The organism is Streptomyces sp. NPDC111656 (assembly GCF_055656965.1).
In genome coordinates this window covers 167,132-224,665 of the sequence record NZ_JBVKCA010000015.1, presented here as the reverse complement: position 1 = coordinate 224,665, position 57,534 = coordinate 167,132, and the positions used below count along the sequence as shown (strand labels likewise).

Annotated in this window: 46 protein-coding genes and 1 pseudogene (2 of these 47 only partly in view); 25 read left to right on the top strand and 22 right to left on the bottom strand. The window is 71.5% G+C overall.

Translation table 11 applies throughout. The features are described from left to right. A protein-coding gene (locus tag ACZ7M3_RS36190) for a ferredoxin (RefSeq protein ID WP_266590917.1) crosses the window boundary here: on the top strand, positions 1 to 78 show its final stretch. It extends 117 nt beyond the left edge of the window; only the last 78 of its 195 coding nucleotides appear in the window; its start codon lies off the left edge, out of view; it ends in the stop codon at positions 76 to 78. A 303-nt stretch (positions 79 to 381) separates the two neighbouring features. Here the strand turns inward: ACZ7M3_RS36190 and ACZ7M3_RS36185 are convergent, their stop codons facing one another. Continuing rightward, positions 382 to 963, bottom strand: a complete 582-nt coding sequence (locus ACZ7M3_RS36185; RefSeq protein WP_472069030.1) for a TetR/AcrR family transcriptional regulator — start codon at positions 961 to 963, stop codon at positions 382 to 384. A gap of 118 nt (positions 964 to 1,081) precedes the next feature. On the opposite strand from ACZ7M3_RS36185, the gene ACZ7M3_RS36180 reads away from it, so the two are divergent. The 3 genes from ACZ7M3_RS36180 (at position 1,082) to ACZ7M3_RS36170 (ending at position 3,658) form a co-directional block, all read left to right on the top strand. After that, on the top strand, positions 1,082 to 1,540 hold the full coding sequence (locus ACZ7M3_RS36180; RefSeq protein WP_472069028.1) for a nuclear transport factor 2 family protein: 459 nt from the start codon (positions 1,082 to 1,084) through the stop codon (positions 1,538 to 1,540). Positions 1,541 to 1,798: 258 nt separating this feature from the next. Next, positions 1,799 to 2,995, top strand: a complete 1,197-nt coding sequence (locus tag ACZ7M3_RS36175; RefSeq protein WP_472069026.1) for an RNA-guided endonuclease InsQ/TnpB family protein — start codon at positions 1,799 to 1,801, stop codon at positions 2,993 to 2,995. Between the two features lie 129 nt (positions 2,996 to 3,124). After that, positions 3,125 to 3,658: a flavoprotein gene (locus ACZ7M3_RS36170; RefSeq protein ID WP_472069024.1), complete on the top strand. Its 534-nt coding sequence runs from the start codon at positions 3,125 to 3,127 to the stop codon at positions 3,656 to 3,658. 10 nt (positions 3,659 to 3,668) lie between these two features. On the opposite strand, the gene ACZ7M3_RS36165 is transcribed toward ACZ7M3_RS36170, so the two are convergent. Next, the gene (locus ACZ7M3_RS36165) at positions 3,669 to 5,366 is read right to left on the bottom strand and encodes a phospholipid carrier-dependent glycosyltransferase (RefSeq protein WP_472069022.1); all 1,698 of its coding nucleotides are present in this window, start codon (positions 5,364 to 5,366) and stop codon (positions 3,669 to 3,671) included. A 114-nt stretch (positions 5,367 to 5,480) separates the two neighbouring features. Next, the gene (locus tag ACZ7M3_RS36160) at positions 5,481 to 6,281 is read right to left on the bottom strand and encodes an endo alpha-1,4 polygalactosaminidase (protein WP_472069020.1); all 801 of its coding nucleotides are present in this window, start codon (positions 6,279 to 6,281) and stop codon (positions 5,481 to 5,483) included. 355 nt (positions 6,282 to 6,636) lie between these two features. Between ACZ7M3_RS36160 and ACZ7M3_RS36155 the strand changes: the two genes are divergently transcribed. The 3 genes from ACZ7M3_RS36155 to ACZ7M3_RS36145 are packed head-to-tail and all read left to right on the top strand — an operon-like array spanning position 6,637 to position 10,961. Continuing rightward, positions 6,637 to 7,242 (top strand): NADPH-dependent F420 reductase, encoded by a 606-nt coding sequence (locus tag ACZ7M3_RS36155; protein ID WP_472069018.1) that lies wholly within the window; start codon positions 6,637 to 6,639, stop codon positions 7,240 to 7,242. A gap of 21 nt (positions 7,243 to 7,263) precedes the next feature. Next, positions 7,264 to 8,187 (top strand): alpha/beta fold hydrolase, encoded by a 924-nt coding sequence (locus tag ACZ7M3_RS36150; RefSeq protein ID WP_472069016.1) that lies wholly within the window; start codon positions 7,264 to 7,266, stop codon positions 8,185 to 8,187. After that, positions 8,184 to 10,961 (top strand): helix-turn-helix transcriptional regulator, encoded by a 2,778-nt coding sequence (locus ACZ7M3_RS36145; RefSeq protein ID WP_472069014.1) that lies wholly within the window; start codon positions 8,184 to 8,186, stop codon positions 10,959 to 10,961. The genes ACZ7M3_RS36150 and ACZ7M3_RS36145 overlap by 4 nt, the downstream gene beginning before the upstream one ends. 2 nt (positions 10,962 to 10,963) lie before the next feature. Here ACZ7M3_RS36145 and ACZ7M3_RS36140 read toward each other — a convergent pair whose 3' ends face one another. Continuing rightward, a complete protein-coding gene (locus ACZ7M3_RS36140) occupies positions 10,964 to 11,782 on the bottom strand; it encodes a phytanoyl-CoA dioxygenase family protein (RefSeq protein WP_472069012.1) in 819 nt (272 codons plus the stop codon). A gap of 64 nt (positions 11,783 to 11,846) precedes the next feature. On the opposite strand from ACZ7M3_RS36140, the gene ACZ7M3_RS36135 reads away from it, so the two are divergent. Then, entirely contained in the window at positions 11,847 to 12,803 is a 957-nt protein-coding gene (locus tag ACZ7M3_RS36135) for a helix-turn-helix domain-containing protein (RefSeq protein ID WP_472069010.1), read from the top strand. Here ACZ7M3_RS36135 and ACZ7M3_RS36130 read toward each other — a convergent pair. From ACZ7M3_RS36130 to ACZ7M3_RS36120, 3 genes are all read right to left on the bottom strand, one after another. Next, complete coding sequence (locus tag ACZ7M3_RS36130) at positions 12,733 to 13,257, bottom strand: universal stress protein (RefSeq protein WP_472069008.1); 525 nt, start codon at positions 13,255 to 13,257, stop codon at positions 12,733 to 12,735. The genes ACZ7M3_RS36135 and ACZ7M3_RS36130 overlap by 71 nt on opposite strands. 35 nt (positions 13,258 to 13,292) lie before the next feature. Further along, positions 13,293 to 14,549 carry an arsenic transporter gene (locus ACZ7M3_RS36125; RefSeq protein WP_472069145.1) on the bottom strand — a complete coding sequence of 419 codons (1,257 nt, stop codon included), beginning with the start codon at positions 14,547 to 14,549 and terminating at the stop codon, positions 13,293 to 13,295. 98 nt (positions 14,550 to 14,647) lie between these two features. Next, positions 14,648 to 17,032, bottom strand: a complete 2,385-nt coding sequence (locus ACZ7M3_RS36120) for a SpoIIE family protein phosphatase (RefSeq protein ID WP_472069006.1) — start codon at positions 17,030 to 17,032, stop codon at positions 14,648 to 14,650. Between the two features lie 254 nt (positions 17,033 to 17,286). Here ACZ7M3_RS36120 and ACZ7M3_RS36115 point away from each other — a divergent pair, with 254 nt between their 5' ends. Next, positions 17,287 to 20,385 carry a glycoside hydrolase family 2 TIM barrel-domain containing protein gene (locus tag ACZ7M3_RS36115; RefSeq protein WP_472069004.1) on the top strand — a complete coding sequence of 1,033 codons (3,099 nt, stop codon included), beginning with the start codon at positions 17,287 to 17,289 and terminating at the stop codon, positions 20,383 to 20,385. Here ACZ7M3_RS36115 and qcrB read toward each other — a convergent pair. Together qcrB and sigJ are read right to left on the bottom strand one after the other, a co-directional pair. Further along, positions 20,296 to 21,843 carry a cytochrome bc1 complex cytochrome b subunit gene (gene qcrB / locus ACZ7M3_RS36110; protein WP_472069002.1) on the bottom strand — a complete coding sequence of 516 codons (1,548 nt, stop codon included), beginning with the start codon at positions 21,841 to 21,843 and terminating at the stop codon, positions 20,296 to 20,298. The two genes, ACZ7M3_RS36115 and qcrB, sit on opposite strands and share 90 nt — an antisense overlap. Further along, a complete protein-coding gene (sigJ, locus tag ACZ7M3_RS36105; RefSeq protein ID WP_472069000.1) occupies positions 21,840 to 22,802 on the bottom strand; it encodes an RNA polymerase sigma factor SigJ in 963 nt (320 codons plus the stop codon). The genes qcrB and sigJ overlap by 4 nt, the downstream gene beginning before the upstream one ends. 173 nt (positions 22,803 to 22,975) lie before the next feature. Here sigJ and ACZ7M3_RS36100 point away from each other — a divergent pair, with 173 nt between their 5' ends. The 5 genes from ACZ7M3_RS36100 (at position 22,976) to ACZ7M3_RS36080 (ending at position 28,468) form a co-directional block, all read left to right on the top strand. Then, positions 22,976 to 24,601 (top strand): MFS transporter, encoded by a 1,626-nt coding sequence (locus ACZ7M3_RS36100; protein ID WP_472068998.1) that lies wholly within the window; start codon positions 22,976 to 22,978, stop codon positions 24,599 to 24,601. Beyond that, positions 24,598 to 25,227, top strand: a complete 630-nt coding sequence (locus ACZ7M3_RS36095) for a hemerythrin domain-containing protein (RefSeq protein ID WP_472068996.1) — start codon at positions 24,598 to 24,600, stop codon at positions 25,225 to 25,227. Before ACZ7M3_RS36100 ends, ACZ7M3_RS36095 begins: the two co-directional genes overlap by 4 nt. A gap of 163 nt (positions 25,228 to 25,390) precedes the next feature. After that, entirely contained in the window at positions 25,391 to 25,636 is a 246-nt protein-coding gene (locus tag ACZ7M3_RS36090; protein ID WP_054234230.1) for a hypothetical protein, read from the top strand. Between the two features lie 3 nt (positions 25,637 to 25,639). Further along, the gene (locus tag ACZ7M3_RS36085) at positions 25,640 to 26,017 is read left to right on the top strand and encodes a toxin Doc (protein WP_075028158.1); all 378 of its coding nucleotides are present in this window, start codon (positions 25,640 to 25,642) and stop codon (positions 26,015 to 26,017) included. 543 nt (positions 26,018 to 26,560) lie between these two features. Continuing rightward, a complete protein-coding gene (locus tag ACZ7M3_RS36080; RefSeq protein ID WP_472068994.1) occupies positions 26,561 to 28,468 on the top strand; it encodes an RICIN domain-containing protein in 1,908 nt (635 codons plus the stop codon). Between the two features lie 22 nt (positions 28,469 to 28,490). On the opposite strand, the gene ACZ7M3_RS36075 is transcribed toward ACZ7M3_RS36080, so the two are convergent. Together ACZ7M3_RS36075 and ACZ7M3_RS36070 are read right to left on the bottom strand one after the other, a co-directional pair. Further along, a complete protein-coding gene (locus ACZ7M3_RS36075) occupies positions 28,491 to 29,510 on the bottom strand; it encodes a 2-hydroxyacid dehydrogenase (protein WP_450426696.1) in 1,020 nt (339 codons plus the stop codon). Continuing rightward, positions 29,507 to 30,676 carry a lactate 2-monooxygenase gene (locus ACZ7M3_RS36070; RefSeq protein ID WP_472068992.1) on the bottom strand — a complete coding sequence of 390 codons (1,170 nt, stop codon included), beginning with the start codon at positions 30,674 to 30,676 and terminating at the stop codon, positions 29,507 to 29,509. Before ACZ7M3_RS36070 ends, ACZ7M3_RS36075 begins: the two co-directional genes overlap by 4 nt. Before the next feature lie 113 nt (positions 30,677 to 30,789). Here ACZ7M3_RS36070 and ACZ7M3_RS36065 point away from each other — a divergent pair, with 113 nt between their 5' ends. Next, on the top strand, positions 30,790 to 31,977 hold the full coding sequence (locus tag ACZ7M3_RS36065; protein WP_472068990.1) for a PucR family transcriptional regulator: 1,188 nt from the start codon (positions 30,790 to 30,792) through the stop codon (positions 31,975 to 31,977). A 334-nt stretch (positions 31,978 to 32,311) separates the two neighbouring features. On the opposite strand, the gene ACZ7M3_RS36060 is transcribed toward ACZ7M3_RS36065, so the two are convergent. From ACZ7M3_RS36060 to ACZ7M3_RS36040, 5 genes are all read right to left on the bottom strand, one after another. Continuing rightward, a complete protein-coding gene (locus ACZ7M3_RS36060; protein WP_393021929.1) occupies positions 32,312 to 32,980 on the bottom strand; it encodes a cyclase family protein in 669 nt (222 codons plus the stop codon). An 86-nt stretch (positions 32,981 to 33,066) separates the two neighbouring features. Further along, entirely contained in the window at positions 33,067 to 34,650 is a 1,584-nt protein-coding gene (locus ACZ7M3_RS36055; RefSeq protein WP_472068988.1) for a purine-cytosine permease family protein, read from the bottom strand. 244 nt (positions 34,651 to 34,894) lie between these two features. After that, positions 34,895 to 35,341: a TIGR03668 family PPOX class F420-dependent oxidoreductase gene (locus ACZ7M3_RS36050; RefSeq protein WP_472068986.1), complete on the bottom strand. Its 447-nt coding sequence runs from the start codon at positions 35,339 to 35,341 to the stop codon at positions 34,895 to 34,897. Positions 35,342 to 35,405: 64 nt separating this feature from the next. After that, complete coding sequence (locus ACZ7M3_RS36045) at positions 35,406 to 36,233, bottom strand: LLM class F420-dependent oxidoreductase (RefSeq protein WP_355301880.1); 828 nt, start codon at positions 36,231 to 36,233, stop codon at positions 35,406 to 35,408. 50 nt (positions 36,234 to 36,283) lie between these two features. Further along, a complete protein-coding gene (locus ACZ7M3_RS36040; RefSeq protein ID WP_067360110.1) occupies positions 36,284 to 36,835 on the bottom strand; it encodes a hypothetical protein in 552 nt (183 codons plus the stop codon). A 309-nt stretch (positions 36,836 to 37,144) separates the two neighbouring features. Between ACZ7M3_RS36040 and ACZ7M3_RS36035 the strand changes: the two genes are divergently transcribed. The 6 genes from ACZ7M3_RS36035 (at position 37,145) to ACZ7M3_RS36010 (ending at position 44,804) form a co-directional block, all read left to right on the top strand. Continuing rightward, positions 37,145 to 37,624, top strand: a complete 480-nt coding sequence (locus ACZ7M3_RS36035; protein WP_067360107.1) for a subtilase-type protease inhibitor — start codon at positions 37,145 to 37,147, stop codon at positions 37,622 to 37,624. Between the two features lie 377 nt (positions 37,625 to 38,001). Beyond that, on the top strand, positions 38,002 to 38,856 hold the full coding sequence (locus ACZ7M3_RS36030) for an ABC transporter permease (protein WP_472069143.1): 855 nt from the start codon (positions 38,002 to 38,004) through the stop codon (positions 38,854 to 38,856). After that, positions 38,853 to 39,740: a carbohydrate ABC transporter permease gene (locus tag ACZ7M3_RS36025; protein WP_472068983.1), complete on the top strand. Its 888-nt coding sequence runs from the start codon at positions 38,853 to 38,855 to the stop codon at positions 39,738 to 39,740. Before ACZ7M3_RS36030 ends, ACZ7M3_RS36025 begins: the two co-directional genes overlap by 4 nt. A gap of 29 nt (positions 39,741 to 39,769) precedes the next feature. Then, positions 39,770 to 41,419, top strand: a complete 1,650-nt coding sequence (locus ACZ7M3_RS36020; protein ID WP_472068981.1) for a type 2 periplasmic-binding domain-containing protein — start codon at positions 39,770 to 39,772, stop codon at positions 41,417 to 41,419. Between the two features lie 52 nt (positions 41,420 to 41,471). Then, positions 41,472 to 42,611, top strand: a complete 1,140-nt coding sequence (locus tag ACZ7M3_RS36015) for a LacI family DNA-binding transcriptional regulator (RefSeq protein WP_472069141.1) — start codon at positions 41,472 to 41,474, stop codon at positions 42,609 to 42,611. Positions 42,612 to 42,833: 222 nt separating this feature from the next. Next, entirely contained in the window at positions 42,834 to 44,804 is a 1,971-nt protein-coding gene (locus tag ACZ7M3_RS36010; protein WP_472068979.1) for a DUF2264 domain-containing protein, read from the top strand. Between the two features lie 13 nt (positions 44,805 to 44,817). Here the strand turns inward: ACZ7M3_RS36010 and ACZ7M3_RS36005 are convergent. Further along, positions 44,818 to 45,120 (bottom strand): annotated as a pseudogene (locus tag ACZ7M3_RS36005) (STAS domain-containing protein); the annotation flags it as partial. 143 nt (positions 45,121 to 45,263) lie between these two features. Between ACZ7M3_RS36005 and ACZ7M3_RS36000 the strand changes: the two are divergent. Next, complete coding sequence (locus tag ACZ7M3_RS36000) at positions 45,264 to 46,850, top strand: phosphatase PAP2 family protein (protein WP_472068977.1); 1,587 nt, start codon at positions 45,264 to 45,266, stop codon at positions 46,848 to 46,850. Between the two features lie 11 nt (positions 46,851 to 46,861). On the opposite strand, the gene ACZ7M3_RS35995 is transcribed toward ACZ7M3_RS36000, so the two are convergent. Continuing rightward, positions 46,862 to 48,361 (bottom strand): MFS transporter, encoded by a 1,500-nt coding sequence (locus ACZ7M3_RS35995; RefSeq protein ID WP_095850894.1) that lies wholly within the window; start codon positions 48,359 to 48,361, stop codon positions 46,862 to 46,864. 205 nt (positions 48,362 to 48,566) lie between these two features. On the opposite strand from ACZ7M3_RS35995, the gene ACZ7M3_RS35990 reads away from it, so the two are divergent. Both ACZ7M3_RS35990 and ACZ7M3_RS35985 read left to right on the top strand, forming a co-directional pair. Beyond that, a complete protein-coding gene (locus ACZ7M3_RS35990) occupies positions 48,567 to 48,920 on the top strand; it encodes an ArsR/SmtB family transcription factor (RefSeq protein WP_261687491.1) in 354 nt (117 codons plus the stop codon). A 5-nt stretch (positions 48,921 to 48,925) separates the two neighbouring features. After that, positions 48,926 to 49,462 (top strand): SRPBCC family protein, encoded by a 537-nt coding sequence (locus ACZ7M3_RS35985; protein WP_472068975.1) that lies wholly within the window; start codon positions 48,926 to 48,928, stop codon positions 49,460 to 49,462. Between the two features lie 10 nt (positions 49,463 to 49,472). Here the strand turns inward: ACZ7M3_RS35985 and ACZ7M3_RS35980 are convergent, their stop codons facing one another. The 4 genes from ACZ7M3_RS35980 to ACZ7M3_RS35965 form a co-directional block, all read right to left on the bottom strand. Then, on the bottom strand, positions 49,473 to 52,298 hold the full coding sequence (locus ACZ7M3_RS35980; protein WP_472068973.1) for an NHLP bacteriocin export ABC transporter permease/ATPase subunit: 2,826 nt from the start codon (positions 52,296 to 52,298) through the stop codon (positions 49,473 to 49,475). Between the two features lies 1 nt (position 52,299). After that, positions 52,300 to 54,522, bottom strand: a complete 2,223-nt coding sequence (locus ACZ7M3_RS35975; protein ID WP_261687488.1) for an NHLP family bacteriocin export ABC transporter peptidase/permease/ATPase subunit — start codon at positions 54,520 to 54,522, stop codon at positions 52,300 to 52,302. Then, complete coding sequence (locus tag ACZ7M3_RS35970; RefSeq protein ID WP_121413969.1) at positions 54,519 to 55,328, bottom strand: HlyD family efflux transporter periplasmic adaptor subunit; 810 nt, start codon at positions 55,326 to 55,328, stop codon at positions 54,519 to 54,521. The genes ACZ7M3_RS35975 and ACZ7M3_RS35970 overlap by 4 nt, the downstream gene beginning before the upstream one ends. Positions 55,329 to 55,420: 92 nt before the next feature. Further along, positions 55,421 to 55,636: a hypothetical protein gene (locus tag ACZ7M3_RS35965; RefSeq protein ID WP_067360085.1), complete on the bottom strand. Its 216-nt coding sequence runs from the start codon at positions 55,634 to 55,636 to the stop codon at positions 55,421 to 55,423. Positions 55,637 to 56,305: 669 nt separating this feature from the next. Between ACZ7M3_RS35965 and ACZ7M3_RS35960 the strand changes: the two genes are divergently transcribed. Further along, on the top strand, positions 56,306 to 57,534 hold the 5' portion of the coding sequence (locus tag ACZ7M3_RS35960; RefSeq protein ID WP_472068971.1) for a S1 family peptidase. Its footprint extends 166 nt past the window's final position; the window shows 1,229 of its 1,395 coding nt (coding positions 1-1,229); the start codon lies at positions 56,306 to 56,308; its stop codon lies beyond the right edge, outside the window.

Sequence of the window (57,534 nt, the reverse complement as noted above, 5' to 3'; positions counted from 1 at the left end):
GACGGCGGCGGCGACCCGCTGGTCCGGGAGGCCGCGCGGGCCTGCCCGGTGGGCGCCATCACCGTCTCCGAGAGCTGAGGCCCACGCGACGAGACCTGGCAACGACTCGACGAGCGCCGAGACCACTCGACGACCGCAGAGCACCACTCGACGGGGACGGCCGACTCACACCGGCCGCCCCCGCCGGGCGTCGGCGTGGGCCTGTCCGGCGGATCATGCCGCAGACGCGGGGCTTGGCACGCTCTCCCTCAAGTTCTTCGAGCGAGGGACCCCCTTCGCGTCGACGCCCTCCTCCGCCTTGCAGCTGGACGCACCAAGCCCCGCTCACCCGCGTTCATGGGGCGCCGCCCGTTTCCTGCGACCTGTCCCGCCGGACAGGTCCTATCGCCGCTGGGCCTCGACGAGTGCCTGTGCCGCGTCGGCCGCCTGTTCGGCCGGCTCCGTGTTTCGGGTGATGCCCGCGGTGACCATGGCGCCCTCGGCCAGCAGGAACAACTGGTCGGTGAGGGCGCCGGGAAGCCCCGCGGCGGTCACGAGACCCCCCAGGTAGTCCTTGAACGCTCCCTTGTGGCCGCGGACCTGGGCGACCACGCGTGGTGAGGTCGCGCCGAGTTCGCCGTAGGAGTTGATCCAGGCGCACCCGCGGAAGTCGGGCTCGGCGAACCACCGCCCCAGCCATTCGAACACCGCCAGGATCCGCCGCCCGGGCTCCTCGTACCCGTCCACGTGCTCGGCCAGCCGCTGCCGCCAGCGCACGTCGCGCCGCTTGAGATACGCCTCGACCAGGAGCTCCTTCGCCGGGAACAGCTGGTAGAGCCGCTTGAGGGAGACCCCCGAGGCGCCGCGGATGTCGTCCATGCCGACGGTCTGGATGCCACGGGCGTAGAAGAGCTCCTCCGCGGCGTCCAACGCCTGTTCCCGGGCGGTGGCGAGGGCCTGTTCGCGGGCGGTTGTGCTGTCCATGCGGGGCTGCTCCTTGACGCGAGAACCAACGTTCTCTACGTTAGCAGTCGAGAGGGAGAACGCACGTTCTCCATATGTGTCGAGCAGACCCGCGTGAACCTGAAAGGACACCTCCCTCATGAACGACCGCCCGCCCCTCCCGCCCTTCACCCGTGAGACCGCGGTCCAGAAGGTCCAGGCCGCCGAGGACGCCTGGAACACCCGTGATCCCCACAAGGTCGCCCTCGCCTACTCCGAGGACTCGGTCTGGCGCAACCGCGACACCTTCGTCACCGGCCGCGCCGAGATCGTCGAACTCCTCACCGCCAAGTGGGCGCACGAAGACGAGTACGCCCTGCGCAAGGACTTGTGGGCCTTCGACGGCAACCGCATCGCCGTCCGCTTCCAGTACGAGTCGCACGACGCCGACGGGCAGTGGTGGCGGTCGTACGGCAACGAGCTGTGGGAGTTCGACGAGCACGGGCTGATGACCCGGCGCGAGGCCAGCATCAACGACGTACGCATCGAGGAGCACGAGCGCCGCATCTTCGGCCCGCGCCCGGAAGCCGAACGCGGGGACACCTTCCCGGTCCACTAGGCACCCCGCGTGTCCACCGGCGATCCCACATGTTCACCTGGTTCTGGCGAGGATGCCCCGGCGTTCACGCCGGGGAGGAATCGCCTCCTGTGGCTGCGACGCGGAGCGTCGCTGCATTTGCACTCGGCGGGCGGAGTGCCCGCACGGCTGCCTGGCGGAGCCAGGAAATACGAACAACCGCCCTGCAGGTCACCGGCAGTGGTGATTTCCAGTCATGGGTCGGTCGTGTGTGCGGTGGTCGTACTACGGTCCGGGGTTGTGAAGCTGGTGGTGCAGGTGAAGCTGCTGCCGACGCCTGTGCAGGCGTCGGCACTGGAGGCGACCCTGCGCGCCTGCAACAGGGCCGCCACGCATGCCTCCACCGTCGCCTTCAACCGAGGCCTGAGGGACCGAAACGGTCTCCAGAAGGAGGTGTACGCGGACCTGAAGGCGGCCTTCGGGCTGTCCGCGCAGCCGGCGGTGCGGGCGGTGAAGAAGGTGGTCGACGCCTACGCCACCCTGCGGGCCAACCTGCGCGCCGGGAATCTGGGGCCCTCGACATCCCGGCGGTATCGCAAGGCGGTCAGCACGCCGATCGTCTTCCGGCCGGAGGCGGCCCAGCCGTTCGACGACCGCTGCCTGTCATGGCAGCACGACGCGCGCACCGTCTCCATCTGGACCGTGGACGGGCGGATGAAGGGGATCCGCTACACCGGCCACCCCGACCAGCTCAAGACCCTGGTCCAGTACCGGCGCGGCGAGAGTGACCTCATCCAGCGGAGCGGGAAGTGGTTCCTGATCGCGACCTGCGAGATCCCCGACGCCGAGATGTTCGAGCCGGTGGACTGGATCGGAGTGGACCGCGGCATCGCCAACCTTGCGACCACGTCTGACGGGACCAACTACCAGGGCAGCCGCCTGTCGCGCTACCGCAGGTGGCAGGCCCGCAAACGCGGCGAACTGCAGAGGAAGAAGACCCGTTCCGCCCGGCGGCGGCTTTCCCGCCGCAAGCGCAAGGAACAGCGCCATGCCACGCACGTGAATCATGTGATCTCCAAGGGGATCGTGTCCGTCGCGGTGGGGGTACCCCCTGCTCGAACGCAGTTGAGAGCTTGGGGGAGCACCGGTCGTGGGATCGCCGTCGAAGCACTCGACGGGATCCGCGAGCGGGTACGGCTACGCCGCGACCAGCGGGCCACGCTCTCCTCCTGGCCGTTCCACCAACTCGGACAGCACCTCGCCTACAAGGCCCGCCGGGCCGGGGTGCCGTTCCTGGAAGTGGATCCGGCCTACACCTCGCAGCGCTGCCCGCGCTGCGGGCACACCGGGCGGGCCAACCGGCCCACCCGGAACCGTTTCTGTTGTCGTCGGTGCGGCCTCGCTGGGCCCGCCGATGTCGTCGCCGGGGTCAACGTGCGCGACCGTGCACGCTCGGCGTGGGTATTCGTCACCATGCCCGTCCCGCCACCGGTGTAGCCGGAGGCGGGAGATGCGACCCGTGACCGTCCCGTCGTAGGGGACAGTCGGGAGCGCGACAAGGCGCGAACAAGGCTGAGCCGTACAAGTTCGGCCGTTCACAGCCGAGAAGGTGACTAGGGTTCCCACGTGACCGGACACGCCGAAAAGCTCTTCCTGTACGTCGTCGTGTGCGCGGCCGGTGTCGCGCGGGACGTCAGCAAACTGATCACCACGGCACAGGAACGGAGTTGGGAGGTCGGCGTCATCGCGACCCCTCAGGGGCTCGGCTTCTTCGACGCGTCGGCCGTCGAGGCGCAGACCGGTCGCCCGATCAGGTCCGCCTGGCGGGCCCCGGGTGACCCGCGCCCCTTCCCGGCCCCCGACGCGGTGGCCGTCGCCCCGGCCACCTTCAACACCGTCAACAAGTGGGCGGCGGGCATATCCGACACCCTCGCGCTCGGCACGCTGAACGAGGCGTACGGCCTCGACGTCCCGATCGCCGTACTGCCCTGTGTGAGCGACGCGCTGGCGGCACACCCCGCGTACCGGGGGAGTGTCGAGCGGCTGCGCGGGATGGGTGTCCGGTTCGGCGACCGCTACTCCGGGGAGCCGGGGCAGGACGGTCTGCGCGCGGAGTTCCCCTGGGGAGCGGCCCTGGACCTGCTCGCTTCTCGCGCGTGACGCCCGGGGGTCACGCGCGACGATAGATCGTGATCGAGTGGCCGACGTCGTCGATGGGCGTGGCGCCGTCGAGCAGCGCCGCCAGACGGCCGTCGGCCTTCGCGACGGCGGTGTCCGACACGGCGAGCAGCCCGTGCACCTCGCTCGGCGCCACCTTGCGAGGATCCGCCGCCTCGATCCCGTAGTACGAGGGCACACCACTGCCCTTGTAGACCAGCCAGACCCGCTCGTGCGGATACCGCTCGGACAGCCGGTCGGCCAGGCGGCCCAGGTCCTGCCCCCAGTCGACGTTCGAGTCGTGCAACCGCAGACGGGTGTGCGAGGGCCCACCGAACGCCTCGTTGGAGTACGGCAGGTAGTACGGGAACGCGCGCAGCGAACTGATCGCGACGAAGCCGACCAGCACCGCCGTGACGAGGTGGGCCCAGCGCCGCCGCAGCGCGACGGCCCCGGCCGCCGCCACCGCCAGGAACACCGGGACGAAGAGGGCGTATCTGACGCCGAGGTCCCGGGATCCGGTCATGGCCACGGCCAGCAGGACGGCCGGGGGGAGCAGGACGTACGGGGCGGCGGGCCGTAGCCGGGGCACGGCGGCCATCACGCCCAGGCCCATGAGCCAGAGCGCGATCATGCCGAGCGGAGTCTTCACCAGCAACGCGGCCGGCAGGTAGTACCAGAGCGAGCCGTGGTAGAGCCGTCCGAACAGGAAGCCGGCCCACACGTCGTTCTCGAAGCCGAACTGGATCCGCATCCCGTCGCGGTACGGACGAGGCACCGGCAGCCAGTCGATGACGAGCCCGCGCAGACCGTGCACGGCCGGGAGGTTCGCGGGAGCCGTCCAGCGCAGCTGCGGGTCGACGACCAGGTAGGTCGCCCAGACGACGGCGAGCGCCACCAGCGCGGTACCGGCCGCCACCGCCACGCCCAGGCCGACGAGCCGCGGTTGCGTGCGCAGGCCCAGGCCCAGGCCCGGCGTGCGGCGTGCCTGCCAGAAGGAGAGGAACACCAGGAGCAGCAGCACCGGCACCGCCGGCAGGGTGCTCATCTTGGTGGCGAGCGCCGCGCCGAGCGCCGCCCCCGCGAGAGCGAGGTGGAGCAGGGGCCGCCGGCGCCGGGCCCGCCACGCCAGCCACACCGACGTCAGCAGGAAACCGGCCGCCGGTACGTCGAGTGTGGCGAGCGAGCCGTTGGTGATGACGTCGGGCGAGAACGCGTACAGGGCGAGCGCCACCAACCCGCCCACGGCGCCGACGAGTTCACGGGCGAACGCGAGGACGACCAGACCGAACAGCAGCGTCAGCACGATCACCGGCAGCCGCGCCCACAGCATCACCCGCCAGGGGTCGTTGCCCGACTCGTACAGCAGCCGCCGCCCGAGCGCCGTCTGATCACCCGTGAAGTGGGCCTCCAGGTGCGGATGGGCGAACACCAGTCCGGTCGCGATGATGAGCTTGCCCAGCGGCGGATGCTCGGGGTTGAAGCGCAGGCTGTGTTCCCGCACATAGGTCTCCGCCGTGCCCACGTACACCGGCTCGTCGATCGTCGGCGTCTGCTGCGCGGCCGCCGTGACCATCGCGACCGCCATCTGGGCCAGCAGGGCGACCACCGCCAGCGCGAGCAGCCACCGCCGGTGCCGCCGGAGCCGATCGAACCGGCCCGGCGGTCTGGCGGTGCTCGTGGGCAGGCGGTCGCCCTGCCTGCTGGCCATGGATGTCGACATGCCCTTTGATACGTCCGCTCCGTGCGCACCCACTCATCCGGAATCCACCCGGCTTCGGTGCGAGTATGCACGGTGGTGTCCTTCGGGCCGGGGCAGCGTCCGTCAGCGCGTCCGGCGGACGTACTCCGCACTGCCCGGCGTCGACACCTGCACATCACGGCGCACGATGCTCAGCCGGTCCCCGTAGCTCGCGAGGGCCTTGCGCAGACCGCTGTCGGTGTACTCGATGTCCACCACCCGATCGTCGAACGCCCTTGCGTACGTGCCGCACTCGTCGTACTGGCCGCACTCCTCGGCCACCGCGAAGTCGAGCTTGGTCCTCGACCTGAGCCCGGCCAGCTCCGAGGTGTTCTTCTGCCCGATGGCCAGCCCCCGGGCGTGCGCGTGGGCCGAGAGGAGGGTGATGAACGCGGTGGCGTCGTTCGCCGTCAGCAGCTGGCCGGAACGGGTGTAGCTGTCGTAGTTGTCCGGCTCGACGGCGTCGAATCCCTTGTCGGCGCATTCGTCGATCCAGCGGCCGACCCGCGCGGCCACCCGCTTGCGCTTGGCCGGCGTGCGGAGGTCGAGGAGCGCCTCGTTCCAGTCGCGGTCCATGACGACCTTGCCGTGCGCGTCCCGCAGCAGCAGATCGGCCGGCCACGCCTTCGACTCGTCCGGCTGGGCCTGGAAGGCGTTGATGTAACAGATGCTGTACAGGCCGGGCGCGGGCGAGTCGGAACGGTCGCGGCTGACGATGCGGACGCCGGACGGCGGCGGATAAGCGCCGCCGATCTGGTAGTCGAAGCCCGCGTGGAGCGGGGGGAGTTGTACGGCCTCCGGGCTCGGCGGGGAGGCCTTACCCTGCTGGGGTGGCGTCCCCTCGTCCGACCCGGTCGTACAGCTCACCAGCGTCGCGAGCGCCACCAGGGCGGCGGCTGCCCCCAGGCCGGTGACGCGGGAAACACATTGGGCGGGAATGTCGGCTCCATCGATCGCGGGTACGGCCCCGCCTCGGACGCTCCCGCGGTCCTGGCGACTTTGGCCGGACTCGAACGGTGTCCGCTACCGGCTGGGCGCACCTCTGCGTGCCCGGCGCGGCGCCTCGGCACGTCAGGATCAAATCGCCTGGACGACGCCCGCGTCAAGGCGGCCCCCGCGACACCCGCGCGGGTCGCGGACCCGGCCCAGTCACATGACAGAAGCGCTGCTGTGACCTGCGGCGTGATGCTGACTGGCACCCTCTCGTCGTAGCCGCGGAACTCAAGGAGGAGGACACCTCATGCCCATCGGAATCATCGGTGCCGGAGCCATCGGACAGGCCCTCGCCTATCGGTTCGTGGCGGCGGGCGAGCAGGTCGTCATCAGCAACAGCCGGGGCCCGCAGTCGTTGCGGGACCTCGCCGCCTCGATCGGCCCGGCCCTGACGCCCGCCACCGTCGCACAGTCGGCCAAGGAGGAGATCGTCGTCCTCGCCGTACCGTGGCGACGGCTGAGCGAGGCGGTGGCCGCCGCGGACGTCCTCGACTGGCAGGAGCGGATCGTCATCGACACCACCAACCCGCTCGGACCGCCCGACTTCAAGGTCGCCGACCTCGACGGCCGCACCTCCAGCGAGGTCGTCGCCGAACTCGTCCCCGGAGCACGCCTGGTGAAGGCGTTCAACACCTTGACACCGGCGGTGCTCGGCTCCGATCCGCGCACTTTTGTCGGACGGCGGGTGATCTTCCTCTCGGGAAACCACCCCGGGGCCAACGAGCGCGTCACGCGGCTGGCGGAGCGGGTGGGGTGGGCGGTCATCAATCTGGGCCCACTGGCGTCCGGCGGACGGCTGCAACAGTTCCCGGGCGGCCCCCTGCCGACGCTCAATCTGCTCCTGGAGCCCTGACCCACGCCGTATTGTCAGGACATGACCGCAGACCGCATCGAACTGGCCGTACACGACCATGGTGGTGACGGCCCACCCCTGCTTCTGCTGCACGGAGCCAGGCGTACGCTCGCCGACTGGGCCGCCGTGGCCCCCCGCCTCGTCCCCCGGCACCGGGTGCTCGCCGTGGACCTGCGCGGACACGGTCTCTCACCGTCGGGGACCTGGAGTCTTCCCCGGGTACTGGACGACATCGAGGCGGTGCTCGAGCGGTACGACGTTCCCGGCGCGCTGCCCGTCGGGCACTCGCTCGGCGGGATGATCGCCGTGCGGTACGCCCTGGAGCATCCGGACGTCACGCCCGGCGCGGTGAACCTGGACGGATACGGCTGGGGCCGCCCCGACCAGTACGTGGGCCTCGGCCCGGCGTACGTCGAGGAGCGGCTCACCCAGGTGCGCCAGGCGGCGACCGCGACGGTGTCAGGCGGGCCCCTTCCGGCGGACGGCCTCAAGGACCTGCTCGCCGAGCAGCGCGCACTCTCCGACCAATTGGGCATCCCCTACGAGCTGTTGGAGGCCGGTCTGCTGCGTACCGTGCGGCCCGCGCCCGACGGACGGCTGGAGGTGCGCCCCGGACGCGCGCTCGTGCTGGAGATGCTGGCCGCCGTCGACGCACTCGACCTCTTCGACCTCTTCGACGCCTTCGCGCGGACCCGGCGGCCACTGCTGCTCGGACGGGCCGCGCGACCCGTACCGCCCGCCCCCGGCCTGCCCTGGTTCGACGAACTGATGACGGCGTACGGGAAGGGGCTCGCCAGGGATCTCGCCGCACTGGCCGCGCGGCGGCCCACCGTGCAGGTCGTCGGGATCGACGGGACGCACGAGATGCTCCTGGAGAGCCCCGGCGCGGTCGCCCATGCCCTCCTCGCCTTCACCTCCGACGTGTTCCCCGGGGCCGACTCATGACGCCGCTCGGTGACGAGTGGATCGTCGGCCGGGACCACGAACTGGCCCTGCTGTCACGGCTGGTGGACGCGCTCACGACGGGGCGGACCGGGGCCCTGCTGATGACGGGAGGACCCGGCGCGGGCAAGAGCGCCCTCCTCGACGCCGCCGCCCGCATGGCCCGCCGGTCCGGGGTACGGGTGCTGCGCTGCCGGGGGAGCGAGGGCGAGTCGGGCCTCGCCTTCGCCGGACTGCACCAGTTGCTGCGACCCTTCCTCGACCTGGCCGAGGGGCTGCCCGCACGCCAGCGGGCCGCGCTGCTCGGCGTGTTCGGACTCGACGACGGCACGCGGACGGTCTCCGACCCCCTGCTGACCTCGCTCGGCGCGCTCACCCTGCTCTCCGACGCCGCGGAGCACGGCCCGCTCCTCCTGGTGATCGACGACACCCACTGGCTGGACCTGGGCACCCTCGACGTCCTGGCCTTCATGGCCCGACGCCTCGAAGGCGAGCCGGTCGCCCTGCTCCTGGCGGCGCGCGACACCGCCGTACCCGCACAACTCGACCGTCAGATCGACCGGTTGACGATCGAGCCGCTCGATCCGGCCGCCGCCGGACGGCTCCTCGACCGTCAGCCCCGGCCCCCCGCGGGACGGGCCCGCTCCCGCGTCCTCGAACAGGCGGCGGGTGTCCCCCTCGCCCTCGTCGAACTCGCCCGGGCCGTGGCGCGCGACCCGGCCGCCGCCCACGAGGACGCGCTGCCCCTCACCGACCGGCTGGAAGCCATCTTCGCCGCGGATCTTCCCGAACTTCCCCCGGCCACCCGTGCGTTGCTGCTCTTCGCGGCCGCCGCGGAGAGTGCCGAGCTGCCCGTCATCCTCTCGGCCGTCGGAGACCGGGCGACCCCGGACGACTGGCTGCCCGCCGAACGCGCCGGACTCGTCCTCATCGACGCCGACCGCGTCCGGTTCCGCCATCCGCTGATACGTTCCGCGGTCTACCGGGCCGCGACCTACACCGAACGCCACACAGCCCACCGGGCGCTCGCCGACGTCCTCGTCGGCGATCCGGACCGCCGTGCCTGGCACCACGCGGCCGCCGCCTCCGGCGTCGACGAGGAGGCCGCCCGGGAACTCGACGACAGCGCGGCCCGGGCACAGCGCCGCGGCGGCTACGCGGCCGCCGCGACGGCCCTCGAACGCGCGGCCCGGCTCAGCCCAGACCCCACCGTGCGCGCCGGGCGCCTGGTACGGGCCGCGACCATGGCGATGTACGCCGGTCACCCGCGCTGGGTCGGCGAGCTCAGCGCCCAGGTCGCCACCCTCACCGACGAACCGGCCCTCCTCGCCGAAGTCTCGCTCCTGGCGGGCTGGGCGCTCGCCGTGACCACCCAGTTCGCGGGCTCGCTCGGCTTCCTGCTGCCGGTCGCCGAGGCCGCCGTCGACGAGGACCCCGTACTGACCCTCGACGCCCTGGCGACGGCCACGACGCCCGCGTACAACTCCGGGGCCCCGGAACACCGCGAGAACATCCTGCGGATCGTGGAGCGTGTGCCGCCCCAGGACGACGAGACGGGCCGGCTCTGGGCCCTGGCCGGCTGCGATCCGGTCCGGAACCGGGCCCAGGCCCTCGAACTGCTCGCGGCCACCTGGACCGCGTCCCTGCCGAAGCCCGGATCAGGCGTCGACATCCCGCTCTCCCGCCTGGTCGTCTCCGGCGGAGCCGCCTGGGTCCTGGACGAGACGGCCGAGGCGATCCGGCTGCTCGGCGCGGCCATGGACCATCTGCGCCGCTCCCCGACCTCCGGAGCCAACGCCACCGTGGCCCAGGCCCTCGCGCTGGCCCTCTACGAGAGCGGGTCCTGGACCAAGGCCCGGGCGGCACTCGACGAGGCGTACGGCCTGGCCGCCGAAGGCGGACTGGAGAACGTGGTGGTGGGAGCGCCCGTGCTCCGCGCCACCCTGCTCGCCCTGCGCGGCGACACCGAAGAGGCCCGCGCCGCCGTACAGCGCGCCGTCCACGGCATCGACCTGCCCAACTGCCGCAGCCTGCAGGTGCGCACGCACTACGCGCTGGGCGCCGCCGCACTCGCGGAGGGCGACCACGCGGCGGCCTACGACCGCTTCCGCGCCGTCTACACCCGGCAGCCGGAGCCCGCGCCCCTGCACTTCCACGCATCCGACTACTACCTGGCCGACCTCGTGGCAGCCGCCGTCCGCACGGGCCGGGCCGAGGATGCGCGGCTCGTCCTCGACACGGCCAGGCGGCGCCTCGCCGAGGGCGAGACATCCGCGCGGCTCACCGCGATCGTGCACCGGGCCGAGGCCCTGATCGCCGAACCGGACGACGCCGAACGGCACTTCACGGTGGCCCTGGCCGATCCGGCGGGCGACCAGTGGCCCTTCGAACGGGCACAGGTCCGCCTCGACTACGCCGAGTGGCTGCGCCGCCGGCGCCGCGCGGTGGAGGCGCGCCCCCTGCTCGCCGCCGCGCTGGAGGTCTTCGAACGGCTCGGCACCCGCCCCTGGACGGACCGCACCCGCGCCGAACTGCGCGCCGCGGGCGTCACCCCGGCGAGCACGCCGGCCGGCTCCGCGGACAGCCTCGCCGAACTCACCCCGCAGCAACTGCAGATCGCCCGCCTCGCCGCCGCGGGCCTGACCAACCGGGAGATCGGCGAACGGATCTTCCTCTCGCCCCGTACGGTCGGCTTCCACCTCTACCGGATCTTCCCCAAACTCGGCATCACCTCCCGCGCCCAACTCCGCGACGCGCTGCCCGAGCCGGGGGAATGACATCAGTGCGGTGCGGCCGGGCCGAACTCCGTGCCGCACGGGCCCGCGCCCTCGCTCTCGGCCAGGGTGACGGGCTCGCCGCCCATCGTCAGCGTGGGGTAATGGCGGCCGATGTGATGGGTGGAGCGGCGGACGTAGTGGCCGATGAAGGAGCGGCGGAAGCGGTCGGCGCTGCGGTTGGGCCCGGAGCCGTGCACCAGACTGCCGTTGAAGAACAGCACGTCGCCCGGTGCCATGTCGACGGGCACGACGGCCAGACCGGGCGGCGGCGGGACGTACTCCCGTACGAAGGACAGCTCCTCGTCCGCCTCCTCCGGGCAGAACAGGTCCATGCGGTGCGTGCCCGGCACCACTTCCAGGCCGCCGTTCTCCCGGTCGATCGCGTCGCAGGCGATCCAGGCGGCCACGCAGGTGCCCGGCTCGACCCGCAGATAGAAGTTGTCCTGGTGCAGCGCCTGCCCCCGGGCGCCGGGCGGCTTGAAGTAGAACATGCTCTGCGCCGCCAGGACCTCCTCGCCGAGCAGCGTCTCCAGGATCCGCCGCAACCGGGGATCGAGAAGGCGGCGCAGGGACAGCTCGCTGATGCGGTGCGGATGCATGACCCGTGGATGGGCGTCCAGCGGATCCGCCGGACCGCCGGTCCCGCCGGCCCCGGTGGCCCGGGGTTCGAAGTGCCCCGGGACCGGCCCGGCGGCGTGCAGGGCCGCGAACTCCGCGCACAGCTCGTCGATCTCGGCGCCGGTGAACAGTCCGCGCACCACCACGAACCCGTTCTCCTCGAAGTCCGACCACCGCGGCCCGCCCATGTCCATGACTGTCATCCGACCGTCCCTTCCCACCGGAGTCCCAGATCCTCCACGCTAGGTCGACGAGCCTTTCGGGAGGATGCCCGTGCGCGCTGAGGAGTTGCCCGAGCCTGCTGCCCCGTCCCCGCCGCCGGGCCTGGTGACCGTCGGTCGTTTCGACCAGGGACCGGGATACCGAGTCAACCGGCCCCGGGGCAGCGACAGTTGGCTGTTCACCTGGACGACGGGCGGACGGGGACGGCTCCGGCAGGGAGCGGCCCGGACGGTGGCCGGCGCCGGAGACCTGGTGGTCCTGGGCCCCGGCGTGCCGCAGCGCTACGCCGTCGAACCCGGCACCGGACACTGGGCGTTCTGGTGGGCGCACTGCCAGGCCCGCCCGTCCTGGACCGGATGGCTGCGGCCCCACGCCCTCGACGACGGCCTGTACGCCGTCGGACCCGCGCCCGCCCGGGAACGTATCGAAGCGGCGTTCCGCCGGATGTTCGCCGACGCCCGCTGGACGGGAGACGGCCTGCCACCCGAGGGCGCCGAGCCCGCCCCGGGTGAGGTCGCGGTGGCGCACGGCACCGCCGCCCGGGAGCTGGCCCTGTGCTCCCTGGAGGAGATCGTGCTGCTCGCCGCCGCCCGGGCGGAGCGCCGCCACCCCGATCTCGACGCCCGCGTCCGGCACGCGGAGGCGGTGATCGCCGCGGACCCGGGCGCGCCCCACACCGTCCGCTCGCTGGCCGGGGCGGTCGCGCTCTCACCGTCCCGGTTCGCCCACCTGTTCACCGAGCAACTCGGCCACTCCCCGATGCGGGCGCTGCGCGAGGCCCGGCTGCTGCACGCGGCCCGGCTGCTGGAAGCCACCGAGCTCCCGGTGGAACGGGTGGCCGCGGCCTCCGGATTCACCAGCGCGTTCCACTTCAGCCGGGTTTTCCGGCAGCGCTACGGGACTCCACCGGGCGCCTACCGGAAGGGCACCGCTAGGAGTGCGGGGGACGCGGGTGATGTGGGGGATCCGGAGAATGCGGGGGAGGCGGCGGGATCGTCGTGACGGCGGGCGTGGCCTCGGGCCAGATCAGCAGCACCGGGCACGGCGCGTGGTCGACGACGAACCGCCCGGCCCGGCCCAGGCTGTGCGGCCCGAGCCGGGCCAGGTCGCCGTCCCGGGCCACCACGAGCAGATCGGCGCCCTCGGTGGCGGCGACCACCTCACGCTCCGTGCGCCCGGTGCTTTCCTGGCGGGTGCAGGGGCGGCCGAGGCGCTCGGCCGCAGCGTCGAGCAGCCGCGCCGCCGACCGGGCGCCGAGGTCCTCCAGCCGGTCCCCGGGATCGCGCTCGGTGTGCCCCCGGCCGAGCAGCCCGGCGAAGGCGCCGTGCGCGATCCCGGGCACCCCGGGTTCGCTGACGTGCAGCAGCACGACCTCGGTCGCCTGCGGCGCGTGCGTGCGCACGGCGTCCACGCAGGCCGGCCAGGTCCCCTCGACGAGCCAGACGACGACCCGCATGAGCATCAGCCTCCGGCCCTCACGTGTGCGACGGCTCAGCCCCCGATGACGCGGAGCGAGAGCCACAGTGCCAGTACGGCGGGAACCAGCGCCGCCGGCACGGCGATCAGACCCAGCCGGGTGAACTCCCGCAGATCGACGCCGTGGTCGTGCTCCTGCACGATACGCCGCCACAACAGGGTCGCCAGGGATCCGGCGTAGGTGAGGTTGGGGCCGATGTTGACCCCCAGGAGCACGGCCAGCACCGCGCCGGAGCCGGACGTGGCGGCCAGCGGCAGCAGCACCAGGACCGCGGGCAGGTTGTTGATGAGATTGGCCAGTACGGCGGCGAGCGCCGCGATCCCGAGCAGCGCGGGCAGCCCGCTGCCGTCCGGGAGGAGATGTCCGAGGGCGTCGGAGAGTCCGTTGTCGACCACCGCCCGGACGACGATGCCCAGCGCGAGCACGAACACGAGGAAGGCCGGAGCGGCGGCCCTCAGCACGGTGAGCGGGGTGGCGCGCCCGCGCAGCAGGGCCCGGGCGGCGAGCACCAGCGCCCCCGCCGCGGCGGACCAGGCGGGGTCCACGCCCAGCGCGGAGGCGACGACGAACCCCGCCAGGGTGCAGCCCACGGTGACCAGCGCGAACAGGGGCAGCTCCGGCGGCTCTCCGGTCGTCGGCTCGGGCACGGCCGCTGCCAGGTCGCCGGCGAAGAAGCGCCGGAAGACCACGTACTCGGCCCCGATGGCCACCAGCCACGGCAGCACCATCAGCGCCGCGAACCGGGTGAAGCTGAGACCGCTCGCGGTGAAGGCGAGCAGATTGGTGAGGTTGGAGACCGGCAGCAGCAGCGAGGCCGTGTTCGACAGATGGGTGCAGGCGTACACGTGCGGCTTCGGGCGGGCGCCCATCCGGGCGGCGGTGGCGAAGACGACCGGGGTGAGCAGCACGATGGTGGCGTCCAGGCTGAGCACCGCGGTGATCGCCGAGGCGAGCGCGAAGACCGCGGTCAGCAGGCGCCCCGGCCGCCCCGCCGCCCAGCGGGCCATCCACGCGCCGCAGGCGTGGAAGAGCCCCTCGTCGTCACAGAACTTGGCGAGTACCAGCACCGCCGCCAGGAAGCCGATCACCGGCCCGAGGTGACCCGCCTCCGCGCCCGCGTGGTCCCAGGAGATCGCGCCGGTGGCGATCACCAGCAGGGCGGCCGGGGCCGCGACGACCGCCTCGGGCCAGCCGAAGGGGCGGACCACCGCGCAGACGAGGACGGCGACGAGCAGGACGACGGACAGGGATTCGGCGAGCGGGGTGTTCAGGGTTCGGTCCTCCGGGACACAAGTCGTGGTGCCCGACCATCACATCAGACGCCGCACGCCGACCCGCTCACCGACCCTTCGGACCTGCGTCGATGTCGTCAGAGCTCCCCGAGGAGCGTCAGCTCCGCCCAGATCGTCTTGCCGTCGGCCGTGTGGCGGCAGCCCCAGCGCTGGGTGAGCTGGGCGACCAGCAGCAGTCCGCGCCCGCCCTCGTCGTAGGCCTTGGCCCGGCGCAGATGCGGCGCGGTGTGGCTGCTGTCGGAGACCTCGCAGATCAGGGTCTCGGCGTCGTGGATGAGCCGCAGCCGGATGGGCGGCTCGCCGTAGCGGATCGCGTTGGTGACCAGTTCGCTCACCACGAGCTCGGCCGTGAACGTCGCGGCGTTCGGCTCCCAGGCGTCGAGCTGGTCGACGACCTGCTTGCGGATCGGCGCGACCAGCGCGGGGTCGGCGGGAATGTCCCAGGTCGCCACCTGGGAGGGCGCGAGCCCGTGGGTCCGGGCGAGCAGCAGCGCCACGTCGTCCTGGGCCCCGCCCACCGGAAGCAGGGTCCGCAGAATGTCGTGGCAGGCACCTTCCAGGGAGTCCGCGGACTCCGCCAGGGCATGGCACAGCAGCTCGCGGTTGGCCTCGGCGTCCCGCTCGCGGTTCTCGATCAGGCCGTCGGTGAACAGCGCGAGCACCGTGCCCTCGGGAAGGGCGAGCTCGATGGACTCGAAGGGCAGTCCACCCAGGCCCAGCGCTGGACCGGCCGGCAGGTCGATCTGCCGGGGCAGGCCGCCCGGGGTGAGCATGACGGGCGGGGGATGGCCGGCCCGGGCGAGGGCGCAGCGCCGCGAGATCGGGTCGTACACCGCGTACAGGCAGGTCGCGCCGACCTCGCCGGTGGTGCCCTCGGCTCCGGCCTCCGTGGAGAGCCGTACGACGAGGTCGTCGAGGTGGGTGAGCAGCTCGTCGGGGGCGAGGTCGATGTCGGCGAGCGTACGGACGGCGGTGCGCAGCCGTCCCATGGTGGCGGAGGCCGCGATGCCGTGGCCGATGACGTCTCCGACGACCATGGCGACCCGCATCCCCGACAGCGGGATCACGTCGAACCAGTCGCCGCCCACTCCGGCCCGTGCGGCGGGCAGATAGCGGGAGGCCGCCTCCAGGGCGGCCGTCCGGGGCAGCGACTGGGGGAGCAGGCTGCGCTGGAGGGCGAGGGCGGTCTCGCGCTCGCGCGAGAAGCGCCGGGCGTTGTCGATACAGACGCCGGCCCTCGCCGTCACCTCCTCGGCCAGCAGCACGTCGTCGGGGGTGAAGGGACCGGAGTGCCGGAACCGGGTGAGGACGGCCACCCCGAGGGTCTGGCCGCGGGCCTTGATCGGCACCGACATGCTGGCGTGCAGGCCGAACTCGGCGACGCGCGCGGCTCGCGCGTCGTCCCAGGCGAGCCACTCCGCCAGTGTGGCGGTGTCGTCGGGCGCCACGATCGTCCGGCCGGCCGTGAGGGAGTCCGCCTGCGGCGAGTGCGCGGGGTAGATGTCGATCTGGCCGGGCTTGACGACCGCCTCCGGGCAGCCGGGGTTCACCGACTGGTGGGCGGCGCGGCGCAGCGTGATCGGCGCGGTCGGTGGCTCCGGGTGGGGCTCGCCCCCGTGCTCCGGCGGATCCAGCAGGTCGACCCTGACGAAGTCGGCGAGGGTGGGTACGCAGACGTCGGCGAGCTCCTGGGCCGTGCGGGTGACGTCGAGGGTGGTGCCGATGCGGACGCTGGCCTCGTTGACGAGTTGCAGTCGCTCCCGGGCGTTGTACTGCTCGGTGAAGTCGTGTGCGGCCAGGCACACCCCCCGCACCCGGCCGTCGGTGTCGGTCAGCGGGGCGATCCGGGCCATCCAGGCGTGCGCGTGGTACTCGCCGCCGGTCTGCATGAACGTCTCCACGTCACGACCGGTTCCGGTGACGAGGACCTCGTGCAGCTGTGACTCGAGGGCTTCGCTCTCCTCCTTGCCGCCGATCTCGGAGAACCTCAGGCCCTGGATGCGGGACTCGGGGAGGCCGATCACGTCGGCCATCGCGTCGTTCACCCCGAAGAGGCGCAGTCGGTCGTCGTAGACCGCCATCGGGCACGGGGACTGCGCCAGCACCGCCGTCGTCAGCGGGTCGTCCGGCGAGCGCGGGCCGCGGGCCTCCAGCGGGGTGACCACCAGCCAGGTGGCAGGGCCGCCGTCCCGCGGCTTCCGGCGGTGGGCGAGCAGCCACACGGAGACGGTGTGGCCGTCGCGGTGGCGCAGATCGAGGCTGCCGTTCCAGCGGTTACCCGTCGGTTCGGCCGGTATGGGCGTGTCCGTGGCCAGCAGCTCGGCGGCGGGCCGCCCCTCGACCTCCTCCGGGGCATGACCCAGTAGACGGCGGGCCCCTTCGCTCCATCGGAGCAGGGTGCCGTTCCCGTCGATGACCGCCCGTGCCGTGGCAGCCTCGTCGAGCGGGTGGACCGGGCTCATCGTCGCCACTCCATTGCGGACACTCACAGTGAACAGGCGCCTCACTCGGGTTCCAGCCTAGTGCGTACGCGCGTTCCGCACCCGGCACACGGGTGGCCCCAGGGGTACATCGGTACGACGGATTCCGGCCGATGTGAAGCGCGGGGCGGAAGTGGGTGCCGCACCCTTGACGGGACAGTGTGTCACTCCGTCAGAATCTGTTTGTTCACGATCAGTTGTGATGACTTATGGGCCCTTGACTAGGGAGAGCCGCCATGTCGGTCACTCGAAGATCGGTATTGATCGCAGGAACCGCCGCACCCGCGGCCGGATCGCTCCTGGGCGCCGCCGACGCCTGGGCGGACTCGCCGGGGCGCGCCGCGGGCCGCCGTCTGGTCGAGCTGCGCGACGGCTGGCGCTTCGCGCTGGTCGACCCGGGTGGGATCACCGACCCCACCGGCGCGTACGACGGCGCCGCGCAGCCCGGATACGACGACTCGGCGTGGCGGGAAGTCTCCGTTCCGCACGACTGGAGCATCGAACAGACCCCTACCACGGAACACGGCACCACCAGTGGCACCGGCTTCTTCCCGGGCGGCCTCGGCTGGTACCGCACCACCTTCACGCTGCCGCCCGCCCTCGCCGGCCGGCGCATCTCCGTGGAGTTCGACGGCGTCTACATGGACTCGCACGTCTACTGCAACGGCGAGGAGGTCGGACACCACCCCTACGGGTACACGGGGTTCGCCTTCGACCTCACCGGTCTGCTGCACACGGACGGCGCCACCGAGAACGTCATCGCGGTGAAGGTGCAGAACCAACTGCCCAGCAGCCGCTGGTACTCGGGCAGCGGCATCTACCGCGAGGCCCGGCTCGTGGTCACCGAACCGGTGCACGTCCAGCGCTGGGGCACGTATGTCACCACGCCGGACATCACGGCGGAGCGGGCGGTCGTACGGGTGCGGACGACCGTCGTCAACGAGTCCGATGCCGCCGCCGAGGTCCAGGTGATCTCGCGGATCGTCGACCCCGACGGCCGTACGGCGGCCCGTACGTCCACCATGGTCGCGGTCGCCGACCGAGCCGACGAGACCCACGAACTCACCGTCGCCAGGCCCCGGTTGTGGGACTTCGCGACTCCGGGCCACCGCTACACCCTGGAGACCGAACTGCGGGTCGGCGGCGCGAGGGTCGACACCTGCCGCACTCCCTTCGGCATCCGCACCTTCCGCTTCGACCCGGACGAGGGCTTCCACCTCAACGGCGTCCACGCCAAGATCAAGGGCGTCGACCTGCACCACGACCAGGGCGCGCTGGGCGCCGCGATCAGCGTCGACGCCGTACGCCGGCAGATGACCATCATGAAGTCGATGGGCGTCAACGCCTTCCGCACCTCGCACAACCCGCCCTCGCCGCAGATGATCCAGGTCTGCGAGGAGCTGGGCATCGTGATGATGGTGGAGGCGTTCGACTGCTGGCGGACCGGCAAGACGAGGTACGACTACGGCCGGTTCTTCGACGAGTGGTGCGAGAAGGACGCCACCGAGATGGTCCTCGCGGCCCGCAACTCGCCCGCCGTGGTCCTGTGGTCCATCGGCAACGAGATCCCCGACTCCACCTCCACCCCGGGCCTCGCCATGGCGGACAGGATCATCGCCGCGATCAAGGCGGCGGACGACACCAGGCCGCTGGTCATCGGCTCGGACAAATACCGCCGCGTGCCCACGAAGGGCTCCGCTGCCGACCTCATGCTCGCCAAACTGGACGGGCTCGGTCTGAACTACAACACCGCCCAGTCGGTGGACGCCCTGCACGCCGCCTATCCGCACCTCTTCCTCTTCGAGTCGGAGTCGTCGTCCGAGACCTCGACCCGCTCCACCTATCAGGAGCCGGAGCACCTCAACACCGGCGAGAACCACACCCCGGGCCGACGCGCGGTCTCCTCGTACGACAACAACCTCGCGTCCTGGACGATGAGCGGCGAGTACGGGCACAAGAAGGACCGGGACCGCAAGTGGTTCGCGGGGGAGTTCCTGTGGTCGGGCATCGACTACATCGGGGAGCCCACGCCGTACGACGTGTTCCCGGTGAAGGCGTCCTTCTTCGGCGCCGTCGACACCGCGGGCTTCCCCAAGGACATGTACCACCTGTTCAGGAGCCAGTGGGTGAGCGAGCCCATGGTCCATCTGGTGCCCATGACCTGGAACCACGAGGCCGGCGACACGGTCGAGGTCTGGGCGTACGCGAACGTCGACACCGTCGAGCTCTTCCTCAACGGGAAGTCCCTCGGCACCAGGAGGTTCGACACCAAGACGACCACCGACGGCCGTACCTATCTGGAGACCACCGAGTCGACCGGCGACGACAAGACGTTCACCTCGGGCCCCTACCCGGGCAGTTACACCAGCCCGAACGGCAGCGCGGGCAAGCTCCACCTCACCTGGGAAGTGCCCTACGCGCCGGGTGAGTTGAAGGCGGTGGCCCGCCGCGGCGGCCGTACGGTCGCCACGGACGTCCTGCGCACCGCCGGGGCGCCGCACGCGATACGCCTCACGCCGGACCGCACGTCGCTCGCCGCCGACGGCCGTTCCCTGCTCTTCGTGACGGCCGAGGTCGTCGACGCCCGTGGTGTGGTCGTGCCCGACGCGGAGCACCTGATCGGCTTCGACATCGGCGGCGGCTCGCTCGCCGGGCTCGACAACGGCCGGGAGGAGAGCGCCGAGCGCTATCAGGCGAGCACCCGAACGGCCTTCCACGGCAAGGCACTCGCGATCGTACGATCCGGCACGCGGCCGGGCTCGCTCAGGGTGACGGCACGCTCCGAGGGAGTGCGGGGCGCCACCCTCACCGTACGCACCACCTCGGCACGCGCGAAGGCGACCACCCCGCCCGCGGTCTTCCGGCCGGACCCGGGTCCCGGCGCCCCGAACGAGCCACTCGCGGACGCCAGTTACTCCGGCCGCCCGGACACCCTGCCCGCCGCCATGCTCGACGGCGACGCGGCGACGGGGTGGTCCAACGCCTTCTACAAGTCGGCGACGGCCCTGCTGCCCGCCTTCAGCGGGGCCCGTCCCGAGGACTGGGTCTCGGTCGCCTGGGCCCGTCCCCGCGCGGTCGACCGCGTCGAGGTCTCCTTCACCGTCGACGCGACGCACACACGGCCCGCGTCGGTCGAGGTCGCGGTGTGGGACGGCGGGCGGTACGTGCCGGTGAAGGGAACGGCCGTCGACTGGGCCACCGCGTCCGACGCGCCGACCGTGATCACCTTCGACGGGGTGCGCGGCTCACGGCTGCGGCTCCTCATGGCGAGCGGGCACCCGGGCGCCGTCGAGGGCGGGCTGCGGATCAGCCGTCTGGAGGTCCCGGTGGTCTGACCGGTCCCGGTGCTCGTGCTCGGTCAGCGTGTGGAGTTCGGCCGGGCCGAGCGGGCGGTGCACCTCGACGTACTCGCCGTGCGGCAGGCGTTTGACGACGCCGGTCGCACGGCCGTGCGCCACCAGCTCCCGGTCCCGCAGCTGCAGCCCCAGGCAGATGCGCCGGGTGACCACGAAGACAACGGCCGGGACGACGAACAGGGAGATCCGCACGGCCCAGGTGACGGTGTTGATCGACAGATGGAAGCGCGTCGCCACGATGTCGTTGCCGCCGCCCGCGAGCAGGATCAGATACAGGCTGATCCAGGCCGCTCCGATCGACGTACGGACCGGCCGGTTGCGCGGGCGGTCGAGGAGATGGTGCTCACGCCGGTCTCCCGTGACCCACGACTCGATGAACGGGTACACGCCGATGGCGACCAGAAGCAGCGGGAAGACGACGATGGGGATCAGCACACCGAGCACGAGCGTGTGCCCGGCCACGCTGATCTCCCAGCCCGGCATGACGCGCACCAGGCCCTCGGCGAAGCCCAGGTACCAGTCCGGTTGGGCGCCCGTCGACACCTGGTCGGCCCGGTAAGGACCGTACGACCAGACCGGGTTGATGGTCGCCACCGCCGAGATCAGCGCGAGGACACCGAACACCAGGAAGAAGAAGCCGCCCGCCTTCGCCAGGTAGACCGGCAGGAACGGGGTGCCCACGACGTTGCGTTCGGTCTTCCCCGGGCCCGCGAACTGGGTGTGCTTGTGGTACACGACGAGGATCAGATGGGCGACGACAAGTGCCGCCATGATCCCCGGAATCAGCAGGATGTGCAGCGAGTAGAAGCGCGCCACGATGTCGTGGCCGGGGAACTCCCCGCCGAACAGGAAGAACGACAGATATGTGCCGACCACCGGCACCGACAGGATCGCCCCGTCCACGAACCTGAGCCCCGTCCCGGACAGCAGGTCGTCGGGCAGCGAGTAGCCGAAGAGGCCCTCGAACAGACCGAGGAGCAGCAGTGTCCAGCCGAACACCCAGTTCACCTCGCGAGGCCTGCGGAACGAGCCCGTGAAGAAATGCCGCATCATGTGCGTCAGCATCGCGGCGAGGAAGACCAGCGCGGCCCAGTGGTGCAGCTGCCGGACCAGCAGTCCGCCGCGCACGTCGAAGCTGATGTGGAGCGTCGAGGCGTACGCCTCCGACATCCGTATGCCGTTCAGGGGGACGTAACCGCCGTGGTACGTCACCTCGTTCATGGAGGGGTGGAAGAACAGGGTCAGGTACACCCCGGTGAGGATCAGCACGACGAAGCTGTAGAGGCAGATCTCGCCGAGGAGGAAGGACCAGTGGTCCGGGAAGACCTTGCGCAGATAGCGCCTGCCGAGGGCGTACACACCGAGCCGGCCGTCGAACCAGTCGGCGACGCGCTCACCGGAGGACGCCTTCGCGGGCCGGTGGTCCGTGGCGGTCATGCGCGCTCCCCTTCCACGACCCCGGTCTCCCGGTCCTCGTCGTCGCGCCGCACATGCGCGAGCTTCTCGGGATTGGTGACGATGTAGACGCCCGACACCTGCTCGCCGTCCGCGGTGAGGTCCATGACCATGACCGCGTACGGCGACTCGCCCTCGAAGAGCACGGCGGAGTCGTCGCCGTTGACACGCCGGTAGCGCAGGTCGAAGCCGGTACCGCGCCGGGTCGCGTAACCGGCGAACAGCCGCGCCGCCTTGTCCCGGCCGTGCACCGGACGCAGCCCGCCCGAGGCCTTCCCGCCGCCGTCCGTCCACACCGTGACGTCCGGTGCAAGGATCTCCATCAGCGCCGCGATGTCCCCGCCGAGCGCGGCCTCGACGAAGCGCTCGGTCGCCTGCCGGCGGACGCGCGGATGGGCCTGGTAGCGCGGCCGACGGGCGTGCACGTGTTCCCGCGCGCGGTGCGCGAGCTGGCGTACCGCCGCGGGGCTGCGGTCGATGACCTCCGCGATCTCGGTGTGCGCGTAGCCGAACACCTCGTTGAGGACGAAGACCGCGCGCTCCAGCGGGGTGAGGGACTCCAGGACCACGAGCATCGCCAGCGACACCGACTCCGAGCGCAGGGCCCGGTCGTCGGCCGAGTCCTCGGGGGCGGGCTCGTCGAGCAGCGGCTCCGGCAGCCAGGGGCCCACATACGTCTCACGGCGGCGGGTGATCGCGGCGCGCCGCGCGAGCGCGTGGTTCACGGCGATGCGTACGAGATAAGCGCGCGGGTTGGTGATGCCCTCCAGCGGGGTGCGGTGGGCGCGGCCCGTCCAGGACAGCCAGGTCTCCTGGAGGACGTCGTCGGTGTCGGCGACGCTGCCGAGGATGTTGTAGACGATCGCGAAGAGCAGCTCGCGGTGGTCGACGAACACCTGCGTCGCGCCGTCGGCCGTCCCGGTCGCGGGGCTTTCGGACATGCCTTGCCTCCCTTGGTGCGCTCGCTATTGCGAGGGGAGAAGCGGGCCCGAATGTGACGTCCGGAGGGCGAAATGTGACGTACATCTCACGGGGGCTGCCGGGCGTCACACCGGTCGAAGACCGCGCCCTCTTGAACGCGAGTCCGATGCCTCGACACAAGGAGACAGACACCGTGTTCAAGAAGTGGCACGACAAGTGGCACGGCAACCCATGGGCGATCCTCATCACGCTCTCCCTGGGCTTCTTCATGACCCTGCTCGACCTGACGATCGTGAACATCGCGATCCCCGACATGGGCCAGGACCTCGACGCCTCCCTCGACGAGATCCTGTGGGTCGTCAACGCCTACACCCTCGCCCTGGCCGTCCTGATGATCACCGCGGGCCGCCTCGGCGACCTGCGCGGCAAACGCAACCTGTTCCTCGCGGGCGTCGCCCTGTTCACCCTCGCCAGCCTCGCCTGCGGCCTCGCGCGGAATCCGGCGCAGCTGATCGCGTTCCGCGCGGTCCAGGGCCTGGGCGCGGCGCTGCTCATGCCGCAGACCCTGTCGATCATCGCGGAGGTGTTCCCGGCCGACCGGCGGGGCGCCGCGATGGGCGTCTGGGGCGTGGTCGCGGGCGTCTCCGGCGCCCTCGGCCCGATCATCGGCGGCGCGCTGATCACCCACCTCGACTGGCGGTGGATCTTCTTCGTGAACCTGCCGCTCGGGGTCGTGGTGCTGGGCCTCGCCGCGGCGGTCATCCCCGGTTCACGGCGCACCGTACGCCACCGCTTCGACACCCTGGGCGTGCTGCTCGCCTCGGGAACCCTGTTCTGCCTGGCCTTCGGCCTGACCGAGGGGCAGCGCTACGACTGGAACGCCTGGATCTGGTCGCTGTTCGGCGCGGCGGCACTCCTCTTCGCCGCCTTCCTCGGCCATGAGCGCGGCCAGCAGGGCGACGACCCGCTCGTGCCGTTCTCGCTCTTCAAGGACCGCAACTTCACCCTCATCAACTTCGTGGGCGTCACCGTGTCCTTCGGCGTGGTCGGGATGTTCCTGCCGCTGACGATCTACCTGCAGTCCGTACTGGGCTACAGCGCGCTCAAGTCCGGGCTCGTGCTGCTGCCCCTCGCGCTCGGCTCGTTCGTGACGGCCGGGCCCGCCGGAGTCCTCGCGGACAAGATCGGCGGCAAGTTCATCCTGATGACCGGGCTGCTCGCCTGGACGGCTGCCCTGGTGTGGATCGTGGCCGCGGCGGACGTCGGGTCGAGCTGGACGGCGGTCGCCTTCCCCCTCTTCCTCGCTGGTCTGGGCGCGGGCTGCACCTTCGCGCCGATGGCCACGGAGGTCATGCGCAACGTACCGGCGAAGCTCTCCGGAGCGGCGTCCGGCGTCAACAACGCGCTGCGCCAGGTCGGTTCGGTGCTCGCGGGCGCCGTCGTCGGCGCCGTGCTCCAGACCCGGCTCGCCTCCTCGCTCACCGACCAGGCCCGACAGCGCGCCGGACAACTGCCCGCCGCGTACCGCGAGGGCTTCGTCGGCGGCTTCTCCCAGGCGGGGACCGATGTGAACGCGCGCCAGGCGGCACGGCTGCCGGAGGGCCTACCGCACGACATCGCGGAGCGCATGCGCGCCCTGGGCGCCCAGGTCTTCGGCCACGGCTTCGTGCACGCCATGGGTCCCGCCGTCCTGGTCTCGGCCGCCGTCCTGCTGACCGGCGCGCTCACCTGCCTCGCCGTACGCCGTCACCGCGGCCCGTCGGCCAACCCGCACGCCCTGCCCGTCTACGAACCCGAACTGGAGGAAGCGACCTCATGACCACCGAAGCCGCGGCCGGCACGGTCGACCTCACCGTCATGTACGCAGCCCACGACGCCTTCCGCCGCGACCTGGAACGCCTCGGCGACGCGGCGGCCGACGGCACCGCCTTCACCCCCCAGGTCCGCGCGGGCTGGGACAACTTCAGGCATCAGCTGCACATCCACCACACCGCCGAGGACAGCGACCTGTGGCCGCGCGTGGAGCGCAAGGTCGCGGGCCGTCCCCGGGACGTCGCGCTCCTCGCCGAGATGGAGGCGGAGCACGCCCTCCTCGACCCGCGGCTCACCGCCGTCGACGCGGCCCTGAAGAACCGGTCGGCCGAACTCCCCGCCCTGGTCCGCACGTTGGCATCGACCCTCGACGACCACCTCGCCCACGAGGAGGAGAGTGCTCTGCCGCTCATCCGGGAGGTACTGACGCCCGCGGACTGGGGCGCGTTCACCGGCCGTATCCGTAAGACGCAGGGCGTGCGCGGGGCCGCGCTCTTCGTACCGTGGATCGTCGACGGAGCGCCGCCCGCCGACCGCGCCCGGTTCCTCGGCGCACTGCCGCCGCCCGTACGCGTCCTCAACAAGCTGTTCTGGGAGGCGGGCTACCGCAGGCGCGGGCTGTGGGGGGCCTGAGAGCGCGGAAGCGCCCAGGCGGGGTTCCGCTCCATCCGGCTGTCCGGAGCGGGGCCGCCGCCGAGCGCCCGTACGCGGCCTCGCTGCGGCTCGCGGTACCGCTGCGCATACCTCTTGAGCAGGTGATATTTACGAGTAAGTACCATCGCGGTACCGTGGCGGCATGCCAGCCTTGAATGTGGAGTTCAGTGACCGTGAACTCGAGGACCTCCGGCAGATCGCCAAAGAGCGCGGTACGTCGATGAAGGCCCTGGTGCGCGAGGCGGCCGCGGCCGACATCGTGCGGCACCGGGCGCTGAAGGAGGGCGCGGAGGTGTTCCGCCGCTTCTTCACGGCGCACGCCGACGAGTTCGCGGCCGCCTTCCCCGAGGACGAACCTCCCGGCAGGGGTGAGGGACGGGCCGCCTGAGCGATGGCTCCCGTCATCCATATCGACGTGCCGTGGCTGTTGCAGCGCCACGAAGAGGTGCTGCCCGACCAGCCCACGGTCAACGACTTCTCGGCCCTGGTCGCCGCCGTGGCCCGGCACCGTGTCGACCCGCCCCGCCTCGGAGTCGACTCCGACCCGGCCTGGCGCGCCGCCGCTCTTCTGCACACCCTGGCCCTGCTGAAGCCGCTACCGGCCGCCAACGCCCGTTTCGCCTGTTCGGCGGCGGTGGCGTACATGTTCGTCAGCGGTGTCGGGATCGACCCGCCCTACGGGGCGCTGGTCGACCTCGCCCGGGATCTGATCTCCGGCAAGACCGACGTCTACGGCGCGGCCGACCGGCTGCGCTCCTGGCAGATCTGATACCTGCCGCGCGGCCCCCCTTGCCGCCCCCGAGGCCGCCGGCCGAGGGCGGGAGGATCGGGGCCGGCGGCCGGTTTCGCGCGGGAGAGCCGCCGTCCTGCGCGGGGCCTCCGAGAAGGGCCGGGTTCCAGTGGACTACGGAGCTCCGTGCGCCGGCAGCGTGCGACGGGCTCCGGCGCGAGCGCGCGGTTCACACGGGGCGCGTGAGGTCCCATGGCGTATGAACGTGGTGCCGCGGTGAGGCGCGTGAACGTGGAGCGAGAAATTTCGAAAGCCGGTGCGAGCGACGCGAGTTGGCGCAGTTACTGACTATCTTTCAATATACGGATGTTGCCCAAGTGCCTTGTTGGTCATGAGCGTGTTGTGCGAGGGTGAACTTACCGCGCGGGTCAATGGCCGGGTATGAAATCGGTGTTCAGTATTCCGGGCCGGCGGCCATTTTCCCGGCGCTCCGTCAAAAAGGTGTGCACCAGGCAGGGGCTCCCTTTTCGACGACCAAGGAAATTCTGTGCACCACCTTGCACCGTGGAAGGAACCCGCTCTGTGCCCACCCCCCACCCCCCTCGCCCGTCCTATCCTCCCGGCGGTGCTCCCGGGGAGTCCGACGAAAGCCTCGCCGCGCGGCTGAGCGGCCGGACGGAGGGCGAGGCCACGCAGTCCGTCGCCCTGCTGATGGCGCGGCACTGGCAGCCGACGTACGACTACGCGGCCATCTGCCTCGCCTCTTCCTCGGACGTCGTCTCGATGGTCGCCGCGACCTCCTTCCACTACGCCCTCGACTGCCTGATACGCGGCGAGTCCGGAGCGGCCCTGCGGCCCCGGCTCCTCGTGACCGTGCGGGACACCGTCAACGAGTGGTCCGGCGAGGACCGGATATCCGGCGTTCTGCCGGATTTGAGGAAACCCGCCGGGGGGCGGGGTATGCGGGCGGCGCAGTCCATGACCGCCGAAAATCGGAAGCTCGCCGAGCGCTCTTTCCATGCCTTGCCGCCCCTCGCCCAGTGCCTGCTGTGGCACACCGAGGTCGAGGCCGAGGACATTTCCGTACCGGCCGGTCTGTCGGGCCTGGACGTCGACACCGCGTCGGCGGCCCTGGAGCAGGCTCGTGAGCAATTCCGCCAGGGATGTGTGCGCGCCCACCGGGAACTCGCGCCGAGCAAGGAATGCGGCTTCTACAACCGGCTGCTCGACGTCCCGATTCGTCGTGGGGGCGCCTTGCTGCCGGATGTCCGACAGCATCTGGGGGAGTGCCGCCACTGTCGGCACGCGGCCGAGCAACTCGGTCATTTCGAGGGCGGCTTGGGGATTCTGCTGGCCGAAGCGGTGCTCGGTTGGGGCGCGCGACGCTACCTCGACGCGCGCCCGGGGCGTGTGCGGCAAGCGGCGCGCCCCGAGCAGGGGGCCGCGTTCGGTGGCGGACGGGCGGGCGCCGGCGGAGGCGTGGGTACCGGCGGGCGCGTGGGCACCGGCGGGCGTCCCGGGACCGGTGGGCGTCCTGGGAGTGCCGGCCGGCATCGTCTGCTGGCACAGTTTCCGGCGCCCGGGCGGCTGGCCCAGATCGCCCAGAAGCACTCGAAGGTCCTGCTCACAGGGGCGGGCACGGCCTCGGCGGTGCTGCTCGTGAGCGTGCTCACCATCAGCCTGTGGTCCCACGGCGACGGGGGCGCCGACCCGACCGCCTCCACGGGGGTCGGCAGCAGCCACACCGTCTCGCCCAGCCCGGACGCTCCGGACCCCTCCGCCGGCTCCTCGCCGCCGACCTCGGCGGGACTGCCGACCAGCACCGAGCAGACCCGGCTGCGCAACCTCGCCGCCGATCTCTGTCTCGACATCCGGGGCGGCAAGGCCGAGGTCGGTGCCGAGGCCGAGCTGGCCGTCTGCTCGTCCGCCTGGACCCAGCAGTGGTCGTACGAGAGCGACGGCCTGCTGCGCAGCGTCGCCGACCCCGCGCTGTGCCTGGACTCGCACGCCGACGACGGTGTCGTCGCCCTGGACCACTGCGTCGCGGAGAGCGCCGCGCGGGGCGGCGACGTGCGCTACGACCTCACCGTGCGGGGCGAGTTGCTGTCCCGCTCGCGCGAGGGACTCGCGGTCACGCCCAGTTCCACCGATCCGAACGCCGACATCGTGGTCAAGGACCGGGACGGCTCCGACGCGCAGCGGTGGCGGACCGACTCCGCCTCGGCCGACCCCGGGTCGCTGTCGATCGCGGGGACGGCGAGCGCCTCGACCCGGCCGGTCAGCAAGCCGCCGTCCCCGGAGAATACGGCCGATGAGCCGAGCGCGTCGCCCAGCGAGCCGCCGACGGACGGCCGGGCCGATTCGTCGGCGACCCCTTCGGAGTCCTCCGCCGAGCCCCGTTCCGTGACCGTCGACGACCGCACGAGCGCCCAGCCCGCGCTGCCGCTGACCGCTCAACTCTCCTCCCTGACAGAGGGGTTGGGCCTGTAACGGGCGCGCCGGGCGACAGGACCTAGGACACCACGTCCCGGGGCGGCTTGCCCGCCACGAAGTCGGCGGCGTTCTGGACCGCCGCCAGCGCGATCCGTACGAGCGTCTCGCGCGTGACGCCCGCGACATGCGGCGACAACACCACGTTCGGGGACTTGAGCAACCGCAGGGCCGCGGTGGGCGGTTCGGGGTCGAAGACGTCGATGCCCGCCCCGGCCAGGGTGCCCGCCTCGAGCGCGTCCGCGAGGGCGTCCTGGTCGATCAGGGCGCCCCGCGAGGTGTTGACCACGAACGCGGTCGGCTTGAGGAGCGCGAGCCGCTCGGCGTTCAGCAGATGCCGGGTCTCCTCGGTGAGCGGGGCGTGCAGCGTGACGTAGTCCGACGTGCGCAGCAGTTCGTCGAGTTCGACATGACGGGCGCCGCCGAGCCGTGCCTCGGCCTCCGCGCCGACGGACTGCGGACCGGCGTACACGATGCTCATGTCGAACGCGACCGCGCGCCGGGCGACCTCCTCGCCGATGTGGCCGAGCCCGACGATGCCGAGGGTCTTGCCGGACAGTTCGGTGATGGACCGCTGCAGCCTCGGCAGCGCCCAGTCGGCGTCGACGAGCGCGGTGTGCGCCGGGACCAGCTGCTTGGCGAGGGCCAGCATGAGGGCGAAGGTCTGCTCGGCCACGTTCTGCTTCTCGGCGCCGCTGGAGCCGATGTTGCACACCGGCACCCCCTTGGCGCGGGCGGCGTCCAGATCGACGTAGTCGAAACCGTGGCTCGCGCACTGGACCAGTTCCAAGTCCGGTGCGGCGGCGAGGTGTTCGGCGGTCACCGGGCTGAGACCCGTGATGATGACATGGGCCTCGCGCAGCGCGGCCGGGTCCTCGTCGGTCGTCTCCACGACGGTGACCTTGGCCTCGCCGGGGAAGACGGTGGCGAGCGCGGCACCGGCGGTGCGACCGCCGACGTGGGCCGAGACCACGGCCAGAACGTTCTTCGCCACCGCGGTGACCGTCGTGTCGGGCGTGTCGGGCGTGTGGGTCGTGCTCATGCGGATTCCTCGATCAGGTCGTCGGGGCCGAGGGTGGTGGGGCGGGCGTGCCCGGACAGGGCGAGGGTGAGGTCGAACTCGGCGAGCAGACAGCGGACGACGTGTTCGACGCCCGCCTGTCCGTCCAGACCCAGCCCATAGGCGTACGGGCGTCCGAGGAGAACGGCCTGCGCGCCGAGCGCGAGCGCCTTGAAGACGTCGTCGCCGGTGCGGATGCCGCTGTCGAAGAGGACGGTCAGCCGTTCGCCGACCGCCTCGACCACCCGTGGCAGCGCGTCGGCCGCCGCCACCGACCCCGCCACCTGCCGGCCGCCGTGGTTGGAGACGACCACGCCGTCCATCCCGGCGTCGGCGGCGCGTCGGGCGTCGTCCGGGTGCAGGATGCCCTTGAGGACGATCGGCCCGTCCCAGTTCTCCCGCAGGAACGCGAGATCGGGCCAGGTCTTGCCCGGGTCCGCGAACATGCCGACGAAGTGCAGCACGGCCGCGTTCGGGTCCTCGTGCACCGGCTTGGCCAGACCCGCCTGGAACGCCGGGTCGGAGAAGTAGTTCGCCGTGCCCACACCGTGCAGGAACGGCAGATACGCCTGGTCGAGGTCGCGCGGACGCCAGGCCAGCAGCGGGGTGTCGAGAGTGACGAACAGCGCGGTGAACCCGGCCGCCTTCGCCCGGTCCAGGAAGGACTGGGTGACCTCGCGGTCCTTCGCCCAGTACAGCTGGAACCAGCGCTCCGCCCCGCCCATCGCCTCCGCGACCTGCTCCATGGGCGTGCTGGAGGCCGAGGACAGGATGTACGGGACGCCCTGCGCCGCGGCGGCCCGCGCGGCGGCGGACTCCGCGTCCGGATGCATGATCGACAGCACGCCCACGGGCGCGAGCGCCAGCGGCGCGGGCAGGGCGTGACCCAACACCTCGACGGACAGATCGCGTTCGTGCACGTCGCGCAGCATGCGCGGCACGATCCGGCGCCGGTCGAGGGCGGCCCGGTTGGCCCGGGCGGTGCTCCCGTTGCCCGCGCTGCCCGCCACGTAGCCGACCGGACCGGGCCCGAGTCGCTGCTCGGTGAGCTCCTCCAGCCGGGTCAGATCGGTGGGCAGCCGCGGTACGGCGCCCGTCATTCCGTTCAGATAGATCTCGTACTGGAAGTCGGCCCAATGCTTAGCCATCCGTACGTCCCGCCTCTCGTCCCTGAGACCGCGCTGTACGTCGTCGATCCTGGCGAAGGTGACAAGGGGCGTCCACCGTGGTGCGCACATCGCGCGGCTGGGATCATCACCCTGTGACAAGTCTGCCCGTTGCCGCGAGAGAACACGTCCGGCAGGAGATGGTCGCCGATCCGCGCGTCGTGTCGGCGATCGTCTCGGCCGTCCACGAACAGGTCCCGGTGTACACCGCGCTCGACGACAGCCGGCTGCCGGAGGTACGGGCCATCGCGGCCTGGGGCCTGGAGCGGCTTCTCGACCTGTGGGTCACCGACGGCGCCCTCGAACCGTCGGACCTGCGGCGCCTGCGAGGCATCGCGGCGGCCCGCGCGGCGGACGGGCGGCCCGTGCAGGCGGTGCTGCGGGCCTACCGGGTGGCGGCGACCGTCCTCACCGACGAGGTCGCGGCCCGCGCGCCCCGGCTCGCCGCCGCGGACGCCTTCGCTCTCAGCCGGATGCTGCTGACCGCGCTCGACACCCTCTCCGAGGAGATGACCACGGCGTACGCCGCCACCGACGAGGACCTCGCGGCGGACCGTGACCGGGCGCTTCGGCTGCTGCTCGACGACCTGATCGCCGGGCGGCACGCCTCGGGGGGTGCGCTGAGCGACCGCTCGGCCAGGCTGGGGGTCCAACTACCCGACCCCTACTGTCTGTTGGTGGCCGAGCCGGTGGGCGCGGAGCGACCTGACATGGCGCTCGACGTGGCGACGGGGCTGCTCGAGGCGTTGGCCGTTCCGGGCGTTCCGGGGGACGAGGTGGCCTCGTCCGCGACGGTACGTGGCTCCCGTGCCGTTCTGTTGCTGCCGGCTGCGGCTGCCGCCAGGGCGGGGGCGGTGCTGGGCGCGCGGTCCTGGCGAGGCTGTGCGATCACCGGGGAGAGCCTGGACCGGGTCGCCGTGGCGCACCGGCTCGCCGCCGACGCCCTCGACACGGCGCCCGCCCACGCGCACCGGCAGGGGCGTGTCCTCACGGACGCCGACGCCCATGTCCTCGCCCTGCTCGGCGGGCATCCCGCCGCCGCGCCGGACCAGGTCGCCCGCCTCGTTCTCGGGCCGCTCACCGACCCGGGGCAGCGGCATCTCATGGAGGCGCTGACCGCGTACATCGACGCCGGGTCGGCGAACGCCGCCGCGCGGGTGCTTCACCTGCACGCGCAGTCCCTGCGCTACCGCCTGCGGCGCATCCACGCCCTGACGTCCCGTGATCCCCGCGACCCCTGGCAACGCCTCACCCTGGACATCGCCCGCACGATCAGGCCATAACCTCCCCGCCCCCACCACCCCACCCCTTCAACCCCGCCCCCCACGGGGCTGTGCCCCTGGATCCTCACGGGGCTGCGCCCCTGGATCCTCACGGGGCTGCGCCCCTGGATCCTCACGGGGCTGCGCCCCTGGATCCTCACGGGGCTGCGCCCCTGGATTCCCTGCGGGGAGGGGCGCGGGGAACTGCGCGAACGGCCCCCACCGGCCCGCGGCCAAACGAATTCGGGCGGGCCGGTATCCGGGGCGAAGCCCCGCCCGGGGGGCGCGGGGAACTGCGCGACCAGCCTCCACCCCCCACCTCCCGGTACCCGACGAACACACCCCCAGGTAGGGACTACCGCGCGCGGGCCGTGATGCGGGCCGTCGCCCGGACCGGGCCCCCGTCGGCCCCGGCGAGGCGCACGGGGAACAGGAACACCTCCGCCGAACACCCCGCGGCCTGCGCGTCCGCGACGCCTCCGAGCCCGGTCAGGTTCTCGGCGATCACACCCCCCGCTCCGCACAGCACACGGTGGGAGGGCAGATCCACGGGACCGGTCGGATCGACGCTCAGCGCGTCGATCCCGACGGTGAGGACCCCCGTCGCGACCACGGCCTCCGCCGCCTCGGGCGTCAGCCAGGGATGGGCGAGGTAGTCCTCGGTTCCCCAGTACCGCGACCACCCGGTGGCCAGCAGCAGGATCGACCCGGGCCGCAGCAGACCGAGGGCAGGGGCGAGCAGGTCAGGAGTGATCGGCGCCCGCGCAGGCAACCCACGGACGTCGGCGACGACCGCCGGCCCCGCGAACCGCTCCAGCGGCAGATCGTCCAACGTGGGCCACGCCTCGTCCACGTGGTACGGCGCGTCGACATGCGTACCGGACTGCGACCCCATGTGCAGCCGAAGGACGTTCACTCCGTGCTCGGCGACCCGCAACGCCCTGGAGACCTCCACCTCCGGGTCACCGGGATAGACGGGCATCCCGGTGACCACGGGCACGGACAGGTCGAGCCAGCTCTCCATCAGTTCTCCACCAGCCAGTTCTCCATGAACCAGATCTCCATGAACCAGTTCTCCATCAGCTCGCCGACCAGTTCTCCGTCGGCGCATCAACTGCCGTCGACGGCGAGAACCGCGGGCGTGCCCTCGCTCTCCGCCCCGGGACCGGTGATCGGCGGCACCGGCACGTCGACGGTACGGGCCAGCCGCGGGCCCTCGGGCCCGTACACCGCCCGCGGCTCGGGGAACAGTCGCAGCATCGCCAGATACAGCACGGCGGCGACGGCCAGCGACAGCGGCAGGCTGATGTCGATGCCGTTCGCGAGGTCACCCAGCGGTCCGACGAACTGGCCGGGGATGTTGGTGAACAGCACACCGACCACCGCGGCCACCCACCAGGCCGTCATGCCCCGCCAGTTCCAGCCGTGTGTGAACCAGTAACGGCCGCCGCGCTGACGGCGGTTGAAGACCTGGAGCGCGTCCGGGTCGTACCAACCGCGCCGGGTGTAGAACCCGAGGATCATCACGACCATCCAGGGCGTGGTGCAGGTGATGATCATCGTCGCGAACGTCGAGATGGACTGCACCAGGTCGAAGCCGAAGCGGCCGATGAAGATGAACGCGATCGACAGGACGCCGACCAGGATCGTCGCCTGGACCCGGGACAGCCGCGGGAACACCGACGAGAAGTCGAGCCCGGTGCCGTACAGCGACGTCGTGCCGGTCGACATGCCGCCGATCAGGGCGAGCAGACACACCGGCAAGAAGAACCAGCTCGGCGAGATGGCCAGCAGGCCGCCGACGAAGTCGGGGGCCGCCGGGTCGACGTACTTCGGGGCCTTGGTCGCGATGATGCTCGCGGTCGCGAGCCCGAACACGAACGGCAGCAGGGTGGCGATCTGGGACAGGAACGCGGCACCGACGACCTTGCGGCGCGGCGCGTTCGCCGGGATGTAACGCGACCAGTCGCCGAGGAACGCGCCGAAGGACACCGGGTTCGACAGCACGATCAGCGCCGAGCCGATGAAGGAGGGCCAGAACAGCGCCTGCGTAGCGGAGTCGGCCGAGGCCGTGAAGACTCCGGCGTACGAGGGATCGAAGTCACCGGCGAAGGCGATCGCGCCGAGCAGGAACAGCACGGTCGCCGAGGTCACCGCGATCTTGTTGACGAACAGCATGAACCGGAACCCGTACACGCACACCGCGAGCACCAGGCAGCCGAAGAGCGCGTACGCGACCACGTACGACAGATTGCTGCGCTCCAGGCCGAACAGCCGGTGCGCGCCGCCGACCAGGGCGTCGCCGGAGCTCCACACCGAGATCGAGAAGAACGCCACGGCCGTGAGCAGCGACAGGAACGAGCCGACGACCCGGCCGTGCACTCCGAGGTGCGCGGAGGAGGCGACCGCGTTGTTGGTGCCGTTGACCGGGCCGAACATCGCCATCGGGCACAGGATCAGCGCCCCGATGACGACTCCGAGGAGGGTGGCCGCGAGCCCCTGCCAGAAGGAGAGGCCGAAGAGGATGGGGAAGGCCCCGAGGACGCAGGTGGAGAAGGTGTTCGCACCGCCGAAGGCGACTCTGAACAGGTCGAGCGGCGACGCGGTGCGGTCCGCGTCGGGGATGCGCTCGACGCCGTAGGTCTCCACCTCGGTGAGAGACGGCGACGGCGTGGCGGGGGAGTTCTCGGACAAGGGTGCTCCAGCGAAGTGCCTGTGCCCGGAAGTGGGCGGTGGAGCGCGTGGTGGCGCGAGGGGAGGACGGCCCCGTGGTCGCCGCGAGGGTGTGCGGCGGCGGATGCCGTCCTTGGCAGGTCTGCCGACGCTAAGGCTGGGCCGGAGACCTGCGCCAGCAGGCAAAACATCCATCTTCCGTGCCCGGGGTGGAGCATTCGTCCAGTCCAGCGTTGGTTTGTGGCGGGAGGTGCCGGGCGGTGGCTCAGCGCTCCGGGCCGGGCTCCGGTGTGGCGCGCCAGCCGTGCCAGCGGTGGACGGTGACGGCGATCACCGGGCCGTCCGGCGGCCGCTGCCGGTACTGCGCGTACTTCTCGCGCAGCAGGTCGATCGCCGCCGTGTACTCGTCCTGTGTGCCGGGCGGCAGGACCCGGGCGTCGCCGTCCGCCCGTACCCACCACAGCTGTTCCCAGTCCTCGTCGTAGGCATCGACGAGCAGGCACACGGCGGGGTGGGCGGCGATGTTGCGCAGTCGCCGCAGCCGCCGCGACTTTTTCGGTTTGTGGTCGACCGCGGTGACGATCTCGCCGCCGCGCGCCGCGAAGACGAGGGGCACGAGGTGCGGGCGCCCCTCGGCGTCCACCGTGGCCAGGCGCGCCACCCGTGCCGCCACGAACCGGCGGCGCGCCTCCTCCTCGTCCATGTCCGGCACGGTGAGCTCCGATTCCCCGGCGGCGGGAACGCGGTGGGCTCGCGATCCCCGGCGGCCGGAAGCGTCAGCGGTGGGCGGACACGGCCTCGGCCAGCTCGTCGAGCGTGCGCAGTGTCTCGTCCTCCGGCTGGGTCGGCAGATACAGCAGCACGCGGTCGACGCCGAGTTCCGCGTAGGTGTCGAGTGACTCCCGGTCGTCCCCGCCCGCGTAGACCACGACGGCCGGCCGGTCACCGGCCGTCTTGCGCATCTGTTCGATGCGCGCGCCCAGTTCCTCGGGCGGTACGGCGCTGGGCAGCCACGCCGAACCGTACTCGGCGACGCGGGCGAAGGTGCGCTCGCTGTTGCCCCCGACCCAGATGGGCGGGTGCGGCCGCTGGACCGGCTTGGGCCAGGCGTAGACCGGTGCGAAGTCGACGAAGTCGCCGTGGAACTCGGCCTCGTCCTTCGTCCACAGTTCGATCATGGCGCGAATACGCTCGTCCATCAGCCGGCCGCGGGAGGCCGGATCCGTGCCGTGGTTGCGCATCTCCTCCCGGTTCCAGCCGGCCCCGACACCGAACACGGCACGGCCGCCGGAGATCAGGTCGAGGGAGGCGATCTCCTTCGCGGTGGTGATCGGATCGCGCTGGACCACCAGAGCGATCCCCGTGCCCAGGAGCAGGTCCCGGGTCACGGAGGCAGCGGCGGCGAGCGCCACGAACGGATCGAGCGTGCGGTAGTAGACACGGGGCAGTTCGCCGCCGCCCGGATACGGCGTCTCCCGGCTCACCGGGATGTGCGAGTGCTCGGCCAGCAGCAGTGTGTCGAACCCGCGCTCTTCCAGAGCGGGGCCCAGGGCCCTGGGGCCGATGCCCTCGTCGGTGATGAACGTCGACACTCCGAACTTCATCCGCGACCACCTCGTCTTGTCGGCTGTTGCTGCCAGTGTGACGTGGGAGGTCACTCCTCGTCAGGTGTGGCGTCCCGCGGCGTGGCGTCCGGACCCTGGGCCCGGACCCGCTGCACATGTTCCAGCGAGTCGCGCAGTTCCGTCAGCCAGTCGTCGGCGTGACGCTGGACGAGGCGGACACACCAGGCGAGGGCGTCGCTGCGGCTGCGCGCGACCCCGGCGGCGATGAGGGTGTCGAGGACCTGGCGCTCGGGCTGGCGCAGCCGGGTCATGACGGGCGCGGCGATGTGGGTGAACAGGGCGCGCTCGCCCCCGCACTCCACGCCCCAGGAGACCTTCTTGCCGAACCGGTGCTCGGCTTCCCGGGCCACCGCGACCCGGTCGTCGCGGGTGCGCTCGCGGAATTCCTGGATACGGGCCTGGGCGGCCGCCTCCTTCTCGGCGTCCGAGGCCCCCTCGGCGAGCCCGGGCTCGGGGATACGGCCGACGACGGTGATCTCCTCCCGGTCGACCGTCACCTCCACCAGGCTCTCGAAGAGATCGTCGGGCAGGCGGCCGGCGAACCAGCCGCGCAGCTTCTCGTGCTGCTCTGAAGTAATCATGTAATGACGATTACTCCATTGCGCAGAAGAAGCAAGGGGGTCCGCCGGAGGCTGAACCGGAATGTTTCAGGCCTATTGCAGAGCCGGGGGAATCCGGCCAGGAGGGTGCCCTTGGCGATCAACAACCCCTCAGTTCCGGGGCTTGAACGTTCGAATTTCGTAACTTCACGCCACTGATTCAATACTCAAGGTTACCGAAACGCATGGGGTCGATGTGTGTTTCCGGTCCGGACTCGGCAGACTCGCGCTCGCCGCACCGGCACCCAACCGAGCCGGTACTGCATTCAATCGAGCGGAAGGATGCACACAATGCCGAACACCGCGCGCTGGGCAGCGACTCTCACCCTCACGGCCGCTGCCGTCTGCGGCCCCTTCGGGGGGTCCGCCCTCGCCACCCCGGCCCACGCGACCCAGACGGTCACGAGTCAGGCCCACGCCACGCCGGCCCTCGCCCCCTCAGGGCTCTACGCCCCCTCGGCCCTGGTGCTCACCATGGGCCACGGAGAGACCGCCGCCACCGTCACCCCGGAGCGCGCGGTCACGCTGAACTGCGCCCCGACCCCCTCCGGCACCCACCCCGCCGCCTACGACGCCTGCGGCGAACTCCGGGCGGTGAACGGCGACTTGGACGCCCTGACTCTGAGAGACGGCGCACTGTGTACGCGGCAGTTCGATCCGGTGGTCGTCACCGTCGAGGGCGTCTGGCGCGGCAAGCGCGTCTCGTACGAACGGACCTTCGCCAACGAGTGCGTGAAGAACTCCTACGGGACGAGCTTCTTCACGTTCTGAGAGACCGGGATCGCGCGGCCTTCGTGAGCGTCGAGCGGGGTCAGTAGGTGGGGAGTGCGCGCCCCGAAGCACGGAGTACGACGCGATCTCGCATCGGGGGTCGGTCAGGCGGAGTGGGGCCGCCGGCCGGCCCCCGACATCTGTCTGCCCCGGCTCGGTGCGCTCAACTCGTAGTTGTGTCAGAAGTGTTGACCCCGCATTGGAAACGTTTTAATTTCCCCTCACCCGACAGTCCCAGGTGAGGAGGCGCCGTGGCCGCAGTGTTACGGGATCACGCAGGTACGGAGGCGGTGGACCCTTCGCCCCGCCCTCCGATCGAGGCCCGTCGCGGCTTGAAACGCTTTCAGAAACGTGGCAACAGGGCGCTGTTCCTGCTCATGCTCCCCGGGCTCGCCTACTTCCTGGTGTTCCACTACGGCGCCCTGCTCGGCAACGTCATCGCGTTCAAGGACTACGTGCCGTTCGACGGCGTCTGGGGCAGCCGTTGGGTGGGCCTCGACAACTTCCGGCGCATGTTCGAGGACGGCGAGTTCTGGGACGCGGTCCTCAACACCCTCTGGATCGCGGTCCTGCAGATCGTCTTCTACTTTCCCGTCCCGCTCGCCCTCGCCCTGCTGCTGCACAGCCTCACCCGCAGCAGCATCCGCCGCTTCGTGCAGTCGGTGGCCTACCTGCCGCACTTCATCTCGTGGGTGATCGTCGTCGCCCTGTTCCAGCAGGTCCTGGGCGACACGGGCATGGTGAACAGCTATCTCGGCGACGCCGGCCTGCACACCGTGGACATCATCGGCAATCCCGACGCCTTCAAACCGCTCGTCGTCGCCCAGGTCACCTGGAAGGACGCAGGCTGGGGCACGATCATCTTCCTCGCCGCGCTCTCCCAGGTCGACGAGCAGCAGTACGAGGCCGCGGCCATCGACGGCGCGGGCCCCTGGCGCCGCTTCTGGCACGTCACCCTGCCCGCCATCCGCGCGGTGATCGTGCTGCTGCTCATCATGCGGCTCGGCGACATCCTCTCGGCCGGCTTCGAGCAGATGCTGCTCCAGCGGGATGCCGTCGGCCCGCAGGCCGCCGAGATCATCGACACCTTCGTCTACTACCAGGGCATCGTCGGCGGCGACTACGGATTCGCCGCCGCCGCGGGCCTGTTCAAGGGTGTCGTCGGCGCCCTGCTCGTCTACGCGGCCAACAAGGTCGCCCACCGCCTCGGCGAACAGGGGGTCTACCGGTGAGCACCCATGCCCGGCCCGGCTGGATGGAGAAGCCGAAGCCCGCGACCCAGGCCGCCAAGGCCGTCGCCCTCGCCGCCGTCGTCCTGCTGGTGTGCGTGCCTTTCCTCGTCATCCTCTCCACCTCGCTCGCCTCCCAGCGGGAGGTCGTCGCGAACGGCGGCTGGGTGCTCTGGCCCCAGCACCCCACCCTCAAGGCCTACCGCGACATCCTCGACGGCGGCATCGTCACCCATGCCCTCGGCGTCAGCGCGGGCGTCACCCTCGTCGGCACCCTGCTCAGCCTCGTCTGCACCGTCACCCTCGCCTACGCGCTGTCGCGTCCCGGCGTCTTCGGCGGCAAACCGGTCCTGCTCCTGATCCTGTTCACCTTCCTCTTCCCCCCGGGCATGATCCCCGGCTTCCTGCTGGTCAAGGAGCTGGGCATGCTCGATTCGTACAGCTCGCTGATCCTGCCCGTTCTCGTGAACGTGTTCAACCTCGTCGTCCTGCGCGGCTTCTTCCAGGCGATCCCGGAGGAGCTGTACGAGGCCGCGCGGCTGGACGGGGCGGGAGACTGGCGGGTGCTGTGGTCGGTCGTACTGCCCCTGTCGAAGGCGGCCCTCGCCGTCGTCGGACTGTTCTACGCGGTGGCGTACTGGAACTCCTGGTTCTACGCCTCCCTGTATCTGGAGAGCGACCACTGGCCGCTCCAACAGGTGCTGCGCACCTACGTGGTGGCCGGTTCCGGGCTCACCGACACGACGGGCGGCGAGGGCACGGTCAACGCGCCGCAGACCGTGCAGATGGCGGTCCTGGTGATCGCCACCGTACCGATCCTGCTCGTCTATCCCTTCCTCCAGAAGTACTTCACCAAGGGCGTGCTCACCGGCGCCGTCAAGAGCTGACTCCGTCCACCAGGAAAGGTCGGTTTCCCATGCCCTCCCTGTCCCGGCGCACCCTGCTGCGCTCGATGGCCGTCGGCGGCGCCGCGCTCGCCGCGCCCGGCGCACTGGCCGCCTGCTCGACCAGCTCGGGTGACGGCGACGTCTCCAACGCGGGCAAAAAGCTGGCCCCTTGGCCCGCGTACAAGGCGTTCGCCGGCCCGAAGCCCGACCTCGCTCCCACCGACGCCGGGGTCCAGGCCGGATACACGGCCTACCCCGGCGACCTGGTCACGGCCGTCTCGGGCACACCGGGCGACGGCTCCACCGTCAAGGTCATGTCCGTGACCTTCGGTACGCCGCCCAAGCCGGCCGCCGCGAACCGGTTCTGGGCGGCGGTCGAGAAGGCGCTCGGCGTGAAGATCGAATACACGATCATCTCTCAGACCGACTACCAGAAGAAGATGGCCACGGTGATGGCCGGTGACCCGGGCGAACTGCCCGACATCATCAACGTCTTCTCCGGCTTCGTGCTGCCCCGCGAGGCCCAGTTCGTGCAGCGCAGGGCGGAGGACCTCACCCCGTACCTGTCCGGCGAGGCGATCGCGGACTATCCCAACCTCGCCAACATCCCCACCCACGCCTGGCGCGACATGGGCCGCGTCGGCGGCCGGATCTACGGCATCCCCCTGGAACGCCCGCTGCCGGGCTCCACCCTCTGGCTCAACCAGGCCTTCTTCACCGACGCGGGGTTGAAGGAGGGCTGGACCTCCCAGGACTTCGCCGCCGTCGCCAAGAAGGGAACCAGCGGAAAGAAGTACGCGCTCGGGGCCGCGACCGGCTCGCTGTTCGGCAACGCGGTGCACTCCGCCGCGCACACCGCGCCACAGGGCTGGGCCGTGGACAAGGACGGCACGTTCCACGCGAACTACGGCGACGAACGCTACAAGGCGGCGGTCGCCTATCAGGCACAGCTCCGCAAGAACGGCTCCTACCACCCCGACGCCACCTCCCTCTCCCAGCCGGACCTGAGCACGCTCTTCCTCAACGGCACCGTCGGCTCCATGCAGGACGGATTCGGCGGGTACCTCCCCAAGTACCTCGACTCCAAAGGCCTGTTGACCCCTGCCGCCGCGCTGCCGTACAGCGTGGACGGGACACCCGGCGGGATCGTCGCCGGCCGCCGCTCCTTCGGCTACACCATCCTGAAGAAGGCGAAGAAGGAACGCGTCGAGCTTCTCCTGCGCGTCCTGAACTACCTCGCCGCGCCCTTCGGCAGCAAGGAGTGGGAACTCGTCCACTACGGCGTCGAGGGCACCCACTTCACCCGCGGCACGGACGGCTCGCCCGAGGCCACCAAGCTCGGGGACGTCGAGAACAACACCAACCTGCCGCTGAAGTACCTCGCCGAGGGGCCCCAGGTGCTGTTCGTGCCGGGCATGCCCGAGGCCGTACGCGCCCTGCACGCCTGGCAGGTGAAGGTGGTCCCGGTGGCGATCCGCAACGCGTCCTTCGGGTTGCAGTCCAGCACGTACACAGCCCAGGGCACCACGCTCAGGGCGCTGATGGACGACACCGTCACCGGCGTCATCGCGGGCCGCCTGCCGCTGTCCGAGCTCGACGCGGCCGCGAGGAAATGGCGCGATCGAGGCGGCGACAGAATGGCCGAGGAGTTCTCGAAGGACTACGCCGCCAACACCTGAGGCGGCGGAGCCGGTCGAAGGAGAGACGCGGGGGATGGGGATGGGGAACGGCATGACGTCGAAGGGGCGGGTCACGATCCGCGAGGTGGCCGAGCGGGCCGGGGTGTCCATGGCCACGGTCTCGCGCGTGCTCAGCGGCAACCACCCGGTGCCCGCGTCCACCAGGGCCCGGGTGCTGCGCGCCGCCCGCGACCTCGACTACGTCGCCAACGCGCACGCCCGCGCCCTGGTCGGCGGCGGCCGCAAGATGGTCGCCGTCGTCCTGCGCCAGGTCACCAGCCCCTTCTACGCCCAGGTCGCCGAGGGCGTGGAGGCGGAGGCCGCCGCCCGCGGCTGGCTCTGCCTGGTCGGCACCACGGGCGGTGACCCGGGGCGCGAGCTGGAGTTCGTCCAGCTGATGCGCGAGGAGGGGGCGGGGCTGGTGATCCTGGTCGGCGGAGTCGTCGAGGACGACGCCTACCGCGAGCGCGTCGCGCACTACGCCCAGGCCCTCGCCTCGTCCGGCGCGCGGCTCGTCCTGTGCGGGAGGCCCGCGCCGGATCCCGACATCCCGGCACTCGTCGTCGAGTTCGACAACGAGGCCGGGGCACGCGCGATCACCGGCCACCTGCTCTCGGCCGGCCACCGCAGGATCGTCTTCCTCGGCGGCCTGCCCGGCAACACGGCCCTCGACGCCCGCGTCGCCGGATACCGGGCCGCACTCGCCGAACACGGCCTGGGCCCCGAGGCCGCCCACGTCGTCGACTGCGGCCTGGGCCGGGCGGCGGGCCACCGCGCGATGACGGAACTGCTCAAGGCGGGCGGGGACCTGGGCCCCGGTGACACCGCCACCCCGGACGCCGACACCCTCGACACCGCCACCCCGGGTACCGCCACCCCGGACGCCGGCCCCGCGCGCTTCACCGCGGTCTTCGCCGGGGACGACATGGTCGCCGCCGGAGCCCTGCGGGCCATCGCCGACGCCGGGCTGCGCGTGCCCCAGGACATCTCGGTGGTCGGCTACAACGACATCCCGCTCGCCGAGGACTTCAACCCCCCGCTCACCACCGTCCGCACCCCCGCCGAGGAACTCGGCCGCGCCGCCGTCCGCATCGCCCTGCGCGACCCCGAACACGCAGCGGGCGCCCACCACTTGCTCGGCACCCACATCGTCGTGCGCGACAGCGTCCAGCCGCCCCCGCCGGTCCCCTAGGGCCTGTGCGGAGTTGTGATCTGGGCTCGCGGGGCGTGGCACGCACGCTCGCCGCGTTGCCGTAATGCCCTGGTAGCTCCTCCCCCACTCTCGGCTTCGCTCGAGCCGGGGGACCCCCATCGAGGACATTCCGGCGCCTTGCGATCGCACGCACCACGCCCCGCTCCCTGATCCAGATCACAACTCCACACAGGCCCTAGAAGACGGAGGATCCACCCCCGTATGACCGTCCCGCATGTGTCGCTCACCGCCCCGACACACCTGCCGCCCCCCGACCCCACCACCTCACCGGTCACCGGCTGGACCCGGGCCCACTGGGAGGCGACCGCCGACCGCCTCCTGGACGGTCTGCTCCCTCACGCCTCACCCACCTCGGCCCAGTACCGGCTCCCCGGCCGGGCCAGTCACTCCGGCCCCTGGTCCGACGGCCTCGAGGGCTACGCACGTTCCTTCCTGCTCGCCGCCTTCCGTATCGCGGGCTCGGGCGGCCGGGTGGGGCCCGCGCTGATCGAGCGCTACGCGGCCGGGCTCACCGCCGGGACGGACCCGCACGGCCCGGACCGGTGGCCGCCGATCACCGACCGGGGCCAGCCCATGGTCGAGGCCGCGTCCGTCGCGATCGCCCTGCACGAGACGCGCCCCTGGATCTGGGACCGCCTCGACGACTCCGTACGCGGCCGTGTCGTCGACTGGCTGAGCGGCTTCATCGGCGCGCGGGTCAACGACTCCAACTGGCGGCTCTTCCAGGTCATCACGGAGGAGTTCCTCGCCTCGGTCGGCGCCCCGCACCGCCGGGACGAGATCGACGCCGGGCTGGCGCGGCTGGGGGACTGGTACCGGGGGGAGGGCTGGTACACGGACGGCGACGGCCGCAAGTTCGACTATTACAACGCCTGGGCCCTGCACCTGTACCCGGTGCTGTGGGCGCGCGTCGCCGGATCGCGGGCCGACCCGGAGCTGGTGGCCGAACACCGCGCCCGACTACGCGAATTCCTCGGCGTCCATCAGTACTTCTTCGGCGCGGACGGCGCCCCCGTGCACCAGGGCCGCTCCCTCACCTACCGGTTCGCGACCACCGCCCCCCTGTGGGCGGGCGTCCTCGCCGACGCGACCCCGCTGGCACCGGGCGTGACCCGACGCCTCGCCTCCGGAGCCCTGAGGCACTTCGCCGAACGCGGTGTGCCCGACGAGAAGGGGCTGCTGTCGCTCGGCTGGTACCGCCCCTTTCTCCCGGTCACCCAGCGCTACTCGGGACCCGCCTCCCCGTACTGGGCGAGCAAGGCGTTCCTCGGTCTGCTGCTCCCCGCCGACCACCCCGTGTGGACGGCCCCCGAGGAGCCCGGCCCGGTGGACACGGCCGACTCGTGCGTGGCGCTGCCCGTCCCGGGCTGGCTCCTGCACTCGACGGCCGCCGACGGCGTCGTACGCCTGGTGAACCACGGCAGCGACCGCCTGCCGCCCCCGCCCGCACCGGACGAGGACAGCCCGCACTACACGAGGTTCGCGTACGCCAGCGCGGCGGCGCCCGACACCGAGGGGGCCGGGTTCGGCACCAGGGGCGCCGGGATCGACAACCACCTCGCGCTGGTCGCGGCGGACGGCACGCGGTCCCGGCGCGGCCGGATCCATCCGCTGGGCACGGCCGGGCGCCGCGCCGCCTCCTGGCACACGGCACGTCTGGCGGGCGCCGAGCACCGCATCGAGACGACCAGCGTGGTGCACGGTCCGTGGGAGGTCCGGGTGCACCGGGTGGCGGGGCCGCGCGGCGCGGTCGTACGGGAAGGGGGGTGGGCGCTGGCCGACGACGCCGGGCCGCCGGCGCAGGGCACGGGGCCGCGATGGGCGCGGGCGCGACGCCCGGACGGCCTGACGAGCGCGGTCGTCGGGCTGCTCGGCTGGGACGCGTCGGGGGACGGCCTGGTCGCGCGGGCGAGGGACGCCAACGCCTATGGGGTCCATTCGGCCACTCCGCATCTCGCGCTGCCCGTTCACCCCGGCGGGGTCCATCTCCTCGTCACCCTGGTGGTCCTCGGCCGCGATCCCGAACTCGTCGGTGCGAGCGCCCGGGTCACGACCGGGGGCGGGGTTCTGATCCGCTTTCCGGACGGGACGGAGGAGGAACTGCCCGGCGGCCCTGCGGGTGCGTCGATACCGGTGGTTCCGGGAGGTCGGCCAGCGGCGGAAAGCGGCTGAGCAGGCGTGCGGCGCGCAGGAGGCGGTGGACGCGGGGCCCGTCGGAGACGACGCGGAGCCGCCCGCCGCGCTCCCGCGCCTTCGTGTCGGCGCGGCACAGTACGCGCAAACCCGAGCAGTCGAAGAAGGCCACCCGGCGCAGATCGACCAGCACGTCCGGCTCGGCCCGGGCCGTCGCCGCCGACAGATGCTCGGCCAGCGCCTCCGCCGTCGCGATGTCGATCTCTCCCGTCACCTCGACCACGGTGAACGGACCGCGCGGATAACTGTGGGCGTAGGGATTGGTCGAGGGAAGCCCGGAATCTGCGAGGGTCATGTGGTCTCGCTAGTTACCCCGGCTTGGCCGGAAGCATCCTCAGGTCGCCACGGACGCTCACCCATTCACTCGAACGGGTGAATATTGGGGATGGTGTATTGACTGGGGATGCCGAGGCGGGCCGGGTGCCGTAGCCGTGGGGCATGAGCGTTCTCGGCGAGTGGGACCGACGGCTGTTCACGCGGGTGGCCGCGGCACGGGTGCCCGGCGCGGATCCGGCGTTGCGACGGCTCAGCCGCTGCGCCGATCACGGACGGCTGTGGCTCGGCACGGCGGCCGGTCTCGCGCTCGTCGGGGGCCGGGTGCCCCGCCGGGCGGCCCTGCGGGGTGCGGGCTCGCTCGCGATCGCCTCGCTGACCGTCAACACCGTCGTGAAGTGGAGCACCCGGCGGCCCCGTCCGCTGCTGGAGCACGTGCCGTCGATCCGGCACCTGAAGCGTCAGCCGCGCACCACCTCCTTCCCCTCCGGCCACTCCGCCTCGGCCGCGGCGTTCGCCACCGGAGTCGCCCTGGAGTCGGCCGGATACGGTGCACTGGTCGCGCCCTTCGCCGCCGCCGTCGCCTTCTCGCGGGTGTACGTCGGGGTGCACTATCCCGGAGACGTGCTGGCCGGGATGGCGATCGGCGTCGCGGCCGCCGCGCTCACCTGCCGCTGGTGGCCGCCGCGCCCCGCGCTCCCGGCACGCGAACGGCCCTCGGCGCCCGCGCCGGCGCTGCCCGGCGGCGAAGGACTCGTCGTCTTCGTCAACACCCCGGCCGGGACGGGCGGGCCCGGCACCCCGTTGCCGCCCGTCGAGCGGCTGCGCGGACTGCTGCCGCGGGCCGAGCTGGTCGAGCGCGGCCCGGACGACGACTTCGCCGCGCTGCTTCAGCGGGCGGTGGACAGGGCGGTCGAGCGGGCAGGGGCGGCGGGCGGTGTGCTCGGTGTGTGCGGCGGCGACGGCAGTGTCAACGCGGCGGCCCGCGCGGCGGCCGGGCGGGGGCTCGCACTCGCGGTGTTCCCCGGCGGCACCCTCAACCACTTCGCCCAGGACGTCGGCGTACGGGATGTCGAGGACACCGCCGTCGCGGTCCGGCGGGGCGAGGCGGTGGCGGTGGACCTCGGCGTGGCGCGGTCGGGGACGGCTGGCGAGGTGCGATTCCTCAACACCTTCAGCATCGGGCTGTACCCCGAACTCGTCCGGATGCGCGAGCACTTGGAGCAGCGCATGGGCAAGTGGCCGGCGGCGGCCGTCGCCCTCGTCCGGGTGCTGCGCACCGCGACGCCCGTGGAACTGAGCGTCAACGGACACCACCGCCGTCTGTGGCTGCTCTTCGCGGGCAACGGCCGCTACGAACCCCAGGGCTTCGCTCCCGGCTACCGGCCCCGCCTGGACGACGGGCTGATCGACCTGCGCCTGATCGACGGCGCACACCGGCTCGCCCGCACCCGGGTGATCGTCTCCGCGCTCGCCGGCACGCTCGGCCGATCCCGGGTCTATGGAGCGGAGGTGGTTCCGTGGGTCGAGCTGGCGGAGCTCGGTGGTACGGACACACTCGCGTACGACGGTGAAGTCGCGCCCGCGCCGCCCGGGTTGAGGCTGGAGAAGGAGCGGCGGACGCTCGTCGTGTACCGGCCCTCCGTACAGCGGAACGAACCCGGCCGGCATCCCCGGCCGGCCGCCCGCCGCGGCGGACGTGAGAGGGGCCGCCGTCTCCCTGCAGACGGCGGCCCCTCGGCCTGTGGGTGATCACACGGGACTTACATGTGGACGGCCCGCACGGCGTCCGGGTCCGCGTCCAGGGTTCCGCGGCGGTAGAGCAGGAAGGCGATCACCGCGCCCGCGGCGAAGAAGCCCGCCGACCACCAGAAGGCGGTGGTGTAGCTCTCGATCGTCGCCTGCGCCTGGACCAGCTTGCTGGTCGCGTCCTTGCCGGCGAGGTAGCTCGTGGCGGCGCTCGCGGCCAGCGTGTTCAGCAGTGCCGTACCGATCGAACCGCCCACCTGCTGCATGGTGTTGACCGTCGCGGAGGCGACACCCGCGTCCTCCGCCGCGATTCCGCTGGTGGCCAGCGACATGGCGGGCGGCATCACGATGCCGAGGCCCGCGCCGATCAGCAGCAGCGGCGGCAGCACGGCGGTCGAGAAGTCGGAGGCGACTCCGATGCCGGTCAGCCAGGCCATGCCGCCCACCGCGATCGCGAAGCCCGCGGGGATGACCACCTTCGGTCCGATCCGCGGCACCAGGATGGTGGTGGAGACCTGGGCCATGACCATCAGGGCCGCCATCATCGGCAGGAACGCCACACCGGTCTTGGTGGGGCTGAAGCCCAGGTTCAGCTGCAGGTAGTAGGTGAGGAAGAGGAAGACGCCGAACATGCCCGCACCGGTGATCAGAACGGTGACGAAGGACGCGGCACGGTTGCGGTCGAGCAGCACGCGCATCGGCAGCAGCGGGTGCTCGGCGCGCGTCTGCCACCAGGCGAACGCGCTCAGCAGGACACCACCGGCGGCCAGGAAGCCCCAGGTCTGGGGCGAACTCCAGTCGTGCGTCTCGGCGTTGGAGAAGCCGTAGACGAGGGCGAAGAGGCCGGAGGAGACCAGCAGCGTGCCCGGCAGGTCCAGCTTGGAGTTGGCGGCGTCACGGTGATTGCTCAGCAGCACCCAGCCACCGGCGAAGGCGACGACCGCGAAGACGAGGTTGACGAACAGCGTCCAGCGCCAGTCGAGCGCGTCGGTCAGCACACCGCCGAGCAGAAGGCCCACCGCGCCACCGGCGCCGGCGATCGCCCCGTAGACGCTGAACGCCTTGGCGCGTTCCTTGGCGTCGGTGAACGTCGTGTTCAGCAGCGAGAGCGCGGCGGGCGCGAGCAGCGCGCCGAAGACACCCTGCAGGGCGCGCGCGGTGACCAGCATCCCGAAGCTGGTGGAGGCGCCGCCGAGCACCGAGGCTCCGGCGAATCCGGCGATACCGATGAGGAAGGCGGGCTTGCGTCCGAAGAGGTCGGCGATGCGTCCGCCGAGCAGCAGCAGGGAGGCGAAGGCCAGCGAGTAGGCCGTGACGATCCACTGCCGGTTGCCGTCGGAGAAGCCGAGGTCCGCCTGGGCGGAGGGGAGGGCGATGTTCACGATGGTGGCGTCGAGGACCACCATCAGCTGGGCGATGCCGATGATCGAGAGGATCCACCACCGCTTCGACGATGGAGTGGACGAGCCGTCCACGGTGCCCTTGCGGGCACCTTCGGTCAGGGTCTGGGACATGGGAGAACCACTCCAGGGAAGTCGCTCAGGGATGACGGGTAAACGAAACTGTTTCGTACACATCGACACTAGAACACCCCCAGCGAAACGGCAACGTTTCGCTGGGGGTGGCGAGTGAGGCGGCCGTCACAGTGGCGGCCGGAGCCGGTCGACTTCCCCTGCGTATGCCTTGACGGGAATATAACTGCCGAGGCATATTGAGGCCATGTCCGACGCCACCCTCTGGACCGCTCTCGCCGACCCCCACCGTCGTGCGATCGTCGCGCTGCTCCTTGAGCGCCCGCGGCCGGTCGGAGAGATCGTGGAGGCGTGCGGTCTGAGTCAGCCGAGCACGTCGAAGCATCTGCGGGTGCTCCGGGACGCGGGCCTGGTGCGCGTACGACAGGACGCGCAACGCCGTGTCTACGCCCTCGACCCGGCTCCGATCGCCGCACTCGACGCCTGGCTGACCCCGTACCGGACGCTGTGGAACGAGAGCCTGGACGCCCTCGGCCGCCGCCTGGACAGGACGGCGGGGGAGCCGTCGGACCCCCCGGAAGACCCCACCCCTAAGGACTGAGCCACATGTCCGCCGAACCCACCGCGCTCACCGGCACCTACCTCACCCTCGACGACGGCCGCCCCGCCGTCCGCTTCAGCCGCACCTACGACCACCCCGTCGACCGCGTCTGGCGGTTCGTGACCGACCCGGACGAACTGGCCGAGTGGTTCCCGTCCCGGGCCGAGATCGAACTGCGTCCCGGCGGCACGATCAGGTTCAGCGGCGACCCGAACATGCCCGAGTCCACGGGCCGGGTCCTCGCCGTCCACCCGCCCCGGCACCTCTCCTTCGACTGGGGCGGCGACGAGCTCCGCTTCGACCTCGAAACCCTGGACGAGAAGCGCACCCGCTTCACCCTCACCCACGTCCTCGCGGCCGAGAACACCGCCGCCCGCAACGGCGCCGGCTGGGAGGTGTGCCTCGCCGCCCTGGACGCGAAGGCCCGCGGCGAGCGCCTCGAGGGCCCGCACGCCGGGGCCACCGCGCCCTGGAAGGAGATCTACGCCCGTTACGTCGAGGCCGGGGTCCCGTCCGGCGCCCCGGTACCGGGCATGGACTGACGGCGCCGACTCAAGCCAGCTGTCGTCGCACCAGCTCGTGCAGCCGCCCGCCCGTGTCCGCGAGCAGATGCGCGGGCGGGCCCTGCTGGGCGACGCGGCCGTCCTCCATCACGATGACACGGTCCGCGTCCATCACCGTGGACAGCCGGTGCGCGATCACGATCCGGGTGGCGTTGAGTGCCCGGGTGCTCTCGATGACCGTGCGCTGGGTCTCGTTGTCGAGCGCGCTGGTCGCCTCGTCGAAGAAGAGGATGCGGGGCCGGCGGATCAGCGCCTGGGCGATCATCAGGCGCTGCCGCTGGCCGCCCGAGATCGCGCCGCTGCCGGAGACGATGGTGTGCAGCCCCATCGGCATCCGCCTGATGTCCTCGGCCAGGCCGGCCATCTCGGCCGCCGCCATCGCCTCCTCGGGCGTGTAAGGCTCGGTGCCGCAGATGCAGTCCAGGATCGAGCCGGTGAACGGCTGGGCATGCTGGAGCACCACACCGCACTGACGGCGTACGGCGGACTGGTCGAGCGCTCCCAGGTCCTGCCCGTCGTAGAGCACACTGCCCGAGACCGGCTTGTCGAAGCCGATCAGCAGCCGCAGCAGCGTGGACTTTCCGCAGCCGCTGGGGCCGACGATCGCCACGAACTCGCCGGGCTTGATGTCGAACGACACGTCGTCCAGGACCAACGGGCCGTCGTCGGCGTACCGGAAGGACAGCCGCCGGGCCTCGATCGCACCGGACAGCACCCCGGGGCGGGTGCTCGCCACCCGCACCTCCGGCGTGGCGTCGAGCACCGGCTTGATCTCCTCGAACATCGGCAGCGCGGCCGCCGCCGACACGAACGCGCCGGTCACCTGGGTGACCGAGGTCAGCAGCATGGTCATCGAGGTGTTGAAGGTCAGGAAGTCGGCGGCCGACAGCGAGCCGCGCGCCGGACCCGCGAGCAGCATGAACATCAGCAGCGAGCACAGTGGCAGGTACACCGCGCCCATCACCGTCGTGAGGTTCTTGATGCGGCCGACCTTCTGCTGGAGCTCACGGCTGCGCGCGAACTCGCCCGCCCAGGCGGCGTACGCGTAGTTCTCGGCCGCCGCGACCCGCAGTTTGGGCAGGCCGCGCAGGGTCTGGAACGCCTGGTTGTTCAGCTTGTTGCTGAGCACGACCAGGCGGCGCTGCCAGCGCACCTGCCACAGACCGAGCCCGAGGAACGCGGCCGCGATGACGACGAGCATGCCGATCGCGGCGAGCGCCATGGGCACGCTGTACCAAAGGAGCAGCCCCAGGTTCATCGCACCGACCGTGCCCGCCTGTGCGAGCGTCGGTCCGACGCCCGCGAGGAGGCGTCGGATCGCGCTGATGCCCATGGCGGCGCTGGCCAGCTCACCGGTCGAGCGGGACGTGAAGAACTTCGTCGGCAGCCTCAGCAGTCGGTCCCACACGGCCGGTTGGAGCGTCGCCTCGATCCGCCCCTCCATCCGCAGCATCGTGAGGTTCTGGAGCAGCATGAACGCGGCCGACACGATGCTGGTGACCATGATGGCCAGACAGACCTGCACGATCAGGCTGTGCTGGGCCTTGGGCACGTACTCGCCGAGCACCTGGCCGGTGGCGATCGGCACCAGCGCGCCGATCGCGACGGTGACGAGACCGCTGAGCGCGAGGTTGCGCAGGTCGCCGCCGGTGCCCTGGAGGCAGAAGCGCAGCAGCCGCAGCGGGCTCAACTTCCGCTCGGGCAACGGACGGTAGAACATCACGGCCCGCGGCTCGAACTCCGGCGCGTTGGCCTTCTCGATCGGGGTCTCCCGCCCCGAAGACGGCTGTACGGCCACGTATCCGCCGCGCCGCCACAACAGCGCGACCGGCGAGCCCGACACAGCACGGTGGCCCACCAGCGGGCCGATGTTGTCGCGCCACCAGCGCCCGTCGAGGCGTACGGCACGGGTGCGGACGCGCGAGGCGAGCGCGATCCGCTCCACCGGGTCGAGCCGGTCGCTCTCCGTGCCGCTCTGCGCGGACTCGGCGAGGGTGATCCCGGACGCGCGGGCGACCAGCTTGCAGGCCGCGTACGTGGCGTCCGCGTCGGCCGCCGTCGGGCGCTTGGACGACTTGCCGATCGACGCCAGCAGGGTGCGGTCGGCCTGGGCGCGGACGGCCTCGCCCGCCTTGATGCCCGCCGCCGTACGGTCCTCGTGGCTGGCCTCCAACTGCTCGATCCAGCGGTCGAGCGTGGACAGCAGCCGGTACTGCTGGTCGACCATGCCCTGCCAGACACCGGAGTCCATCAGCAGATCGGCCGCCGCCTCGGCGCCGTACAGGGAGCCGTACTGGACACTCCCGGGCGGCACCTGCATCCAGAAGACGTCGTCGTCGGTCAGCGCGGCGGCGTTCTCCGTGGCCATCGGCGCCTGGAAGAGAATGGACAGGCTGCGGCCGACGCCGAGGGCGAGGGCATACTCCAGCGGGCTCGACGTCGGCGGTACGTACTGGGGGTTGCCGTAGTCGTCGTAGGACCAGGTCTGGGTGTCCACCTGCTGGTACAGCTCGCGCAGCACGATCCGGCGCACCACGCAGTCCCGCAACGGCCGCCCCACGAGGGTGTGTTGCGGGCCGGCGACGGGGCCGAGCAGCAGGGAGCCCGCTTCGAGGCGGCCGAGGTGGTGCCAGTGGCCCTGCTGAACGGCGTCGACCGCGAACAGGTCCATGGCGCCCGCCGCCACCAGCCAGAGGACCTGCGGGCCTTCCAGGTCGAGGCGGCCGAGGCCGGAGCAGTCGACCGGCGTTCCCATGCCGCCGAGCGCGCCGAGGACGAGGTCTCCCTCGCGTGCGCCCTCGTGAACCGTGGTCATCTCATCGCTCCTTGACCAGCTCGGCGTACGGACCGCCGGCCGCCACCAGGGCGTCGTGCCGCCCGCGTTCCACGATCGTGCCGTGCTGCAGCACGACGATCTCGTCGCTGTCGCGCACGGTGCTGAGCCGGTGCGCGATCACCACACAGGCACAGCCGCGCTTGCGCAGGTTGTCGATGACGGTCTGCTCGGTCTCGGCGTCCAGCGCGCTGGTCACCTCGTCGAGCACCAGGATGCTCGGCCGGCGCACCAACGCCCGTGCGATCTCCAGGCGTTGGCGCTGGCCACCGGAGAAGTTGCGGCCGTCCTGCTCGACCCGGCTGTGGATGCCACCGGGGCGACGCGTGACGACGTCGTACAGCGCCGCGTCCTCCAACGCCGCGACCACGGCCTCGTCGGGGATGGACGGATCCCACAACGCCACGTTGTCGCGGACCGTCCCCTCGAAGAGGAACACGTCCTGGTCGACGAAGGAGACCGAGGCGGCGAGCGCGCCCCGCGGGATGTCCTCCAGTCGCTGTCCGTCGATGCGGATCGTGCCCTCCCACGGGGCGTACAAGCCCGATATGAGCCTGGAGACCGTGGACTTGCCGCTGCCCGAGCCGCCGACCAGGGCCACCTGCTGGCCCGGTCCGACCGTCAGGGAGAAGCCGGTGAGCAGGGGTTTGTCGAGCGGGCTGTAGCCGAACGTGATGTTCTCCAGCTCGACATGGCCCTGGAGCCTGCGGGTGGACTCGCCGCTGCCGGAGCGGGCGTAGAGCGGGTCGGTCTGGAAGTTCTCGACGTCCTTGAGCCGGGCCACGTCGGCAGCGAAGTCCTGGATGCGGCCCGCGACGCCGTTGAGCCGGGTGAGGGGCGCGGTGAAGCGGGTGACCAGGGCCTGGAAGGCGACGAGCAGGCCGACGGAGATGTGCCCCTCGACCGCCCGCAGACCGCCGATCCACAGGATCAGCGCGGAGTTGAGCGTCGCGAGCGTCGGTGCGACCACACCCAGCCAGGCGCTCGGCACCCCGAGGCGCTGCTGCTCCTCCAGGGTGGTCGCGTGCTGGCCCGCCCACTTGCGGAAGTAGCCGTCCTCCCCGCCGGTCGCCTTCATCGTCTCGATCAACTGGAGGCCGGTGTACGCGGTGTTGGTGAGGCGCGCGTTGTCGGCGCGCAGCTTCGCCGTACGGGTCGCGCGCAGCCGGATCACCACGCGCATCGCGATCACGTTGAGCAGCGCGACGCCGATGCCCACGGCCGTGAGCTGCGGGTCGTAGGTGTAGAGGAGCACCGCGTAGAGGACGACCACGATCGCGTCCACGCCGGCCGCCGCGAGGTCGCGGGCCAGGGTCTCGGCCACCGCGTCGTTCGACTGGAGCCGCTGCACCAGGTCGGCCGGGCTGCGCTGGGAGAAGAACGTGACGGGCAGCCGCAGCAGATGGCGCAGGAAGCGGGCGCTGGAGAGGGTGGAGGAGATGATCCGGCCGTGCAGCAGATTCGCCTGCTGGAGCCAGGTCAGCACGACGGTCAGCGCCACACAGGCGCCCATCGACGTGAACAGCACGCCCAGCAGCGAGGTCCGGCCGCCGATCAGATACGTGTCGATGTACGTCCGGCTCAGTGCGGGGACGGCCGCGCCGACCGCGACCAGCAGCAGGCTCGCCAGCACGGCCGCGGGCATCGTGCCCGAGGTGCCGCGCAGCCGGGCCGGCATGGCACCCAGGACGCCCGGCTTGCGGCCGCCCTTGTGGAAGTCGGGCCCCGGCTCCATGACCAGCACCACGCCCGTGAAGCTGGTGTCGAAGTCCTCCATGGGCACGAAACGGCGGCCCTTGCCGGGGTCGTTGATGTGCACGCCGCGCCGTCCGAAGCGGCGGCCCATGCCGTCGTAGACGACGTAGTGGTTGAACTCCCAGAACAGGATCGCGGGCGCCTTCACCTCGGCGAGCGCGGCCGTGTCCATCTGCATGCCCTTGGCCGTGAGGCCGTAACTGCGCGCCGCCTTGAGCAGGTTGCTGGCGCGCGAGCCGTCCCGGGAGACACCGCACGCGATGCGCAGCTCTTCGAGGGGGATGTGGCGGCCGTAGTGGCCGAGCACCATGGCGAGGGAGGCGGCGCCGCACTCCACGGCCTCCATCTGGAGGACGGTGGGGGTGCGGACCGTCTTCCCCTTCGCCTTGGGGACCGTGCGCTTGGGCGGGGCGGTGCGGCGTCTGCTCCGGGTGTCTGGTGCGGTGGTCACGGCAGGAGCCAATCGACGGGGCGCTGATCGGCCAGGCGGATCGAACCCGTGGCCAGGGTCATGGAGGTGAGCGCGAACGGCGGCCCGTCGGCCGAGGACCACTTCAGGCCGCTCTTCGTCGCGGCGGAGCGGTCGAGGCGGACCAGGACGGCCACCGGCCTGCCCTTCTTGGTGAACTGTTCGCCGAGTTGGCTGTCACCGAGGAAGGAGGAGATCTGCTGGGGGGTCTGCACGCTCCGGCCGACCGCCTTCACATGGCCGCGCAGTACTCCGTACTGCTGGGTCGGCACCGACTGCACGGTGAGGTCGACCGCGGCGTTCGCGGGGATGGTGGCCGCGCTCTCGGCGGGGACGTACACCGTCGCGTAGAGCGGGTCGTCGGCGTGGGCGACCTTCTCCACGGCGGCGACGTTCGCGCCGGTCGAGATGATCGCGCCGATGGTGGCGGCGAGCGCGGTGACGCGTCCCGCGGCGACCGTGCGGACGACGGTCGTACCGCCCTGGGCCGTACGGACCTTGAGCACCGGCGCGTTCGCGGGCAGCCGTTCGCCCTCCTGGGCGACGACCTCGGTGACCTGCCCCGCGACGGGGCTCTGCAGGATGTAACTGCCCTCGCCGTGGGTGAGGACGGCGGGCGCGCTCACGGTGGACGCCACCGTGCCCGTCACGGCCCAGACGGACGCCGCCGCCATGACGACCACCGTCACGGACAGGGCGAGCCAGCCCTGGGGGCGTGCGAAGCGCACCGGAAGGTCGAGCTCTTCGGGCGACTGCAGCTTGGCGAGGGCCTGTTGGCGGAACTGCACGGGACTTCCCTCACCTGTTCGAGAGGTTTACGGCATCCGAGAAGTCCCGGAACCGGGGAGTGGTTCCGGGACTCAACGGCACTGAAACGCGATCAGAGACCGGCGACCAGGCCCGTGACCGGGGCGGTGTTGAGGCCGGTGACACCCTCGACGGTGCCGACGACCGTGTTGACCAGGCCGGAGACCGGGGCAACACCGTCGACCAGGCCGGAGACGGTGCCAACGGCGTTCAGCGACAGGCCGCCGGAGACGTTGTCGAGGTCGGCGTCCGAGATCTCGGCGGTGGCAACCTGGGGGGTGGAGTTCATGAGGGAACTTCCCTTCGTATGGATATTCATAAGGGGGAGAGCGGCCCCCCTCTGGGGACAGATGACGGCCGCCACCGCGGGGGTGCGGCACCCGATTCCGGGCGCTGTGCGGCGCCCGTTCCCGGATGCCTGGCTGCGACCTCCGCGGTGCAACGGATCAAAGCACGCTCGTGGCACGCGCATCCAATCAACCGGGGCTCTCACCTGCGAACTTGAGCGCGGTCGGGGCCCAACCGTGCAGGCGTGCGCACGTCTCGGCAGTCAGTTCTTCACATGCTGCACGGCATTGTTCCGTCCCCGCGCTTGTCGCCCCGCGCCCGAAAGGGACAGTCCCACCGCAATGGCGCGGAGGGGGGCGCGCGAGTGTGCAGATCCGCTGTCCGCCGTGACGCGCCTGCGTATTCGATGTGCAGATTCCCTGAAGCCGGGATTCCGTTCCCACCGCAAGACGGACCGTTACCGATCGGTAGCGGAACGTGTCGGGTCCGCTGCTCACTCGGTGTAATGGCCCGATTGCCTGGTATTTCGTGCGTTTGGCCGAGCCAACTCGGCTCTTTTTTAAACACAGTTGAACAGCCCGCGCGGCTCACGCGTATCAACAGGCATCCAGGCGCCCCCTAGTCAGCCGCCGGACGGTGGCCTCGACCCCGTCCCCAGGAGGTCAAAGAGTTGAGTCACAAAAGGATTCCCAAGCGCAAGGCCGCCATCGCTGTCGGAGGCGTCGCGGCGCTCGGAGCGGCGGCTCTGCTGCTGCCCCACGCCAACGCCTCGCAGACCGACGCGAAGGACGCCGCTCCCAAGACGCTGAAGTCCGCGGACGCCTCGAGCCTGGCCTCGCTCATCGCCTCCCAGCTCGGTGACGCCTTCGGCGGCGCGTACTGGGACGGCGCGAAGCAGCAGGTCATCGTCAATATCGTCGGCAACAACAGCAATGTCGTCAACACCGTCGAGAAGGCCGGCGCTGTTCCCCGCAGCGTCAACAACAGCCTGTCCACGCTCAAGACGGCTGCCAAGACACTGAAGTCCGACGCGACCATCCCCGGCACCGCCTGGTCGATCGACCCCAAGACGAACCAGGTCCAGGTCACCGCCGACAGCACCGTCACGGGTGCGAAGTGGGCCAAGCTGACGTCGACCGTCGACTCGCTCGGTTCCGGCGTGGCCACGGTCAAGAAGTCCGCCGGTACGTTCAAGACGTTCGTGTCGGGCGGTGACGCGATCTTCGCCCAGACGGACGCCGGCGGCGTGCGCTGTTCCCTCGGCTTCAACGTCACAGCGAGCGACGGCGCCCCCGCCTTCCTGACCGCCGGACACTGCGGTGTCGCGGCCAAGCAGTGGTCGGACTCGCAGAACGGGCAGCCGATCGCGACCGTCGACCAGGCCACCTTCCCCGGCGCCGGCGACTTCTCCCTCGTGAAGTACGACGATCCCGCCACCCAGACGGCGAGCGAGGTGAACGAAGGCAACGGGAAGACCGTTCAGATCACCCAGGCGGCGGACGCCACGGTCGGTCAGCAGGTCCTCCGGATGGGCAGCACCACCGGTCTGCACGACGGCTCGGTCACCGGTCTCGACGCCACCGTCAACTTCCAGAGTGAGACCGACCCCAACGGCGTCGACACCGTCACCGGTCTCATACAGACCGACGTCTGCGCCGAGGCGGGCGACAGCGGCGGCTCCCTGTTCACCGCGGACGGCAGCGCCATCGGCCTGACCTCCGGCGGCAGCGGTGACTGCACCGTCGGCGGCGAGACCTTCTTCCAGCCCGTGACCGCCGCCCTCCAGGCGACCGGCGCGACGCTCGGCGCGGGTGGCGCCGCGGGTGCGGGCGACGCGAGCGCCGCGGCGACCGACCCGGCTGCCACCGACCCGGCCGCGACCGACCCCGCGGCCACCGA

Bases quoted from the DNA above. Each gene is read 5' to 3' on its own strand.
- ACZ7M3_RS36070 (WP_472068992.1), bottom strand. From the start codon at position 30,676: ATGGCTAAGCATTGGGCCGACTTCCAGTACGAGATCTATCTGAACGGA.
- ACZ7M3_RS36140 (WP_472069012.1), bottom strand. From the start codon at position 11,782: ATGACAGTCATGGACATGGGCGGGCCGCGGTGGTCGGACTTCGAGGAG.
- ACZ7M3_RS36030 (WP_472069143.1), top strand. From the start codon at position 38,002: ATGCTCCCCGGGCTCGCCTACTTCCTGGTGTTCCACTACGGCGCCCTG.
- sigJ (WP_472069000.1), bottom strand. From the start codon at position 22,802: ATGTCCGAAAGCCCCGCGACCGGGACGGCCGACGGCGCGACGCAGGTG.
- ACZ7M3_RS36085 (WP_075028158.1), top strand. From the start codon at position 25,640: ATGGCTCCCGTCATCCATATCGACGTGCCGTGGCTGTTGCAGCGCCAC.
- ACZ7M3_RS35980 (WP_472068973.1), bottom strand. From the start codon at position 52,298: ATGACCACGGTTCACGAGGGCGCACGCGAGGGAGACCTCGTCCTCGGC.
- ACZ7M3_RS36165 (WP_472069022.1), bottom strand. From the start codon at position 5,366: ATGGCCAGCAGGCAGGGCGACCGCCTGCCCACGAGCACCGCCAGACCG.
- ACZ7M3_RS36135 (WP_472069010.1), top strand. From the start codon at position 11,847: ATGCCCGTGCGCGCTGAGGAGTTGCCCGAGCCTGCTGCCCCGTCCCCG.
- ACZ7M3_RS36155 (WP_472069018.1), top strand. From the start codon at position 6,637: ATGCCCATCGGAATCATCGGTGCCGGAGCCATCGGACAGGCCCTCGCC.
- ACZ7M3_RS36075 (WP_450426696.1), bottom strand. From the start codon at position 29,510: ATGAGCACGACCCACACGCCCGACACGCCCGACACGACGGTCACCGCG.
- ACZ7M3_RS36000 (WP_472068977.1), top strand. From the start codon at position 45,264: ATGAGCGTTCTCGGCGAGTGGGACCGACGGCTGTTCACGCGGGTGGCC.
- ACZ7M3_RS36020 (WP_472068981.1), top strand. From the start codon at position 39,770: ATGCCCTCCCTGTCCCGGCGCACCCTGCTGCGCTCGATGGCCGTCGGC.
- ACZ7M3_RS36145 (WP_472069014.1), top strand. From the start codon at position 8,184: ATGACGCCGCTCGGTGACGAGTGGATCGTCGGCCGGGACCACGAACTG.
- ACZ7M3_RS36130 (WP_472069008.1), bottom strand. From the start codon at position 13,257: ATGCGGGTCGTCGTCTGGCTCGTCGAGGGGACCTGGCCGGCCTGCGTG.
- ACZ7M3_RS35985 (WP_472068975.1), top strand. From the start codon at position 48,926: ATGTCCGCCGAACCCACCGCGCTCACCGGCACCTACCTCACCCTCGAC.
- qcrB (WP_472069002.1), bottom strand. From the start codon at position 21,843: ATGACCGCCACGGACCACCGGCCCGCGAAGGCGTCCTCCGGTGAGCGC.
- ACZ7M3_RS36015 (WP_472069141.1), top strand. From the start codon at position 41,472: ATGACGTCGAAGGGGCGGGTCACGATCCGCGAGGTGGCCGAGCGGGCC.
- ACZ7M3_RS35990 (WP_261687491.1), top strand. From the start codon at position 48,567: ATGTCCGACGCCACCCTCTGGACCGCTCTCGCCGACCCCCACCGTCGT.
- ACZ7M3_RS36180 (WP_472069028.1), top strand. From the start codon at position 1,082: ATGAACGACCGCCCGCCCCTCCCGCCCTTCACCCGTGAGACCGCGGTC.
- ACZ7M3_RS36035 (WP_067360107.1), top strand. From the start codon at position 37,145: ATGCCGAACACCGCGCGCTGGGCAGCGACTCTCACCCTCACGGCCGCT.
- ACZ7M3_RS36115 (WP_472069004.1), top strand. From the start codon at position 17,287: ATGTCGGTCACTCGAAGATCGGTATTGATCGCAGGAACCGCCGCACCC.
- ACZ7M3_RS36040 (WP_067360110.1), bottom strand. From the start codon at position 36,835: ATGATTACTTCAGAGCAGCACGAGAAGCTGCGCGGCTGGTTCGCCGGC.
- ACZ7M3_RS36095 (WP_472068996.1), top strand. From the start codon at position 24,598: ATGACCACCGAAGCCGCGGCCGGCACGGTCGACCTCACCGTCATGTAC.
- ACZ7M3_RS36045 (WP_355301880.1), bottom strand. From the start codon at position 36,233: ATGAAGTTCGGAGTGTCGACGTTCATCACCGACGAGGGCATCGGCCCC.
- ACZ7M3_RS36010 (WP_472068979.1), top strand. From the start codon at position 42,834: ATGACCGTCCCGCATGTGTCGCTCACCGCCCCGACACACCTGCCGCCC.
- ACZ7M3_RS36120 (WP_472069006.1), bottom strand. From the start codon at position 17,032: ATGAGCCCGGTCCACCCGCTCGACGAGGCTGCCACGGCACGGGCGGTC.
- ACZ7M3_RS35965 (WP_067360085.1), bottom strand. From the start codon at position 55,636: ATGAACTCCACCCCCCAGGTTGCCACCGCCGAGATCTCGGACGCCGAC.
- ACZ7M3_RS36090 (WP_054234230.1), top strand. From the start codon at position 25,391: ATGCCAGCCTTGAATGTGGAGTTCAGTGACCGTGAACTCGAGGACCTC.
- ACZ7M3_RS35995 (WP_095850894.1), bottom strand. From the start codon at position 48,361: ATGTCCCAGACCCTGACCGAAGGTGCCCGCAAGGGCACCGTGGACGGC.
- ACZ7M3_RS36185 (WP_472069030.1), bottom strand. From the start codon at position 963: ATGGACAGCACAACCGCCCGCGAACAGGCCCTCGCCACCGCCCGGGAA.
- ACZ7M3_RS36060 (WP_393021929.1), bottom strand. From the start codon at position 32,980: ATGGAGAGCTGGCTCGACCTGTCCGTGCCCGTGGTCACCGGGATGCCC.
- ACZ7M3_RS36150 (WP_472069016.1), top strand. From the start codon at position 7,264: ATGACCGCAGACCGCATCGAACTGGCCGTACACGACCATGGTGGTGAC.